This window comes from Tateyamaria sp. (assembly GCF_039940735.1).
Classification (GTDB): Bacteria; Pseudomonadota; Alphaproteobacteria; order Rhodobacterales; family Rhodobacteraceae; genus Tateyamaria.
Map to the genome: position 1 here is coordinate 1 of NZ_JBDVGB010000020.1, position 46,930 is coordinate 46,930.

Here is a 46,930-nt window from a genome sequence, read left to right on the forward strand (position 1 = left end):
CGTAAGCGTTGGCCTTGACCGGGACGCGGCGACTAAAGTGCTGGAAGACGGTGCCTTGGTGGATACCGTGCGCGAGAAACAACAATTTTGGACCTCACGCGGGGTTTCGGGTGTGCCGTCGATGGTGTTTGACAGCAAATATCTGGTTACGGGCGCGCAAGGGGCAGAGAACTACGCCCAACTGCTGCAACGCGTGGCCCAAGAGCAAGCCGCTTAAGCGCGCGTCGGCGGCGCAACCCCATGACCACGATGGCGCTGAGGCCCAGCGCCATCACCACGTACCCAAGGAGCGGCGCTTCAGCAAAAACCATACGGTTGGTGACACGTCCGGGCAAAAAATTGAACGTGCCTGCAACCAGCAACCCGTTCATATAAAGGCTGCGCATCACGATCTCATGTTCGCGGATGCGCCCGACAAATACATGGTGCATGCCCTTAAACAAAGACCACAGCGCCAGCACTGCCAACAGATGAATCGGGCTAAAGGGGCCGATCACTGGAAAGTCGTGAATCCAAAACGACGACAGCGCGGCGATCCCCATGGCCAGCACCCACACATAGCCTGTGACCTTGTGCAAACGGTCACGGCGTTTGCGATAAAGCGCCAAGGGGCCAAGCAGCAAGGCTGTGCTGGCTGACGCTACGTGGAATTGGATAACCGGGCTGGCCTCTAGCAGTGGTAGGATCGTGACGGACATGGGGGCGGACCTTTCGAGTTGCGCAGTGGATTGGCCCTCAGCTAGACAAGGGTCGCGCAGCCCCGCCATCGCGATTGCGCCAAACAAGAGGTCCGCTTCGTGAGTGACAGCTATCCGCAATCCGCGCTTCGTGAATGGCGTGCCCATATGGGGCATCCGGCGACGCTGGTGGCGATTTTGGGCGTTGGTTTGGTCTTGGGTGTCGCAGGCCCGTTCGGCACCGATGTGCGCCTGACGTTACTGCCGCGCATTGTCTATTGGCTGATCACCGTCTTGCTGACTTACAGCGCCGGGACACTATGTGATGCCATGTTGAAACGTCCCTTGGCCCGATTTGGCTTTTGGGTGCATCTTGCGGTTACTGCGCTTGCGACGGGCGTGGCTATTCTGCTTGTGCTGTTGGTGGTCAACTATATCGTTTATGGCTGGCTTCCCGATCGCAACAGCCTACCTGCGTTTTTGGGAACCAACTTTGCGATTGCGGTCATTGTCTCGGTGGTGCTGGCCACAGTACATCGCCAATCGACCCCAGTTGAAATTGTATCAAACCCGGTCCGCATCCTTGATCGTTTACCCTTGGACAAGCGCGGCCCCCTTGTGGCGCTTTCGGTCGAAGACCACTACGTTCGCGTTCAAACAACGCACGCCGAGGACCTGATCCTGATGCGCCTATCAGATGCCATTGCCGAGGTGGGGGACACAAAAGGTACACAAGTCCATCGTTCACACTGGGCCGCGTTTGATCACGTGACAACCGCCCGCCGCGAAGGTGATCGCGCAATCCTGACTATGCGCACGGGCACCGATATTCCCGTCAGCCGCGCCAATGTCGCCAAAATAAAAGAGGCCGGGCTGCTGCCCTGAACTGCATATGGTTGAATGGATCACAACACCGGGCCTGACGGATTACCGCGACGCGGAAAGCTGGATGGAGGCACGCGCCACCGCCATCGCTGCAGGCGAGGCCGAAGAGTGCATTTGGCTGCTTGAGCACCCTGCCCTGTATACGGCCGGCACGTCGGCCAAAGCTGTGGATCTAACGGACCCAGACCGCTTTCCTGTGCACCAAACCCGGCGCGGCGGGCAGTATACCTATCACGGACCGGGCCAACGCGTCGCCTATACTTTGCTCGATGTTGGCAAACGTGGGCACGACGTGCGTGCATTTGTGCAGGACCTTGAAACTTGGGTGATCGCGACGCTGGACACCTTTAACATCACCGGACACATCCGCGATGGGCGAGTGGGTGTTTGGGTCGAACGGCCCGACAAGCCCCCCTTGCCCGGCGGGCAGATGGCCGAAGACAAAATCGCCGCCATTGGTATTCGCTTGCGCAAATGGGTCAGTTTTCACGGGCTATCGATCAATGTCGAACCTGACCTTGGCCATTTTGACGGCATCGTGCCCTGCGGCATCACAGATCACGGAGTGACCAGCCTTGTCGATCTGGGCTTGCCTGTGACGATGGATGATGTGGATGTCGCCCTGCGCCAGAGTTTTGGCGCAGTGTTTGGTGATTGATCGCCCTAAAGCATCCCTGACAAGGCCCGCGCTTCATAGCCTTTAATCACAGGGCGCGCGCAGCGGCTGGCACATTGCAATAGCTCTGGAAACAGTCGGGAAATTTCAGAGGCCACGGCACCTTCTTCGGCATCGCCAAATTCAACATCATCGACAGCCTCGCGGGTCAAGTGGAAGCTTTCGGTGGCCGCCCCTTCGGCAAAAATGATTTCGTGGCGATCCAGCAAGATGTGGAAATAGGTCACACGCGCCATCGGAACCCGCACGATCATGTCGCCACGCACCAAATTGACGGCGCTGACAAGAACCTCGTCCAGACCAAACAACATCTCGGCCCGCCAGTCAGAAATCAACATGCGATGCGCCGGGGACACCAGCAAGTCGCGCTCGTTGTCCAACGCGCCCGCACAAATTCGGATCGGCGCAAGATCACCATTTCCATCCACAGTGCGGCGCATAAGGGCACGCACAGGACGCAGGCCGCCGTCAACTGTGCGCAGGCGCATTCCACGTTGCAACTGCTCGACAGGCACTGGACCATCTTCGGTTTCAATCAAAACACCTGCCGTAAAACAGGCTACGTTGGTATTTTCTTCGGTCAGATCAGCCGAAGTGACACCATTTAGGGTCAACGAACCACCGTTCAGAGAAGTGTTGTCGGAAAAGTCGCCCGTTGACTGGTTCAGGACACCGTCATCGTCCAAGTCCGCCCGCAACTCATCGAGATCGGAGTAAAACGGGTTCAGGTCGATGAAATCGTTGTTGGTTTGGTCACCATCTGCGACTGTGCCAGAGTTCCCAAAATTGAAGTCAGTAATGACGTCATCGCTGCCGTCGGCTGTGTAAAGGAATGTGTCATTCCCGTCACCGCCTGTCAGAGTGTCGTCACCGCCCCCCCCGTCCAACGTGTCGTTGTCTTGACCGCCGTCAAGTGAATCGTCACCCACACCACCGTCCAGCGTGTCATCACCGGTACCGCCTGTCAGCGTATCATCGCTGGCCTCAATGCGCACGACTTCGAAATTGTCGATCGCAAAGCTCTCATTGTCGAGGGTGCTGTTCAGATCAGCCCCAAAGCCGATCGTAAATGAGGCTGGCGGGTTGTCGATTGTGATCTGAACGGCAAGGATCGTGTCCAAGGTGCCTGTGGAAAAGCCCAACTCACCCGTTGCGGTGTTGGTAAAGTCGAGCATGTATGTGGCGCCATCGACATCGGTAAATGTCTGGCTAACCGGATCGGAAGTGTCACCTTCGAGAAAGGGAACCAACACTTCCGTGCCGTTAATGGTGATGATGAAATCTTCGCCGTTCCAGCTGTCCAGCAGCAGGGCGTCAAAGTTGACCTCGAACTGATCCGCATCAGGATCAAGCGCAAAGGTCTGTTCCGTGGCAACCCTGCCATCTGCCCCTGCAAACCGGCCCAGAACACCACCCAAATTCGGGTCCGTTTCCGTGGTCGAATTGGAAAACCCGCCACCATCGTTTTCGAAGTCTTCCGAAAATAACACAGTTCTTTCAGGCTCAACATCGCCAACAATGCTATCATCACCCGCGCCGCCATCAAGCACGTCAGAACCGGCACCACCGTCAAGTGTGTCGTCCCCGGCACCGCCCATTAGGCTGTCTTCGCCGGTGCCGCCATCAAGGCTGTCGTTATCATCGCCGCCGATCAGCGTGTCATCGCCACCGTTGCCCGTTATCGTGTCGTCGCCAGCGCCGCCATCAATTCTGTCGTCCCCAAAAACACCCGCAGGTGTGCCAAGCGAAGAAAACTCTGGCCCCGGCGGCAGGCCGATCAAGTCGCTGGTCAGCAGGTTTTCTGCCACGTTGCCAGTATCCGGGCCGCTGATTGTGGCCGACAGTGTGTCCCCGCCTTGGTTTTCCCAATATCGGATCTGGATTGTATAGGTCTCGTTCGGATCCAGTTCGACATCGCCAAAGCGCGTGGTCGATGCCTGATGAAAGTCGTTGTTCAAATAATCGAGCGTGCCGCCAGTCTGATTGTCGAACTGCACCGGGTTGCCGCTGCTGTCAAAAATCTGGAGGGTCGATCCGTCATCCGACCTTGTCGTCAGCCGATACGTCCCGCCTGCAGTGGTATTCAGCGTGCTGGTATAGATGGCGCCAAAGTTTTCGGGGTTTGACGTTGCTGAGTCGCCTCTGACGGAATTGGTTAGTCCGCCCTCGTTGAAATCTGTGACATAGCCAGATCCGGTCAACGTTGACCCTGTGCTTGTGTCCTCGATGTCAAACGCTTGCCCGTTTGCGCTGGTAAAGTCGCGATTAAAGGTCTCAAAATGCCACGCACCTTCGACCGGGCCGTCCCCGCTTAGCACATCGTTGCCGGCACCGCCCGTAAGCGTGTCTGATCCAAACCCGCCAGTTAAGGTATCCGCACCCCCGCTGCCAGAGAACGTCTGATCATCTTGTGTGCCCGGGTTGGTGTTATCGTTCGTCGCCATCGTCAGTTACCTTCTGTTCACCACGCGTGAACCATTTAGTTTTGTAACTGATGCCGTAAAAATGCGGTGGAATTTGGTAACCAATGTGGCCCTCTACGCGCGCAAAAGAGGCCTTTCCGGGACAAAGTCACCGCATTTGGAAACAATCGGGTGTTAATCCTGGAAAATTGAAGCATTGAGAAACAATCGAGCTGCTTTGCACGCCTGAAAAGTTAACCGGGCATTAACAGTTGAATGCATCGTTAACCAAAATCTGCCGCTAGCCTATGATCCGCATAAGTACCGGCCAATCTGGTCAAAACGAGGAATGTACGCCCCGCGACAATTTCAACCCACCTGCGTCAGGATCGCCCATTGATGCGGAGCGATCTAGTCTCTAGAACCACAAGGAATCTACGCGCACGGAATCCGGCGCGTCCCTTAATATAAGCCAGGAGGCACCGCATGGCAGACGCAGCCATTCACGGGCACGAGCATGAAGACGAACGTGGGTTCTTTACCCGCTGGTTCATGTCCACAAACCACAAAGACATTGGTATTCTTTACCTGATCGTCTCGGCACTTGTCGGGTTCGTATCGGTAGCGTTTACCATCTACATGCGCCTCGAATTGATGAATCCGGGTGTTCAATACATGTGTATGGAAGGGGCGCGCCTGATTGCGACCAGCGAATTCTGTACACCCAACGGACACCTGTGGAACGTTTTGATCACTGGCCACGGCATCTTGATGATGTTCTTTGTCGTGATCCCGGCGTTGTTCGGCGGTTTTGGCAACTATTTCATGCCTTTGCAGATCGGTGCGCCGGATATGGCGTTCCCACGGATGAACAACCTGTCGTTCTGGTTGTACGTTGCGGGCACCACTTTGGCGGTCTGTTCGGTGCTAACACCGGGCGGTAACGGCCAGCTTGGGTCGGGCGTGGGTTGGGTTCTTTACCCACCGCTTTCCACATCCGAGGGCGGCATGTCGATGGACCTTGCCATCTTTGCGGTACACGTTTCAGGGGCGTCTTCGATCCTTGGCGCGATCAACATGATCACGACATTCTTGAACATGCGTGCCCCCGGCATGTCGATGTTCAAAGTGCCGCTGTTTTCATGGTCGATCTTTGTCACAAGCTGGCTGATCTTGCTGTCTTTGCCTGTATTGGCGGGCGCGATTACCATGTTGTTGATGGACCGTAACTTTGGTTTCGCTTTCTTTGATCCTGCCGGTGGCGGCGATCCGGTGCTGTACCAACACATTCTGTGGTTCTTTGGTCACCCCGAAGTGTACATCATCATCCTGCCCGGTTTTGGCATCATCTCGCACATCATTGCCACGTTCTCGCGCAAGCCTGTGTTTGGCTATCTGCCGATGGTCTGGGCGTTGATCGCGATTGGCGTGTTGGGCTTTGTCGTGTGGGCGCACCACATGTACACGGTTGGCATGTCGCTGAACCAGCAAGCCTATTTCATGCTGGCGACGATGGTCATTGCGGTACCCACAGGGGTCAAGATCTTTAGCTGGATCGCGACCATGTGGGGCGGCTCGGTCGAGTTGAAAACACCAATGCTGTGGGCCTTTGGCTTCCTGTTCTTGTTCACCCTTGGTGGTGTCACTGGGATCGTGCTGTCGCAGGCTGCGGTCGATCGCTATTATCACGACACCTATTATGTTGTGGCGCACTTCCACTATGTGATGAGCCTTGGCGCCGTGTTCTGTATCTTTGCCGGGATCTACTTTTACTTCCCGAAAATGACAGGCCGCATGTACCCTGAATGGGCAGGCAAACTGCACTTCTGGGCGATGTTTATCGGTGCAAACCTGACCTTCTTCCCACAGCACTTCTTGGGTCGTCAGGGCATGCCACGCCGCTACATCGACTACCCCGAGGCGTTCGCCTACTGGAATGTATGGTCAAGCTGGGGCGCGTTCCTAAGCTTTGCATCCTTCCTGTTCTTCTTTGGCGTGATCATCTGGTCATTGCTCAAAGGCGCGAAGGTCACGCAGAACAACCCATGGAACGAATATGCTGACACACTGGAATGGACACTGCCGTGCCCACCACCAGAGCACACGTTCGAAATCCTGCCCAAGCAGTCGGAGTGGGACAAACAACCGGGCCATTGACTGGCCTTAAGTTGAGATAAAAAAAGGGGCTCCAACTATGGTTGGGGCCCTTTTGCTTAGGAGAAGCTTATAGTTTTCAAACTGTCGACGGCAATTGGTTGCTCAATGTATGCTCCGAGGCCAATTTGACAGATTCTGGGTGGAACGCGGCGTGGCCGGTTTGCCGCAAGACGTAGGAATTGACGGGCCCACAATTTCGGAAATTCTTTGGCACAAAACTTCTAAACCAAGTGCCAGCTAATCGCTATTAATCCTCCTCACCCGACTCAATCAGTTCTGGATCGACGTGCTCGGCTAACATCTGACAAAGGACGACATCGACCGCCAGGAGCAGGCCGTCAGAGTTATCAATGTCTTTTAGAATTTTTGTGTTGAGAAGGAAGTCTTGTCTTGGGTTGTGAACTAACTCATGGCGAAGAGAAAAAATTCTCTTTAGGCTGTTTAGGTATTCCGGCTCAAAGCAGACTGTGGTCTCTGGGCGATCCTTTATTCGTATTTTTTGACCGATAGCTTCGCCCCAAACACTCTTTCCAAGAAATTTTGAAAAAGTCTTTTCAATCTTGTCGGTATTTTGAAATGAGGCATCGCTCGAAACCAATTCAAGTGGATGAATCTGCCGCTTATAGATGTCAATCAAGTCTTCGATATCATACTTAATGTTGTGAATCTGCTTTAGTTTTGGGACAAAAAAATCTGGGGAACATTGCCTAAAAATGGCGTCAAGCATGTCCCTAAAATAGACCTCGACATGCGTCACGAACGTAATGACGACACTTCGCTCCAGAAGTTTCGAATGTGTGCCAGCTGTCGCGTTTTCGAGCAAATCTCGTCCTGCTTCTTTGCATTGGTCCGCCGCATCTCTAAGATTTCGATAGGGGTGCGAGTGCCGAAGCGCTCGTATCTTGCGATTTGAAATAACTTCATCAAAATTCGGCACGAAATGCTCCTGCTAGACGTGATTTTGATGTAATCTCTTATTGGCCCTGCAGGCAAACAGCAAGAATTCGGACCACCCGCCGACATCTCGACTTAGAAAGATGGTGTAGTGTCAGCCGCGTGAAAGCACCCACTGCTTGATCAATTGTGTCGCATCACAATCGAACCAAAACCCTGCTATCAACGACACATCACAATCAAACTTTCGGCCACCCCCAATTGCCCTACCATTGGACCAGTGAACCAAACGCACCAACTGAAGTCATGCACCTTAAACCGCATGAAAGCCTGCCTGCACGCGGCATGGCCGCCTTTGTCCTTGCGACATTCACGTTGATCCTGATCCCAGCTTTTGCACTTCTCGGTACGCCGCTTCTTTGGATCTTGCTGCCTTTCCTGCTTTTGTCTGTTTGGGGCATCTATTTTGCCCTGCAACGCAATCACAAACAGCTACAAATCACCGAGGTCCTCACCCTCACTCAGGACACAGCCCAACTCATTCGCACCAACCCGAACTTCGATACCCAAACATGGGATTGCAATCGGTATTGGGCGCAAGTGACCAAATACGACAGCGAAGGGCCTGTGCCCCATTACATTACATTGAAAGGCAAAGGCCGCGAAGTCGAGATCGGCGCCTTCCTTAGTGAGGAAGAGCGGATTGCGCTTTACGACGATCTGGTTCGTGCGTTCAAAAGCTAAAGGCAGCCAAGCCACGTAAGGCGCAGGTTCCTGCGCCATAACGGTCACTTACACAACCGATCCTTCACCATCGGGCCCACCGCGCCAAAATCCATCTGGCCCATGTATTTGGTTTTCAGAACACCCATCACTTTACCCATGTCACGGATACTGCCGGCCCCGACTTCTGCAATGGCGGCATCCACAGCCTTGGCGCTGGCGGCCTCATCCAATTGCTGGGGTAGGAATTCTTCAATCACTTTGATCTCGCCCAACTCACGTTCCGCCAGATCAAGGCGATTGCCCTCTTCGTAGGTGCGTGCGCTTTCAACGCGCTGCTTGGACATTTTCCCAAGAATCGCAAGCACTTCGCTGTCCGGCACACCATCATCTTGTCCGGCGGCGCGGGCATCGATGTCCTTGTCTTTGATCGCAGCGTTGATAAGGCGCAGCGTCGACAAACGTTCTGCATCCTTGTCTTTCATCGCCTGCTTCAAAGCGGCCGAGATCTTGTTGCGCAAATCCATATGTGATGTCCATCCCCATGGTCACGTGTTAAGGAACCATACATATGCCAAGGTCCATCAGGTGGCAAGCCACCAAGATCAGCGTAACCCATTGAAATCACTGCAAACTACAAATTCGCAATCCCGCTTGACCCCACGATGCGCTGGCATTAGTTTCCGCGCAATTTGCCGCCACGCGCCTGTTTTTGCCCCATCCTGCTCGCAAAGGTTTATGCCATGACCCTGTCCGCTCCGACCACTCCGACCGCCTGCCTTGCCCTTGCCGATGGCACCCTTTTTTATGGTACGGGGTTCGGGGCCACGGGCCAAACAGAGGCCGAACTGTGTTTCAACACAGCCATGACCGGCTATCAGGAAATCATGACCGATCCGTCTTATGCCGGACAGATCGTTACCTTCACCTTCCCCCATATCGGCAATACTGGTGTGAACCCAGAAGACGATGAAACCGGCGATCCAGTCGCCAGCGGCATGGTCGTCAAATGGATGCCCACAGTGTCGTCAAACTGGCGCGCCGTCGAAGAATTGTCGAACTGGCTGGCCTCGCGCGGTCGGATCGCGATCGGAGGCGTCGACACGCGCCGCTTGACCCGCGCCATCCGGCAAGCCGGTGCCCCGCACGTGGCGCTCGCCCATGATCCCGATGGGAACTTTGACACCGACGCTTTGGTCGCTGCCGCGCGCGGCTTTGCCGGACTTGAGGGCATGGATCTGGCGAAGGACGTCACATGCGCGCAATCTTATCGCTGGAACGAAATGCGTTGGGCCTGGCCCGACGGCTACACGCCTCAGACCGCGCCGAAACACAAAGTCGTCGCCATCGATTATGGCGCCAAACGCAACATCCTGCGCTGCCTTGCTTCTGCGGGTTGCGACGTCACTGTGCTGCCAGCCACCGCAACAGCCGAAGAGGTCATGGCCCACAACCCTGACGGCATCTTTTTGTCCAACGGTCCGGGTGATCCAGCCGCCACTGGGGAATACGCCGTGCCGATGATCCGCGAAGTTCTGGCACAGGATCTGCCTGTTTTTGGCATTTGCCTTGGTCACCAGATGCTGGCCCTTGCCCTTGGGGCCAAGACAATAAAGATGAACCACGGTCACCACGGCGCGAACCATCCGGTCAAAGACCATGACACGGGCAAGGTTGAAATTACCTCGATGAACCACGGGTTTGCCGTTGACGCCCAAAGCCTGCCTGATGGCGTCGTTCAAACGCATACATCCTTGTTTGATGGCTCAAACTGCGGAATCCGCGTCAGCGGTAAGCCGGTCTATTCGGTGCAATACCACCCCGAAGCCAGTCCCGGCCCGCAAGACAGCTATTACCTGTTTGAACGGTTTGCAGCTGCGATGCAGGAACGCGCGGCCTAAATTTACCTGTTAGGCCCGCTTGCCGAAGTGCATTCGTCATATGGGTTAGGTTGGTTAACAGTTTCTACAACTTAAGCCTTCGTTAACAATATGTGCACAAAGTGGTATCCGATCTAACGGTTCGGACCCTTCCCCATGAGCGACCCCTTACTGCGCCTTTCTGCACCACGTCCTGTTTTGCGTTGGAATCAACCTGCGCTTCCAGTCGGGGCGCAGTTGGTGAATGCAGGGTTTATCAATCAAGTGACTCTGTTGCGCGCGCTTGCCACGCAACGTCAGATCGACGCACCGTTGGGGGAAATCCTTGTGGCCGAAGGCCATGTGCAGCGCAGTGACGTTCACAAAGTATTGGCCATTCAGCACAATACAGACTTTATCAATCTGGTCCGAAACCCGCCTGCCCCGTCCATGGCGCACGTGTTTTCAGCCACCATCTGCCAACGGTTCGGGGTCGTCCCATGGCGATGGATCGGCACGACCTTGCTGGTGGCCACATCGCGTCCTGATCGTATCAGCGCATTGGTTGATGCCTTACCCGCAGATACTGCAGAATTGTTGCCGGTGATCGCAAATCAAGAAGAGATAAACAGACAAATTGGGGTGTTGCATGGGGCCGAGCTTGCCCAAAACGCAGTAACAAAGGCGCCCGAACGCATGAGCTGCCGCAGATGGTCTACACGTACCACATGGGGCACATTTCACCGGATCAGCGTTGCCGTCGCGTGCTTGGCTTTGGCAGTGGCCTTTCCCGCGTGGTTTGCAACGATCCTCATTGGCTGGGCCGTGTTGACGTTGGCGTTGACCACAACCCTCAAGGCACTTGCGATTGGCGCGCTGGTCACACACCGCGTTCCGGCAAGCACGGAACCAATTGCCCCTATCCCAATTGCCCGCCAACCGCGCGTGTCGGTCATGGTCCCCCTTTTTAAAGAAGAACGCATCGCCGAAGCGTTGATCCGTCGCTTGGAAAAGTTGACCTATCCCAAGGCGTTGCTCGAAGTCATTTTGGTTCTCGAAGCCAAAGATTCGATCACCCGCGCCACCTTGGAACGCACAGACTTACCCAATTGGATGCGTGTGATCGAAGTCCCCGACGACGGCACGATCACCACCAAACCACGCGCGCTCAACTATGCGCTCGATTTTTGTGATGGCGATATTATCGGCGTCTGGGATGCCGAAGACGCGCCAGAACCCGATCAACTTGAAAAGGTTGTTGCCCATTTTGCAAACGCAGCCCCGAAGGTGGCATGTGTCCAAGGTATCCTCGACTACTACAACCCGCGGCAAAACTGGATCGCGCGCTGTTTTACAATTGAATACGCAAGTTGGTGGCGGTTGGTGTTGCCCGGCGTTGCGCGCCTTGGGCTTGTTATTCCACTTGGTGGAACCACATTGTTTTTCCGCCGTCACATCTTGGAAGAACTCGGCGGCTGGGATGCTCACAACGTCACTGAAGACGCCGACCTTGGCATCCGTTTGGCGCGAAGTGGCTACACGACCGACTTGATCTCCACCGTCACCTACGAAGAGGCGAATTGCCGGGCATGGCCTTGGGTCAAACAGCGGTCACGCTGGTTGAAAGGGTACTTGGTCACTTACTTTGTGCACATGCGAGACCCCATCGCGCTGCTGCGCGATCTTGGGTTCGTGCGGTTTGTCGGGTTACAGGTGATGTTTTTGGCAACCGTTTCACAATTTGCCACGCTGCCCTTGCTTTGGAGTTTTTGGTTGCCTGCCCTTGGCCTGCCGCATCCGGTCATCACGACGCTGGGCGCCGGTGTCTTGTGGCCGTTGGCATTTTTCTTTATTGCCGCTGAATTATTGAACATCGTCATTGGGTTATTGGCCGTGTCAGACCAAAACCGCAGGCATTTATTGCCATGGGTGGTTACGCTGATATTTTATTTCCCACTGGGCGCGCTTGCGGCCTACAAAGCGCTTTATGAATTGGTCACGAACCCATTCTACTGGGACAAAACCCAACACGGCCACGGCGAATCCAAGGCTTAGTTTTCGTCCATACGCGCCGTCGCATCCTGTTTGAGCCGGGTCATAAACGCGACCGAGATGTGTTCGCGCAGTGCCTTGGCCGCGCGCGCCTCGTCCTTTGCCTCGATCGCCGTGACAATGGCATCATGTTCGGATTGCGCGATCTGCCCGCGTCCCACCGCAGCAAGTGAGGTTGTCGCCATCAAAGCCATTGTGCGATGCACCAGATCCAGTTGTTGCACCAAATATCGGTTGTGCGACGCCAGATGGATCTGCTTGTGAAACCGCCGATTGGCCCGCGACAAAGCCACCGGGTCAGCGATCAAGGCATTGTCTTCTTCGACCATCTCTCTCAGGATACGGACCTCTTCGGGGGTGGCGTGCCGGGCGGCCAGCGATGCCGCCAATCCTTCAAGTTCGCTGCGCACAACATACAGTTCAGACATCTGATTGTGATCTAGCGAGGCCACAATCAAGCTGCGCCCGTCGCGCGCCAACAGCGATTGCGTTTCCAACCGTTGCAGCGCCTCGCGCACCGGTGTGCGCGACACGCCAAACCGCTCTGCCAGCTCGCTTTCCACAAGGCGGTCGCCGGGGCGATAGGTACCAATATCGATCGCCTCAAGAATAAGCGAATAGGCATCGGTGCTTGACGGGCGTTGAGAGGACATAAGCGTTTCACAAGTCATTGTTTTGTCTCACACTAGGGTGCAGCATAGGACGCGCGCAACCCCATTGCTGTTGCACCCATCACCGCAGAACCCTAGACCGTTCTTTATGGTGCAATCAGATTTTGAACATGTGCGGTATTGGGTCTTTGACTTGGATAACACGCTGTATCACCCCTCTGCCCGCTTGTTTGATCAGATCGAAACCCGCATGTCGCGTTACGTGATGGACGCCGTTGGGGTAGATCAGGCCGAGGCGGATCGCCTGCGCCACCATTATTTCCATACCTATGGCACGACGCTGGCAGGTTTGATGCGCGTTCATAACATTGATCCCGACCCCTATCTTGTGGACGTGCATGACATTTCTTTTGACGCGCTGACCCCCGACCCTGAATTGGCCGCGCGCATCCGGTCCCTGCCGGGGCGGCGCATTGTATACACCAACGGGTCCGCCCCCTATGCCGAACAAGTGCTTGCCGCGCGCGGGCTATCGGGCGTGTTCGAAGCGGTCTATGGCGTCGAACATGCAAACTATTTGCCCAAACCCGAAAAAAGCGCGTTTGACCAGGTGTTTGCCCGTGACAAGTTGGACCCAACGACAGGCGCGATGTTTGAGGACGATCCCCGCAATCTTGCAGCGCCACACGCGATGGGCATGAAGACAGTGCACGTCGCCCCCACCCCTGCATCCCATGACCACATCCATCACCACACCGACGATCTTTCCGGATTTTTGGCCCTTATTTTGGGGTAGGACAGGATGCCACCTTGGCCTTTGCGCCCAACGTCATAAATTAAGGATAAGCGAGGTACAGCATGAGCGATCTAACCCACTGCGACATCCTAATTTCCGGCGGCGGCATTGCGGGTCTGACGGCTGCGGCGGCCTTTGGCAGTGCGGGGTTTCGCGTGATCTGTGTTGATCCAGCCCCGCCTGTGATCGACCGCGAGGCAGATGGGGCAGATATGCGCACCACTGCAATGCTGCAACCGGCGCGCACGTTGCTTGAGGCTTCGGGCCTGTGGGGTTCCCTTGAACCCTACGCCACCGCATTGGATGTCATGCGTATCGTGGATGCTGGCGGCACAGACGGGTCTGCCCGCGAAGTTAAAGCGTTTCGCGCCAGCGACGTATCTGATCTGCCCTTTGGCTGGAACCTGCCCAACTGGCGATTGCGGCGCGAGATGGCAACACGGCTTAAGGCCCTGAAAACCGTCGATTTCCGCCCCGGCGTTGGCACGCGCAACTTGCTGGCGCGCTCTGCTGAGGCCCGCGTCGGGCTAAGCGATGGCACCCGCATCTCGGCGCGATGTGTGATTGCGGCAGATGGGCGGGCCTCGCCCATGCGCGACGCGGCAGGCATCCCCGTGACCACCAAGCGCTATGGGCAAAAAGCACTGGCCTTTGCCGTAACGCACCCCATTCCGCATGAAAACATATCGACCGAAGTCCACCAAACCGGCGGGCCGTTCACGCTGGTGCCTTTGCCGGACTTTAATGGCATGCCGTCTTCGGCAGTTGTGTGGATGGACGACGGTGCGGCCAGCATGGCGCGCATGCAATCCGATGTTGCCGCCTTTGAGGCCGAGATGACCACGCGCAGTTGCCAGATGCTTGGGCCGCTCACGCTTGCGTCACGCCGCACGATCTGGCCGATCATCAGCCAATACGCCGAACGCCTGAGCGGCACGCGTCTTGCCTTGATCGCAGAGGCCGCGCATGTGGTGCCCCCTATTGGCGCACAGGGGCTGAACATGAGCTTTGCAGACATCACGACCCTGCTGGATCTCGCAACCGCCCGCCCCGAAGGATTGGGGGGCGCGCAGATGCTTGACGCTTATCACAAGGCTCGCATGGGCGACATTCGGATGCGCGTCAGTGGCATTGACCTGCTCAACCGCACCAGCCAAGCCAAGTCACCAATGGCCCGCGATGCGCGCGCCTTTGGGCTGACAGCACTGCATCAGGTGGCACCTGTGCGCAAAACGCTGATGGAGCTGGGCTTGGGCACACGCCGTGCGCGCTGAAACAACGCAGGGCGGAGGACACCTCCGCCTTACAAGACCCACCACGGGTAAGGCGGAGGTGTCCTCCGCCCCGCCAGTTTAAAGAACTTGATCAACCACCCGCGCCAAACGCGCCAAAGTGCCGTCCACATCGTAAAGTTTGTCCAGACCGAACAAACCAATGCGGAACGTGCAAAAATCTTCTGGTTCATCGCATTGTAGCGGGACACCGGCCGCAATTTGCATCCCCTGAGCCGCGAATTTCTTACCCGTCTGCACGTCTGGATCATTGGTATAACTCACCACAACCCCAGGTGCCCCAAACCCATCAGCCGCAACCGACGTCACACCCTTGTCCGACATCATCTTGCGCACAGCATCACCCAGCGACCATTGCGCTTTTTTGAGTTTGTCAAAGCCATAATCCCGCGTCTCTTGCATAGTGTCGCGGAAATCGCGCAAGGCGTCCGTCGGCATCGTCGCATGATAGGCATGCCCGCCATTTTCATAGGCCTGCATGATTTGATGCCATTTCTTAAGATCGATGGCGAAACTGTCCGACGTCGTCTCGTCCAATCGTGCCACCGCGCGGTCAGACAGCATCACAAGCCCCGCACAAGGTGACGCGCTCCACCCCTTTTGAGGCGCAGAGATCAACACATCAACACCAAGCCCACGCATATCGACCCAAGCACAGCCCGAAGCGATGCAATCCAGCACCATCAGCGCACCAACATCGTGTGCCGCAGCCGCCATGGCCGCGATGTAGTCATCTGGCAAGATGACACCGGCGCTGGTCTCAACATGTGGCGCAAACACGACATCGGGCTTTTGGGCGCGAATGGCCTCAACAACATCAGCAATGGGGACAGGCTCAAAGGGGGATGGGCGTGCATTGCCAGTCTGGCGCGCCTTTAAAACGGTGGTCGAAGACGCAAGGCCACCCATTTCGAAAATTTGGCTCCAACGGTAGGAAAACCAACCGTTGCGCACGACCAAAACATCTGCGCCTCGCCCGAACTGACGGGCCACCGCTTCCATCCCAAAGGTGCCGCCACCGGGCACCACAACGACGGCATCCGCGGCGTAAACATCTTTTAGAATCGTCGAAATATCGTTCATGACACCCTGAAACGCTGCACTCATGTGGTTAAGCGAGCGATCAGTGAATACGACCGAAAATTCCTCAAGGCCGGTTGGGTCGACGGTATCTAGCAGTGCTGGCATGGAGTTCCTCCTGATTTACTCTGCAAATATCGGGCCTGACGCACGAACGCCAAGCCCACGCGACAACAAATTGTGCGAATTACAGCCATAGTGCGATGCATAAAGGAACGGATGTTTCCCCAGACGCGCGCCCTTACCCCAAGGGCCCGGGGCGACGTTCTTCACTAAGCAGCACATTGGCCTCGACCTCGCCCGCGCCGGGCAACGTCATGATGCGGCGGCGCAAGACGCGTTCAAAATCTGGCAAATCGCGCGCTACTACGCGCAGGCGATAATCATATAGACCCAAAACATGCTCAACCGTCTGTACCTCAGGGATGGCACTCACCGCACGCTCAAAATCCTCAAGACTGACGCGCCCTTTTGTGGCCAGCTTCACGCCCAAAAACACTGTGACGCCAAAACCCAAACGCTCTGCATCCAACAAAAGCCGCTGGCCACGGACAACACCGGCTTCGCGCAGACGTTTAATGCGGCGCCACGTTGCAGGTTGCGACAATCCACAGGCCCGCCCAATCGCACCCGCGCCCTGCCCCGCATCTTCGGCTAAAAGACGCAGGATTGAAAAATCGATGTCATCAAGTGGCGTCATAACGGCAGCCTCAGATCACTTTTGATCCGCGCGACGTGCATGAGCGCTTCGATATCCGCGATATGCGGCAGGTTCAGGATGTGCCGACGATAAAGGTGCTGATAATGTGCCATATCGCGCGCAATGACAGACAAACGTACATCAACACGGCCCAGAAAAGTCTGTATCTCGATAACCTCCGGCACGCGGCGGGCCTCAGCCAAGAAATCGTCAAATGCAGACCCTTGTGTCTTGTCCAGCGTCACCCGCAACGACACCTCAACCGCGTAGCCCAGTGCAGCCCAATCAACCTCGGCAGCAACACCTTTCACCACCCCAACCTCGCGCAGCTTGGCCTGCCTACGCGCAAGTTGCCCGACACTCACGCGGGCGCGTTCAGCCAACTCTGCAGGAGAAAGGCTTGGGTCAGCCTGCCACTGGCGCAGGATACGGCGATCTGTATCGTCAAGCATGAATATTTCACAAATTTGAGAAAGAACGAATGACTATTCCTTCATTGTTCCAAAAATACTCAAAATGCAACCATGCATGATGGTGCGCCCAACCTTATAACACCCACAGACACAAACCAAAGGATACCGACATGCGCGTATATTATGACCGCGATTGCGACATCAACCTAATCAAAGACATGAAAGTGGCCATTCTCGGCTACGGTTCGCAAGGCCACGCGCACGCGTTGAACTTGCGCGATTCCGGCGCGAAAAACGTCGTTGTTGCTCTGCGCGAAGGCTCTGCCTCGATTGCCAAAGCCGAAGGCGAAGGCCTGAAAACCATGGGCATCGCCGAAGCTGCCGCTTGGGCCGACCTGATCATGTTCACCATGCCCGATGAGTTGCAGGCCGAAACTTACAAGAAATACGTCCACGACAACATCCGCGAAGGCGCCGCTATCGCATTCGCCCACGGCCTGAACGTGCACTTTGGCCTGATCGAGCCCAAGCCCGGCATCGACGTCGTTATGATGGCCCCTAAAGGCCCCGGCCACACAGTGCGCGGTGAATACGTCAAAGGCGGCGGTGTGCCGTGCCTTGTCGCCGTAGACAAAGACGCATCCGGCAAAGCACTGGAAATCGGTCTGTCCTATTGTTCCGCCATCGGTGGCGGCCGTTCCGGCATCATCGAGACCAACTTCCGCGAAGAATGCGAAACTGATCTGTTCGGCGAACAGGCCGTTTTGTGTGGTGGCTTGGTTGAGTTGATCCGTATGGGTTTTGAAACACTGGTCGAAGCCGGTTATGCGCCTGAAATGGCCTATTTCGAATGCCTGCACGAAGTGAAATTGATCGTGGACCTGATCTATGAAGGCGGCATCGCCAACATGAACTACTCGATCTCGAACACGGCTGAGTACGGCGAATACGTCTCTGGCCCACGCGTGTTGCCATACGACGAAACCAAGGCCCGCATGAAAGCGATCCTGACCGACATTCAAACTGGTAAGTTCGTGCGTGACTTCATGGTTGAAAACCAATCCGGTCAGCCGTTCTTTAAAGGCACACGTCGCATCAACGACGAGCACCAGATCGAAGCAACCGGTGAAACTCTGCGTGGCATGATGCCATGGATTTCAGCCGGTAAAATGGTCGACAAAGCGAAAAACTAAAACACGATTAAGCGGAGCGGTCACCCGATCGTTCCGCTTATTTTTGGGCTAGGATGTCAGATATGCGGGCAAATCGGCCGATAGCCTTCGTCAACGTCTGCCTATCGTGTCTGTTATGCATTGCACCACTCAATAGCTTTCAAAGAAAGCTAAGATGGCTTCAGTGAAACTCCAGCCATGCTTCCACATTCTGAAATCGCTCAGATTTTAGATCAGTCTTGGACATTGTTACATACAGATTACCCATGTCACCCCACTGCCATCCAAGCGAGAGATCAGTCGAAATTTGAAACAACAAAACTCTGGATGTCTCTTGGCTGAGTTCGGATTGGATTGGGATGAGCTGTCCCCCAATCTGGTGACGAGCTCCTCGTCCTAAGGACCGAACCCTTGTTTCCATACCAGCGATCAAAGCACGTCCCAGCTGAACGTCGGCTACATTGTCACCAGTGTAAAGATCCAAGAGGTCTTCACGGATGGCTGGCTCAATGAACCGTTGCACATCGAACTTGTGTTCAACCTTTTGAACAAGTTTATTACTATGCTTCTGCCATATGAGTCCGGCGGTGTCTTCCCAAATACGTTTAATTTGACCCCAATCTTCTTCCGAAAGTGGGCTATCAAGATCACGATCAAGTAAGCTCAGTTTTAGGTCTGCTAGCCGCTGGATCATGCGATTACCGCGCATTAGGTGCGCTTCGCCTAGATCCTTGAATTCTGCACTCAATCTTTCCTCTCCATCGGCACCTTGGTAGGCCGCTAGGAGATCGTCGATGTAACCGAGATTTTGTTCCATCTCCTTCGCGCTATCTGCACGGTGCTTCAAATGGAATTCCCTACGCTGGATCTCGGCTTCATCAAGCAGTTCTCGTTTTGCATCCAATTTCTGTGTTTCTTCAGCATATCGCTGTTTCTGCAAAGCGATATTCGCCTCAAGAGCTGGGCGCGCGCGAGCAAGCCATCCGCTGCGTCGTTCGGCTTTCATCTTTTCATTCAAGGCTACCCTTGCAGCTCCCCAAGCGCTCCAATCCCCACCATTGAAGTCAGGGTTGGCATTGCGGCGGCGCTCAAACTCTTTGTTGAAACCTGTTTGATCCGGTTCAGGAGGGTCATCGATCACGGCTAATTTCATACCGACAAAGTCTCGTTTGAACTTTTCTGGCGTGCCCACTTTGTGCAGAATACTCTCAATGACGTATAGCGCGCCACGCCACGTCAACGGTTGTTCTAGCCCAAAGTCTTTTGCTGTGATCCATCGGTCTGAAACTGGAGCCCCGTAAATTTCTTCCGCACTGCACTGAAATGGGTAAAGCTTTTCTGCAGGATCGTCGGTATCCATGTACTCATGGTTTATTAAGTCAATGGGCCATTTGCGCCAAAGTTTGGAGATGCCAGGATGTTCAATATCCTGGCTATTTAACGGGCCAGTTAACATTGCATGGCGAGCGAATGGGCAGTCTTCGGGTGGCTCCATTTCTGGTCCAGCCGTTTCGACCAGCACGACTTGAACCTCTTCTTTTTCAGAAATCCGATCGAGATCAAACGTATTTGCAAACAGTAGCAATGAACCCGAACGAGGCCCTAATCCGTTCCAAAGCGCTGCGGGGAAATCTTCGCACGCGACCTGAGCGATGAATTGAAGCGGCACACCTTTGGAATTACGTGGCCAAGACGTTCCTTCAGGAACCTTAGGATAACCACCAAACCACGAACGCATTCCATCTTCGAACAAGATTGGAACCCGCCGTTTGAGGATGATCTCGGCGTTTCGTTCAGGCTGTTTCTTCCAAAACATCATTAGCGTCAATTTGCACCGCTATTTCTCGAAACCCGACCTTGGTCCATGGCGCATCATTGGTCAACATGGGCGAAGACCCGCCGTTCGCTGCAGTCGCGAACAGTTCAGAATCCATTCTGTTTGCTCAAGATCTGCTATGCGGGACTATTCAGACCTTTGCTGCACGAATTCGAATGACCGCTTCACCCTATTCCCACTCGACAGCCCAAGTAACATGACAAAAGACGGCACAACGTGGTACGCAAAGCGTATGTTGATTGCGTGGATCGAAAAAATTGAGAACTCAAAGCATACTCGGCGGCTAGCTGCGGTAGCATTCATTCTGTTAATTGTTGCCGTCGTTCTAGATGGAAGCTTTGGGACTGTACTTAAGGCTCTTGTGCTTGTCGTAAGCTTATTCGGGAGCGCATGTGCCGGTATTGTTATGGGCGGAGTTCTGGCGCGATTTCTCAACAATCAGGTCCTGAAACGGTCAGCAGAATTTAGCAAGCGGCTGACGGCTGGCTTTTCCGTCTTCGGATTTCTGTTTTTACCGGCGCTTGTTGGTTTCTGGGCAAACCTATACTTAAACGCCGGCATAGTAATCTACTCTTTAGAGGCATCCATCCTATTGGCTCTCTTGGGTGGTGGGTTATCCTTTTTGTTTTGTCCTTCGACATCAGAGGGCTGACAAACGAACAAGCATGAGTTGCCAGAACAGCCATTCGTACGTCTTGCAGCATCCCTCTTTGCGGGCTTCCTGCGGACCTTAGCTGCAATCTGCACCCACTTCAGCTAAGCGGACTTTTCAGACCGTTGTTGAAAGCACACCGATGTCCGGTTCGAGGAACCGTTCGACAAATGGTCGTTTTTGATCGTATTGCAGAGGTAAGGCACTAGGTGCACATTTGTTAGAACGCTGTCGTTCAGTGCAAGCGCATAGGTTGGGTGCCCTCTGCCACTACGCCCTCAGACGCTTGTAGCCAGCGATCCCCAAGCAAGTCACCAGCAAAACAAAAGCCAAAAAAATGCAACCGAACTTGGCTGGTGTTAATAGGCTCTTTAAGCCCAAAAATGTGGCGTTTCCAGATAGCGCGAGTGCTTGAACAAAATTCTCGAGCAAGTCTAGAAAAGGGGCAGCAATTGCGGGCACCACGAACCATTTGCGCAGGTCGCCGCCAAAGCGCCAGATCGCTCCGATGAGGAACCCACCATATGCAAGAGGATAGGCTGTGTCATGCAATACAGTTGCCCAGAAGTGCGTGTCCTTCTGCTCTGGCGACATACTGGCCAAATGGGTGCGGGCTTGGGTTCCATTCATCATGAAATCCAACATCGCGCCATCCAATTGAACTCGGACAGATGCAAAAGCGACTGTCAGCGCGACAGATGCTACCAATAGAAAGAGCAACATCCAGCTCCGAGACAATAGGTTCAACATTTTGGATCTCTTAAATTGTAGTTATTGGGACGGGCCAAAAAACGCATCTTCTGACAATCATACATGGAATTAAACCCTTGTGATGTACGCGCGCGAGCTAACTGAAGCCCCATATTCCTGACAGTGGACAATTGTTGTTGGTGTTAAGTTGTTAGGATATTTTAGCACGAAGCCAGCCTTCGTCGCGATCGGCACCGACGTTTAAACCAAGGATGCAAGACCTGTCATTGTCCATGGTCCTTTTACGGCGCAGGAATTACTTGTTTGCACAATCGCAAAAATTCCTCCTCAAAGAGGATTAGACGTGGTTGAAAAGCGTCTCAACACTTCAGGGAGCCCCAAAATGATCGCTGTCATCTTCGAAGTCTGGCCCAAAGATGGCCATCGCGAACCCTATATGGAACGCGCTGCAAGCATCAAACATCACCTTGCCGACATTCCGGGGTTCATCTCGGTTGAGCGGTTCGAGTCGCTGATGGAGCCCGGCAAGTTGTTGTCGTTGTCCTTTTGGGAGAACGAAGAAGCGCTGGCGCAGTGGCGCAATTTGCCAGACCACCGTGCCGTTCAAGGGGCCGGGCGTGACATTCATTTTGATGACTATCGCCTGCGTGTCGCGGGTGTGATCCGCGATTATGGCATGACCCAACGCGAAGAGGCCCCTGCCGACAGCCGGGCCTTGCATGACGGATAACCCCAACATCACTTGGGTCAGCTGGCTGATGGTCGCCACGCTGGGCCTGACGTGGGGCGCGACCTTTCTTGTGACCGAAGTAGCCCTCGAAGGGATCACCCCGTTCTGGCTTGCTGCATTGCGCGTCGTCTTTGCCGTGATCTTGATGGTTCCGATCTGGCAATGGCGCGGGGCAGTTCTGTTTGACGCGCCGCCGTCTCGGGACGTAAAAATCGCGGTGCTTGCCATTGGAGGTTTCAGCACTGCCATCCCATTCATGTTGCTGGCTTGGGGCCAACAATATGTCACGGGCGGATTTGCTGGCGTCTCTATGGCCTCTGTTGCGTTGATCGTGCTGCCGCTTGCGCATTTTCTGGTGCCGGGTGAGCGCCTGACGTGGCGGCGCAGCTTGGGCTTTGTCATTGGTTTCGTTGGGGTCTGTGTGCTGATCGGCGGGCAGGCCTTTGAAAGCACAGGTGCGGGGCTGGAAACCGCCGGGCGTATCGCATGCGTCGCAGCGGCGTGCTGTTATGGCATCAGTTCGGTCCTGATGCGGCGCCTGCCGAAAGTAGACGCCATCGGGTTGTCCACAATCCTGTTGATCATCGCCGCAGTCATAACCGTGCCCATCGCACTGATCCAAGAAGGGCTGCCACCCCTGCCCGACACAAAAACCATTGTTGTCATTGCGACGCTTGGGCTTGTTCCCACAGCCGCCGCCAACATGTTGCGCGTTTTGGTGATCCGCAGCGCCGGTCCGGTCTTTATGTCCCTTACGAACTATCAGGTGCCGCTGTGGTCGGTGATCATGGGCGCATTATTTCTGGCCGAACCGCTGCCACCAAGCCTGCTGTTGGCGATGGTGCTGATCCTGATCGGTGTGGGCCTCAGCCAGTATGGCGCGCTTCGGCGGTTGTTTGGCCGAAGCGCTTAACGTTTCTTAGTACCGGCCCAGTTTCATGCGGGTTTTTGCCAGCACCTTGCCAGAGGCATCAACGGCTTTGATTTGCGCTTCGTAGCTGTTGCCGCGCCCGCCCGAACATGGGGGCAAGTAACCGGGCGAAGCGAAGTCACCTGTGCTTTTTGCTGCGGCAACAACCCGCACGCCCTTGGGCATTTTGGCGGTCATACCCGGCACCGCCGGAAAATTGGCGGCCTCTTGGGTCACCGCATAGCCGATTGTGCCGTGCCCGCCATTTCGTGACAAAGGTTTAAAGCTTTTGTCGTTGTATTCGACAATCAACCAAGCGGTTCCAGCCGGTATGCCTGTCGCTTGAAAAGGCGGTGTCGACCCGTTTCCGCCGTGCTGAGTACATTGCTGCCCAGCGGGGACTTTTTTGCCATCCCAAGGGGACAAAACTTGGGCCTTCAATTGCGCAAAAGCCGCCCCGGCGGTCAGCGCAAGAACGGGAAGTGAAACAAGAAAAGCCTTCATGATAAAGGTGCACCTTTCGAATAATTGATGTCAAACTTGGGCGACATCAAAACATTCGAAGCATACCACCTGTCAAGATGCAACTGCAGATTGCACGACATTTACGACGTGATCAACGCTTGCGTTCAACACGCCTTCGTCTTCGCTTTCGGCCATCACCCGGATCAGCGGCTCGGTGCCCGATTTGCGGATCAGCAAACGACCATTGCCGGCCAATTGTGCCTCGGCCTCTGCAATTGCGGCCTGCACTGACTTCAGTTCAAGCGGCGCTTGCCCTGCCGTATAGCGCACGTTCTTCAACAGCTGCGGCACCGGCTCAAAGACGTGCATCACTTCGCTGGCCGGTTTACCGGTTTCGATCATCGCCGCTAAAAACTGCAAGCCCGCCATCAGACCATCACCCGTCGTGGCAAAATCAGTCATCACGATATGACCCGACTGTTCGCCCCCAAGGTTAAAGCCACCCGCGCGCATGCGTTCCACCACATAACGGTCCCCAACCGAGGTTCGTTCAAGCCCGACACCCTTGCCTTGCAAATACCGTTCGAGCCCCAGATTGGACATGACAGTAGCAACCAAAGCACCGCCTTTCAGCCTGTCCTCAGCGGCCCAACGTGCCGCCATCAATCCCATAAACTGATCGCCGTTGCCGATATTGCCCTTTTCATCCAGCAAAATCACCCGGTCCGCATCCCCGTCCAGACAAATACCAACGTCCGCGCCGTGGGCGACAACAGCCTCGGCCGCTGTTTGCGGATGCATCGAACCGCACCCCTTGTTGATGTTGTGCCCGGTTGGGGTGGTGCCGACCGGAATGACCGTCGCGCCCAGTTCCCACAACGCCTCTGGGGCCACGCGGTAGGCCGCGCCATTGGCGCAGTCGACCACCACTTTCAAACCATCAAGGTTCATTTGCCGCGAAAAGCTAGACTTTACGCGTTCTACATAGCGGAAACGGCCATCGTCGATCCGCTTAGCACGTCCGATATTGGGCGCAGCCACCGGATCAACGCCTGCGGCGACCAATGCCTCGATCTCGGCCTCGACCGCGTCAGACAGCTTGAAACCATCCGGGCCAAAGAACTTGATCCCATTGTCTTCGGCGGGGTTGTGACTGGCTGAGATCATGACACCCAAATCCGCCCGCATGGAACGTGTCAGCAAGCCCACAGCCGGTGTTGGCACTGGGCCCAACAACAGAACATTCATCCCCGTACTGGTCAGCCCCGCCGTCAGCGCGTTTTCGAACATGTAGCCAGACAGCCGCGTGTCTTTGCCGATGACGACCCGGTGCACAGCATGCCCGTCACGTCGAAAGTAACGCCCCACAGCAGCGCCGATGCGCAGCGCCATTTCGGCGGTCATGGGGGATGTGTTGGCCGTGCCGCGCACGCCGTCGGTACCGAAAAGTTTATTCATGCAAACGGATGTGCCACAGAGGCACGCCATAGCGCAATGGCCTGTGCGTGCTCTGCCACATCGTGCGCGCGAATGATTGCCACCCCTTGCGCAATTGCAGCCAACGCAACGGCCACAGATCCGGGCGCCCGATCTTGCGCGTTGGGTGCATTTCCGATCGATCCAATAAACCGTTTGCGTGATGCACCCAGCAAGATCGGCACGCCCAGCCCATGAAACAGGCTGATGCGATTGAGAATGGCAAGGTTATGGTCTTGGGTCTTACCAAAGCCAATACCGGGATCGGCTGTGATTTTTTCGCGCGGAATTCCGGCGGCAATCAGCGCCTCAATTCGCTCATGTAGTGCATCAAATACATCCAACAACACATTGTTATATTGAGGGTTGTTCTGCATTGATTGAGGTTCCCCTTGGGCGTGCATAACGCAAACTGGCACGCCTCGTGCCGCGCAAAGGGGCGCAAGATCTGCGTCAAAGGTAAACCCGGAAACGTCGTTCACGATGCTTGCCCCAGCTTCTAGTGCCGCCTTTGCGACTGCCGCCTTGCGCGTATCAATCGAAATCGCCACATCAACACCCGCTCCGCGCAACGCCGCAATCACAGGGGCTGTACGGGAAATCTCAACATCCTCGGGAACAAGGCTGGCACCGGGGCGCGTGGACTCGCCGCCGATATCAAGGATATCTGCGCCAGCCGCGACCAAAGCCTGCCCTTGGGCTACCGCGCGTTCTAGCGTGTCAAAAGACCCGCCGTCAGAAAAACTATCAGGCGTGGTATTGAGAATGCCCATAAGTTGCGGCGCCGTGCCGGGATCGCCAAAGCGCGTAAGCTCTTCTGGGGTTAAATCCTTGGCTGGAATCACCTGTGCCGGCGCTGTGCGCGACAGCACCTCGACGTGGGTGAACCAGCACCACCCAAACGCCACTGCATCCCTAGGGCGTGCCTGCCCCACCTGCATCAACGGGCGCAGGTAGCGCATCAGATCAGCGCCTGATCCACAGGCATCGTCCGCAAGGCCACGGGGGCGTCCACCGGACCATCCTCGCCGATCACCAGCATTTCTTGGGCATCAAAAGTTGCCGCAAACCACGAGGCAAGCGCCACCGCATCCGCGCCTTTGGCCGAAGGTCCATCAACAGCATCAAGCACGATCTTTGACGGTGCCCAGACACAAATCTGACCATTGCGCATGGCCCAATCAAGTTCCGTGCGCGTGTCCACCACCTTGCACCGAGCATCGCGCGCGGCCAGCACCCAAGCGTTTTGTTCAATCGCAAGCAGATCGATGCGGCGTTGCGCCAGCGGGTGACTTGCAATGGGCGGCACTTGATCAGACGGACCGACACAAAAAATCAACGGACGGCCCAAAGCCTCCAACTGGTCAATCCAAGCCCTAAGGTGTTCCGACGCGATCGCTGCGTTGGACAAGAACACCAATTCGGGATGCAGCGCGTCATCATCTGCCGCGTCGGGATCAATGGGGTGCAGTGCGCCGCGACTGCGCACGATCTCGACACCCAGTGCGCCGGGGCCGCGATCAATCTTTTCAATGCGCACAAAGGTACGCATGGCCTGGGGTTCCAACAGGATACGATCGGCCACGCGTTCGGCCAATGTTTCCAAAAGGTTCAGACGTTCATCCGACAACTCAAAGGCTATCGCCTCGGTCACTTTGTCATAACTAAGGATGCGATCCACATCGTCGTCGATTGGCCCGGTCAACGGGCGCACCTCGACCACGACATTGCAGCAAATGCGTTGGGTCACACCGCGTTCAGCCTGAAAGGCCCCGATTTCGACGTCAACGATGTGGTCGCGTACCGAAATGCGATCCAACGGCGCGCTGGTCGCGGTCGCTTCCGAGCGCTCAGAGGGGTGCGAAAACGCAAGACGTATTTCAGAGGCCATAGCAAAGTGTCTTTACAGCAAGGGTCATTATCGCCGTTCTATCGCACTTCATAAAATACAGGAAGCACGTCAATTGCTTTGCCGCGGTCCAAATACATGATTTCAAGCCGCTTAAAGTATGTCACACTTTAAAGCGGCATTGAAACCTTGGCGCTTGCGCAATGGCCAGCCTTAGTTTGAAGCGGATCGGTAGTTGTGGCGATAAAAACGGTGCACACCGATCGAGGTCGTACGCGTATACACGTTGGCCCAATTGGGGCGCACGGCCGTGGTATGATAATGCGTGGCGCCGTTTGTTAACTTTGGCGCGCGGCCATCCATCACAGCGCGCGCGACCTTGCCCGCTCGTACAAAAGAGTTGGGTTCGTTGATCCGTTCCGGATTGCCATCACATGTATAAGTGAACTGGCATTGATATTTACGCCCTGTCCCTTGATTGATCACACCGCATAGACTGTCGGGAAAGCGGGTGCTTGCGACGCGGTTCATGATAACCTCAGCCACAGCGAATTGCCCCTTGAGCGTCTCGCCACGCGCTTCGAAGTAAAGCGCTTCGCTTAGACATTGCCAGTTGGCATTGCCCGTCGGGTTTGGCTGCGCCTCAAGCCAGCTGCGGGTATAGGCGACGTCACCTGTATTTTTCGGAGCCGTCAAAAGCGATGCCAGTTTTGCGCTTGGCACGGCCTTTAATCCACGCTGCTCTGCTTTGCGCACAGCAGCGTTGCCCGCGTCACTAATCGTTTCAGCAGACGCCACACCAGACATAGCAAGCACAGTAGAAAAGACCATCACGGCTTGTGAAATGGCACGCATATTTGACCCCCAGGATCGCTAAAGCTTCGACGCTCCTAGTGAGAATCAATCCCCTCGTCCAGTTTTGCGCAGACGTTTTAGGCAGTTTCCTGCCAAACGCGTCAGTACGGACACAGAAACTCAACCCTGTGTAAATTGCTATAACCTGTTGATTTAAATCAAGTTATGCGACCCGCAATTGCCAATTGCGCAGCCGCCAGGCGGGCCACTGGCACACGAAAGGGTGAGCAAGACACATAGTCGAATCCGGCCTCACGGCAGAATTTTATCGATTCGGGGTTACCGCCGTGTTCACCACAAATAGACAAAGTAACCTCTGGCCGGGTTGCGCGCCCGCGTTCTGAACCCAGCTTGAGAAGTTCACCAACTCCATCGATGTCCAGCGTATGAAACGGGTCTTCGACAAACACTTCTTTGCGCACGTAATCCGACATGAACCGGCCCGCATCATCCCGGCTAAGGCCGTAAGTCATCTGCGTCAGATCGTTTGTCCCAAAGCTTAAAAAGCTGCAATGCTGCGCGATGTCACCCGCCCGCAAAGCGGCGCGCGGCGTTTCAACCATAACACCCAGCCGATAGGTGAATTCAGCGCCGCGTTCGGTTGCAACGGCCGCAGCCACCGCATCGACATTGGTGCGCACCAGTTCCACTTCGCGTTTCGCGCTGACCAGCGGGATCATTATTTCGGGCACAACAGGGTCGCCGTCTCGGCTGGCCTCAATTGTGGCTTCGAAAATAGCACGGGCTTGCATCTCGTAGATCTCGGGCACGGTGACGCCCAACCGCACGCCGCGCAAGCCAAGCATTGGATTGTATTCCATCATCGATTCAATGCGCCGCGTCACATCGGAAAGCGGCAGGTTCAGCGCATCTGCCAGATCACGTTGCCCGTCGCGATCCGTCGGAAGGAATTCGTGCAACGGCGGATCAAACAGCCGGATGCAAACGGGCTTACCTTGCATAATATTAAAAAGCTGAATGAAATCAGCGCGCTGCATCGGCAGTAAACGGTCCAGAACTGCGCGGCGATCGTCAGATGTTTCGGCAAAGATCATCTCGCGCATGACCGTCAGTCGGCCATCTTCAAAGAACATATGTTCTGTGCGGCAAAGCCCGATGCCTTGGGCTGCGAAATTTCTGGCCGTTTGGGCGTCAGCGGGCGTGTCCGCATTGGCGCGGATATCGATATCGCGTTCGGCGTCAGCCCAGTCCATCAGGTCTTGAAAGGCGTCATCAAGGGCTGCCTCAAGCGTTTCAGGCGCTCCCAGCAGGATCGAGCCATTGGTGCCGTCAACGGTGACGATGTCTCCGGCTTTGATGATGCGGCCATCTTTGGTTTGCAATTGGCCAAGTTGGGTCTGAAAGCGCATATCGCCGACGCCAACAACACAAGGCAGACCAATCCCGCGCCCAATCACAGCGGCATGGCTGGTGATGCCGCCGCGTTCGGTGATCACGGCTTTGGCTGCGTGCATACCACGAATATCCTCGGGCGATGTTTCGCGGCGCACCAGAATGCAGTCTTCGTTGCGCGCCGCACTTGCCTGCGCCTCGTTTGCGGAAAAGACCAACCGCCCAGTCGCGGCACCCGGACTGGCCGCAATGCCACTGCCCAGCAGATCGCGCTTGGCATGGCGGTCGACCTGACGGTGCAAAAGTTCATTCAATGCATTGGGTTCGACCCGCATCAGTGCTTCTTGGCGCGGGATGATGCCGTCTCGTGCCAATTGCACGGCAATGCGCACAGCAGCGCGCGACGACCGACTGACGCGCACCCCGTCCAAAATATGCAATTGTCCGTTTTCGATCGTGAATTCGACCTGCATTTCCGCGCGCAAACGTTCACGCATCAGCGTCGCATGGGCGACAAGCTGGGCAAAACAATCGGGCACGGAATCTTCAAGCGACGGGCCACGATCGTCGCGCGAGATAAAGACGCTGTCCGCCCCACTGCGCAGCGCGTCGCGCCCCTGGCTTTGACGCAAATAACGCCCTGTGATCTGCGGCATACCGGTTTTCGAGGATACGAGTTGCAACACCCCGGACCCGCATTCACCCTGCCCGACACCAAACGCCATCTGTTGGATCACAAGACCCAGCCCTGCATCCACAGGCGCGCCCTTGGCTTGGCGCAACAACCGGGCCGAAGTACCGTCCCAAGCGCGCGCCATGGATTTCAACACACCCGCCAGCTGTTCGGCACGGGTGATGGGAAAGGGTGTTTCGGCCTCGTGTTGATACGCATCCAACACATCAGCCAACGCGGCAGAGCCTTCGCCGGTGATGGTATCGAACATGTCCGGGTCAAGTCGATCCACGTGGATCGCATAGCTTTGCACAAACCGCGTAAAAACAGCCGCCGCCGCATCCGTGCCAAGTGTGTCGCGCAACGCTTCATGGCGCGCATCGTTCATTCCGATATTGAGAATCGCCGACGGCCCGCCCCAGTCGGGGTCTTGCGAGGACGGGCGCGCGCACAGCAGCGCGTCCTGCGGGAATTGTTCAAGAATCGCATCGATGTCAGGCAGGTGGCCTTTTGCAATGCGTTGCACCGCGTCAAATGACAGCGCAACTGTGGTCGGCACCGGCAGGTCAAGCCGCGCCAGCCGTTGCAGACATTTTGCCCGCCCTCCGTGCGTCACGTTGTGGATCGGCGCATCCGGGGTCACAAGAGTTGTATCGGGATTATTCTGCACTGCGGCGTTCCTTTCGCAGCGCAGCATAGAGAGTAAAGTTGACGTGGCAAGGGGTTACGTCAGGTGTTTGGAACATGCGCCTGCGGTGAGCGGGAATGGGGGCGCTGCCCCCCGGTGCGCCGCACCTCCCCCCGGAGTTTATTTGGCAAGATGAAGTGGATCAGCCATCGATTTTGGTAAGGTCGGCCACGGACAGGCATAGAGTGCGGATCCGGCTGAGCAGGTTCAGACGGTTGCGCCGCACTGTGCCGTTGTCGGTATTGATTTGCGTGCCTTCAAAGAAGGCATCGATGGGCGTTCGCAAGCTGGCCATGGCGGCCATGGCTGTGGTGAAATCCTGTATGTCCATCGCGGGGGTGATTTTGGCCTCGGCCGTGTCGAGGGCGGTAAACAGTGCGTGTTCTTCGTCGGTTTCGGCGAATTTTGGGTCTGCACCATAGGAGTATTCGACGCCGTCGGCCTCTTCGGCTTGGGTCAGGATGTTGTTGGCGCGTTTGAAGCCTTGGATGAGGTTTTCGCCGTCGTCGGTTTTGAGGGTTTCGGCGAGAGCGCGCGCGCGTTTTACGAGGAGTGTCAGGTCGTCGTTTTGCGGCATCGCGATGCACGCGTCGATGATGTCGTGACGGACGCCTTGATCTTTGAGGTAAACTTTGAGACGGTCGTGGAAGAAGGATAGGAGATCAGGCAGAACTGACGCGATCACCCCTTCAGCGATGGCAACCTGATGTTCGAATTGCTTGGCCTTATCTGCGTTCGCTTCACTCGCAGCCAAACGCCACTCGGATAGTTTCAACACGACGTTTAGCGCTTTAGAAAATGTATCCGACAGAGAAAGGTTCAGGTCGTTATCGATCACCAACCGAATAACACCTAACGCAGCACGCCGAAGCGCAAACGGATCTTTGCTGCCTGTCGGTTTCTCATCAATCGCCCAGAAACCCGACAACGTGTCCAACTTGTCCGCCAACGCCACGGCCACGGATACTGGCGCTGTCGGCACATCATCTGATGGCCCAAGCGGCGAGTAGTGTTCTTGTGCGGCGGCGGCTATGGCTGCATCGCGGCCTGAGGCTTCGATGTAGTAACGCCCCATAAGCCCTTGAAGTTCTGGGAATTCATAAACCATCTCGCTGCTGAGATCAGCCTTGGCCAGACGTGCGGCTTCTTCTGCCATATCTGCGTCTGCGCCGACCACGGGGGCAAGTTCACGCGCCAACGCTGCGATACGGTTGATGCGGTCGGATTGGCTGCCGAGTTTATTGTGGAAGGTCACGTTTTCAAGGCTTTGTGTCCAGACACTCATGTCTGACTTGGCGATGCGCAAATCGTTTTCCCAAAAGAATTTTGCATCCGCCAAGCGCGCGCTTAGCACCTTTTCGTTGCCAGCCAAGATCGTCGCGCCTTGATCTGCGGTTTCGCGGTTGGCGACGGTGATAAACCGTTCGATGCCGCCTGTTTTGGGATTGCGCACCGAGAAGAACTTTTGGTGTTCTTTCATCGATGTTTGCAGCACTTCGGCGGGCAGTTCCAAGAAATCTTCGCCAATCTTGCCCATCAGCACCACAGGCCATTCGACAAGGCCTGCGACTTCGGCCAGCAGGCCTGTGTCTTGGACCACTTCAAGACCACTGGCAAAGGCCATGTTGGTGGCATCATTCCAAATCGCATCGGCCCGTTCAGAGGCATCCAGCACCACATGGGCGCGCTTTAGCTTGGTGGTGTAATCGGCGAAAGACGTTACAGAAATCTCGCCCGGCGCCATAAAGCGGTGGCCTTGGGTTGTATCGCTTGATGTGATCCCGTCGATGTCCATTGGCACGACAGTGTGCCCAGCCTCGTCATTCAGAATGCACAGAATGGAATGCAGCGGACGCACCCATTTCAGCGCCCCCGTGCCCCAGCGCATCGACTTGGGCCATGGGAAGTTGCGAATGGTTGCCTCAAGCACTTCGGCGATGATGTCCGACGCCGGGCGACCGGGCTTTTCGATCAGCGCAAACAGCACTTGGCCTTTTGGGGTGTCGCGGACTTCGAGTTGATCGCGGGTGAGGCCAGCACCGCGCAAGAACCCTTCGATCGCTTTTTCGGGGGCATCAGCCTTGGGGCCTTTGCGCTCTTCTCGGGTCGTGGGGCTGTCGGCCAGCAGGCCTTCGACCGTTAAGGTCAGGCGGCGCGGCGTGGAAAACGCAGCAGCCGAGGCATAGGTCAGCCCCGCCTCGACCAGACCGTTGGTGACCAGCTTTTGCAGGTCTTCGCCGGCGCGTTTTTGCATGCGCGCGGGGATTTCTTCGGAAAAGAGTTCAATCAAAAGGTCAGGCATTATTCCGCATCCCGTTTGGGGCATTCTTCGCCCACGATGGTCCCGTCATAGGCTTTTTCGCCGCAGTCATTCAGTTCGTGCCAGACATAGCCGCGGCCACTTTCGGTGATGGCCACGATCCGGTCGACGCCGAATTCGATGTTCTTTTCGCCCAAGAAGGGCAGCGCTGTGCCGGCCTCGAGTTCGGCGCCGATGGCTTCAGCGTCAAAGCAGTCAAACCAAGCTGGCGCATTGCGCGGGGCCGCTGTTTCAAGGCCCACATAAGTTTCCGTCAGCAATGACAGCGACATGTCGGTGGTAAAGCACGCGCGATATCGGATCGGCGATGATTCTGCGTCTATGGCTTCAAAATTGTCGATGCTAATGAGTTCTCGTTCGTCCGATACGACTGAAACCAACGCGACCTCGGCCACCTCGACAGGTTCATAGAACCCATAGACTTGCAGATAATACAGTGCGCCGCCGCCAAGGAGAGATGAAACCAGAATACCGATCACGATGATTTTCCCGTTCATTCCGCCGCCTCAGGCACCCACCCACCGGCGCGGGTTTGCACAAACGCATCGGCGCATTGTTTGGCCAATGCACGCACGCGCCCGATATAGGCTTGGCGTTCCGTGACAGAAATCACCCCGCGCGCGTCCAAAAGGTTAAAGATGTGGCTGGCCTTGATGCATTGATCATAGGCAGGGTGCGCCATGATGATCCGCTTGCCAGTCTTGGGGTCGATATGTTCAGCGCCAAGGGTTTTGGCGCATTCGGCTTCGGCCTCTTCGAACTGCTTCAACAGCACATCGGTGTTGGCGGTGTCAAAATTCCAGCGGGCGTATTCTTCTTCGGTTTGCTTGAACACATCGCCGTAAGCCAGCGGGATCATTGCGTCGGGGTCGTTGAACGGCATGTCCATGACGTGATCGACGCCAAGGATATACATCGCCAAACGTTCCAACCCATAGGTCAGTTCGCCAGACACGGGGTGGCAATCGTGCCCGCCGACTTGTTGGAAGTAAGTGAATTGCGACACTTCCATGCCGTCACACCAGACTTCCCAGCCCAGCCCCCATGCGCCCAGTGTCGGGCTTTCCCAGTCATCCTCGACAAAGCGGATGTCGTGCAGGTCCATATCCACGCCAATGGCGCGCAGCGAGCCAAGGTACAGCTCTTGCAGGTTGGGTGGGCTGGGTTTGATCAGGACTTGGTATTGGTAATAGTGCTGCAACCGGTTCGGGTTTTCGCCGTAGCGCCCATCGGTGGGGCGACGCGAGGGCTGCACGTAGGCGGCCGCCCAAGGCTGTGTGCCAAGGCTGCGCAACGTTGTTGCCGGGTGAAAGGTGCCTGCGCCCACTTCCATGTCATAGGGTTGTAAGACCGCACAGCCTTTGGTCGCCCAATAGGTTTGCAGCCTCAGAATGATTTCCTGAAACGAACGGGGTGTGGTTGGGCTGTCTGACATGTGAAGGACCCTTTGGTGGATGCGCGCCTTACCTACGACCCACCCTATGTGAGGTCAATTGCGCGCGAGGTCTCTTTTTGGTGGTTTTCCCCCATTTTCATTGCGCGATTTCCTGCTTATCCTGCGTCACAGGTAAAACGGCACAAAGACCATTAAAGGGGACATCGGGTGTTTTTCAAACGGATCGCATTTGCGTGGGTGATGCTTGTTATGTCTGTTGCAGGGGGTTCAGCCCAGCAAGACGTGGTTTGGGTGCAGGTCGAAGCGCAACCAAACCTTGCCACAGCCACACAGCGTGCACAGGATTTTGCCGCCAATCTGCCGGATGTGAACGGATTTTCCCTTGGGGCGGGGTGGTATGGCATCGCCCTTGGCCCCTACACGCGCCAGGATGCGGAACAGGTGCTGCGCGTCTATCGCAACGAAGGCGTGATTCCACGCGACAGCTACATCGCACTTGGCTCCAGCTTTCGCCAGCAATTCTGGCCCGTGGGCGCAAATGTGTTGGATCGCGGCGTGGTTGATGCCCCTTTGACGGATGCACAGACGGACGCGACCGAAGACGCACCCGAGGTGGCGACCGCCGAAGCGGCAGCACCTGAAATCGCGACCCCCACCCCTCCGCCAGCCGATGAAACCCCAGCCGAAGCCCAACGCAGTGAACGTCAGTTAACCCGCGCCGAACGCGAAAATCTGCAAGTGATGCTAAAATGGGCAGGCGTTTACACCAGCACCATCGATGGCGCTTTTGGGCGCGGCACCCGTAACGCGATGGCTGCTTGGCAAGAACAAAAGGGCTTTGACGTCACCGGAATCTTAACGACGGCGCAACGTGCCGCACTTCTGAGCGACTATAACGCAGTCCTAACCGATCTAGGTTTGACTTTGATACGAGACGAAACGGCTGGCATCGAAATGATGCTGCCCGGGGACATCGTCAGCTTTGAGAAATACGAATACCCGTTTGCCCACTATTCCAGCACTGGCGATGTGCCCGCAAGCATCCTGCTCATTTCGCAAGCCGGGGACCAAAGCACACTGTTTGGGCTTTATGACATCATGCAGACCCTCGACATTGTGCCCCTTGATGGCCCGCGCGAGCGCAAAGACACATCTTTTGTGCTGATCGGAGAGGACGCGACCCGCATTTCGGAATCGCGCGTGTCGTTGGAGAACGGGCAAATCAAAGGGTTCACACTGATTTGGCCTGCAGGTGACGAAGAACGTCGCCGCCGCTTGATTGCAGAAATGGAACGCAGTCTTGTGCGTCTAGAGGCCGTTCTGCCCCCCAGTGCGACCACCGAAGAACAAGCGATTGATCTGGTGTCCGGGCTTGAAATTCGCGCACCGCGCCTGTCGCGGTCTGGCTTTTTTGTGGATCGTCGGGGCACCGTCATCACGACCTCGCAAGCCGTGGAAAACTGCACACGCATCACGCTTGATACCGAAGCCGAGGCTGAAATCATTCTAAACGATGCTGCCAGCGGTGTTGCCCTGCTCAAACCGACCACCGCACTTGCCCCTCTGGCTGTCGCGCGGTTTAGCGATGTGGCCCCGCGCTTGCAGTCAGAACTGGCTGTGTCTGGGTACAGCTACGAAGGGGTGCTGGGTGCGCCTTCGATGACCTTCGGCACGCTGAGCGATGTTCGCGGTCTGGCCGGAGAAGCCAATATGGTGCGTCTGGAAATGGGCACCCTGCCCGGCGACGCTGGTGGTCCTGTCCTTGATACAGGTGGCGGCGTTCTTGCTATGTTGTTGCCTGATCCGCAGTCTGGTCGGGCTTTGCCCGAGGGCGTGCGGTTTGCACTGGACCGTGTTGCCTTGCAAGACGTGCTGGCCCAAGCGGGTTTGGCAGCCGCAAGCACTGATAGTTCTGCCCCCATCGATCCTATCGATCTGACGGGCGAAGCGACAGGAATGACCGTTTTGGTCAGCTGCTGGAACTAAACGCTTTTCGTTAAAATTGCTGGAACTGAGATCTGATCCGTTAGCTTCGTGTTAACGGACAAAAGGCCATGTTCAGGTCATAGCGTGGGGGCGCTGTTAACGTCTTTCAGTGATCGGAGTGTGTCATGTTTAAATCGTTTCTCAAATCAGCCGCAGTGGTGGCGGTTACCCTTCTTCCTGCAGTTCCAGCCGTCGCCGCAACCGCAAAGCCCCCCGTCAGCTATAAAGGTCAATGGTGGACCCATCCTTTGGGGTGTGAATACAGCCGTGCGGGGCGTCCGGGCGAAACCATGTGGTTCTTGATCGTCAACACTGCCAAGAAAGGGTGCCCAAGTTATATCGCAGGAACCACTTGGGGTGGGATTTATCGGGCCGAAGGATCAAAATTCTAATCCGAAGGACGCCTTGCGGCGGCTTGGAGTTTTAGGGGGCTCTGCCCCCGGCCTTCGGCCTCCCCCGAGGTATTTTTGACCCAAAGAAAGATGGATCAGCTGATACTCGGAGTGAGATAGATGAGAGTTGGTCCATCGGCGGTGAATGCATCGCGGACTGCGTCTTGCATATCAGTCAACGTTTTTGGCGCGGCCGTGTGTGCGCCAAAAGCTTCGGCCAGTTTGCAAAAGTCAGGATTGCGCGCAACCACCGCGTTGGGCGCAATTTGGGCGCGGGTCATGGAGTCTTCGATCTCGCCCAGTTTGGCATTGTCCCACAGGATGATGGGTAACGGCAAACCCAGTTCGACTGCGACGCCGAGTTCGGCCATGGTATAGTGGAAACCATAGTCCCCGATGATCGCCATCGTGGGTTGGCCCTTGCGTGCTACTGCCCCGCCGATCGCGGCGGGTGTGGCGTATCCAAGGGTGCCGAACCCAGATGGATGGTGCCAATGGCCGGGGCGGTCCATATCCCAGACTTCTTTGGCGGTATAGGCAAGCTGAGTCATGTCGGAATAAATCATTGTGTCTGATGGCACCGCTTCGCGCAGAGCATCGCAAACGGTGATGATGCCCGGCCGTTCGACTTCGACCTCTGCGCGCCAGCGGGTACGATACCCTGCCACGATATCGGCAGACCACGCAGATTTTGGTAGTTGTTTGACCTTTTCGCCGTGTTTTTCCAAGGCACTGTGCAGCTTGGACAAAACGTCGGACGCATCATATTGCAAGCAGACATCGGATGGGTGGGCTGCGGCTAACACTTCGGGATCGACATTAATGTGGATCGCGCCGGGGCGGTGCCCAGCAGTCTCGCGCCAAATATCGACTTCGGCCAAATCCGTACCAATCAAGACAACACAATCGCTTGCATCTAGGATGGCTGCACTATCTGGGCGAGCCAGCGCCGCGCCAAAGGACAAGTCCCAATCGGGCGACACCACGCCGCGCCCTGCATAAGTGGTCAGTGTTGCCGCATTAACGCGTGCCAAGATCGAAGGGATCGGGCCATCTGGATAAACAGCCCCACGTGCACCGCCACCGAACACAAACAAAGGGCGTTCGGCATGCAATAGGCGCAGCGCGATCATATTAACCATGTCCAAAGGCACAGGTGGTGCAATCGCGCTTGGCACACGCGTCACGGTAAACTTGTCTGTTGCGCCGGTGGATGGGGCTGGACGCCACTGTGTTGGCGTTTCGGCCCGCGCTTCTAGCTGGGCAATCGGCACTTGGAGATGTTTGGGCCGCGCCCGTTGCGCCCCAAATTCCATAAAGGCTCGGTCGATCAACGTATAAGCGGCGTTGGCACTGCGCGCTTCTTCGGACCAATCGCAAACGGTCGCCGCAGCGCCGCGTTGGTCTTTCATCTGGTGCAATTGGCCACGTTTTGCCGCAGTTTCATCCAAACAACTGGAAATCACCAACATCGGTACAGAATCGCTATAAGCCTGCCCCATCGGCGTCATGATGTTGCACAGGCCCGGCCCGGTGATCACATAAGCCACCCCCGGTTTGCCACTGGCGCGCGCATAGCCATCGGCCATGAACCCGGCGCCCTGTTCGTGGCGGGCCAGCACATGGGTGATCCCCGCCTCTTCGATGCCGCGATACATTTCCTGATTGTGCACGCCCGGAATGCCAAAGATCACGTCCACCCCGCGGTCCTTTAGCATGTGGGAAATTTGGGCACCAAGCGGGCGTTTCATTAGGCTCTCCAGAATTGGACGGTAAAAATTACGTAAACGGCCATCAGTTCAAGGCGCCCAATCAGCATTCCCGCTGCCAACAACCACTTGGCCGTGTCGTTCAGCGTTGAGAAATTTCCCGACGGGCCGATCGTATCACCAAGGCCGGGACCGATATTGCCAAGGGCCGTGGCCGCGCCTGACACCGATGTCATGAAATCCAGCCCCGTCATTGCCAATGCAACCGCCAACAGACCCATCGACACGATAAACAGCATGAAAAACGTCATGACCGAATTCAAAACTTCGTCGCCAACCCGGCGCCCAGCATAACGCGGGGTGAAAACGCCATGAGGGCTGCGCGTTTTTCGCAACTGAGCACCAATAGAGGCAAACAGAAGCTGAAAGCGGAAAATCTTGATCGAACAGGACGTTGACCCGGCACATCCGCCAATCAACCCTGTGAAAAAGAAGATCGCGATGGGGAATGCACCCCACAACATATAGTCCGCCGACGCATAGCCCGTGCCCGAAATGATAGAGGAAATGTTGAACAAGGCTTCGCGCAGCATTTGTTCTGGGTGGTGTGTAAACACCAGCTGCAACGACACAAACACAACCCCAACCAGCACCGCGATGGTCATCAGAAATCCGCGCACTTGCGGGTCGCGGTGCAACGCCAAAGGGTTGCCGTTGATCAGTTGCACATAGCGCACAAAAGGAAGTGCCGCCGCGATCATGAAAAACGTCCCGGCGTATTCCGCATTCCCCGAAAACGTTCCAAAAGATCCGTCGTAGTTTGAAAATCCGCCGGTCGATACGGTCGTCATCGCATGCACAACCGCATCAAATGGGGTCATGGCAAGCGCGATGTAGGTCAAGGTACAGGCAAGGGTCAAAGTCACGTAAATGACCGCGATCTGGCTGGCGATCTGAGTGGCGCGGGGTAAAATTTTACCAAAAGTATCAAAGCCTTCGGTACGAAAAATCTGCATCCCACCGACGCGCAATTCAGGCAGGAATACCATGGCGACAACGATAATCCCAATCCCGCCCAGCCACTGCAAAATGCCGCGCCATAGCAACAGACCGCGCGGCAGGTCCTCGAGACCGGAAAACACTGTGGATCCAGTTGTGGTTAGTCCCGACATTGCCTCAAAAAAGGCGTCAACAAAGCGCGCGTCGGTTTCGCCGATCACGAAAGGCAGCGCGCCAAAAATCGGCAGCGCCAGCCACACACCTGTGGTCAAAAGGAACGTTTGTTGAATTGTCAGCCCCTCGCCCACGCTGTTGGAACAGCTAAGCGAAATGACCCCCCCGATGACAATCGTGATGATCGCGCTTTCGGCGAATACCGTCCAATGGCTGTTGCCATAAAACAGATCAGCGAGCATCGGAACAACCATCGCGACGCCGAGCATCGCAACAAGTAATCCGATTACATATCCAACGGGGCGTAGGTCAAACATCGCGCATAGCGATGGAGGGCTTCGCACGAGGTGTCAAGAAGATGAACACAAAGGGCGGCGTCAGCGCTTTGGGCCCAAGACAATCTTGAGCCCAAAGCAGTTGGTTCAAAGGTGCATCAGATCGCGAAAGACAAAGGCCGGAATGTCTTCGCGGCGCAGGCCCAATTCGGCCAATTCTTCGTCGGTTTTTGCGTTCAGGATTTCGGCTTTACGCAAACGTGCGTCAGCAGAAGAAGACATCATGATCCCGCGGCCAACAGCTGCGAAGAAGCCTGTGATGCCAGCAAGGATGCTGTGTGTTACGTTTGTATCTGTATGTGATGCGTATGCCATTGGCGGCCTCATTTCAGTTATGTTTAACTATCGTCCTCTTGCATTCAACTTAGGATGCTGCACCGCAGAATACCAATGCTGATCCTGCATAGCCGGGTTGCGGGCAGCGGATATGCGGTGTGTTTTTAGGTGAAATTTACTGCAAAACCGTTTGCAAACGCCCAAAAAACCCACGTTTGCAGGATACATGGTTAATTACTGGGTTTAGGGGCGATGCCAAAAGGCAAAGGCCGCAGGGGACTGCATCGCCGCCAACCCCATCGTCCTGCGAGGACCTAAAACGATGCGCGACCAACGCCGCCCAACATGTTTAGGCAACATCTGTTGCATTCCAGTCAAAGTCACCGTTTCGGGGCTGCGCAGGATACGCCCATAAAAGGGTAAGACACCGGGGCGGGTGTAACTGGACCAATGGCACATGCCCCCAATTGGTGGTGCGATGTGACCACCAAAATGCGCCAATACGGCAAGCGTACGTGCGCAATCGATCTGAATATTGACTGCGTTGGGCAAATCAACGCCAAGACCCATCGCCCGATCGCCAGTTTTTGGCGGCGCCACCAGCCATTCATAGATAAAGTCGAACACGTCATTCTCGCGACTGGTGATGTTGAACAACTGGGCCTTTTGCCCGGCCGGCGTTTGCATCGCAGTAACCGCACGGCTGGCATAACTGGCCGCCGAAAGCGCGATGATGCGTGTAATCGCGCCGGCAGGCAGACTTTTAAGGGCTTCGAACACCACCTCAGACCCCATTGAATGACTGATCATATGGACTGGGCGCGCGGGCGCACGACGATGTATCAATGCAATCACTTCCGCCAGTCGGCGCCCCGCAACATGGGCGGCACATTCTGCCTGCCACAAATTGGCGCGCGCACGCCATGCAAAAGCGATGGCCAGTCCTTCGTCCGCATTGCCTGTGCCAAAACCCAATGGGCGCAACCATTGCGCCTTACGGGCACGCACAGGATGTTCTGGCGTGCCGAAAATGCCGGAATGGGGCGAACGCGCCGCATTCTCTGGGTCATATTTGAAACCGTGGATCAGGATTATCACCGGTCCGGTCCCGATCGCCGCCCCCGAAATCACCGAACGCGCACAGGCTGGAGACCCGTTTATAGCCAAACCCTCATGTCCTGCGTTCACTCTTAGGATGGGCATACGCACACCTCCTACCACATCTAGTGGGGCGCTCATGACGCATCCATATGACGCAGAGATGAAAATTGAGTTACTCGACCGTGACGCTGTTGACGCGCCCGGCTTCTGGTCGTACGTCAAGGTTGTGGCGATTTGTTACCGGATTGCGGGCCACCTCAGCGCTTTGATATCAAGGCAGGCTGGAAAACTCCGCTAAAAGGTCAGGATGAAAGCCCCCCTTTCGCTTGACTTGGCGACTGGGGTTTTTTTGTGGCCTGACCCCTTTCCACAGGCCCGTTGAGTTCGGAGTGAATTGAACATGAGTGACACCTGGAATCCCCGCACCAAAGCCGTGCATGGCGGCACCCGCCGCAGCCAATACGGTGAAGTGAGCGAAGCCATTTTTCTAACACAAGGCTTTGTCTATGACAGTGCCGAGGCCGCCGCCCAGCGCTTTGAAGGCGCAGGCCCGGATGAATTTATCTATGCCCGCTATGGCAACCCGACCGTCGCGATGTTCGAAGAACGCATTGCGATGCTCGAAGGTGCGCAAGACGGCTTTGCCACCGCAAGCGGTATGGCGGCTGTATCCGGCGCGTTGATGTCCATGCTCAAAGCGGGCGACCGGGTTGTATCTTCTCGCGCGTTGTTCGGTTCGTGCCTGTATGTGCTTGAAGAAATCCTGCCCCGTTATGGCGTTGAGGTCGAATTTGTCGACGGCACCGATCTGGACAAATGGCGCGCCGCGATCACGCCCGATACAAAAGCCGTGTTCTTTGAGTCCATCTCGAATCCAACGCTAGAAGTTGTTGATATCAAAGAAGTCTGCAAACTGGCCCACGCGGTTGGCGCGACTGTTTTGGTCGACAATGTCTTTTCGACGCCTGTGTTTTCCAATGCGATTGAGCAAGGCGCAGATGTGGTGATCTATTCGGCCACGAAACACATCGACGGACAGGGGCGCACGTTGGGCGGGATCATCCTCGGCACGCGTGAATTTATCCGCAAAACGGTTGAACCCTACATGAAGCACACAGGTGGGTCGATGTCGCCATTCACCGCTTGGGTGATGTTAAAGGGCTTAGAAACCATGGAGCTGCGTGTAAACGCGCAATGCGCCACCGCAGCCGCGCTTGCGGATGCCTTGCAGGGTCACGATGCACTGTCTCGGGTGATCTATCCCGGCCACGCAAGCCATGCCCAAAACGCGCTGGTTAAAGCCCAGATGGGCGGAAACGGCGGCACGGTTTTGTCGATTGACCTTAAGGGGGGCCAAAAAGCGGCGTTCACCTTCTTAAATTCAGTGACGATTCCCGTGATTTCCAACAATCTGGGCGACGCCAAGTCGATTTTGACGCATCCAGCTACAACGACGCACCAACGTTTGGCCGACGATCAAAAAGAGTTACTTGGCATCTCACCCGGGCTTGTGCGGATGTCCGTAGGCCTTGAGGACGAACGCGATCTGATTGCAGACGTGATGCAAGCACTTGCTTTAGCGGAATAAAACGCGATGGCCGCCTTTTGCCAGGCGGCCTTTTGCCACCTTGGGCCAACCATATCGATAGAAAGTGATCTATGTCATTGCGCACTTTCAATCGTGACCAACTGTAGACAACGGCAAATGCATACCTACATGATGTAACGATCAAAACAAAAAAGGGGGGCTACTTCTATGAACGTTCATACGCCCGATGTTACGACAATACCCGATCGAGACGAAGCTGAGGCTGCACTGGAATTGCTGCGCCGCTGGGCGGAAACGGCCTCGACCACCGATATTTTAGAACTGGATCCTTCCGTGGCACGCCTAGTGCCTGGAAGTGACGCGGTGGATTATCCATCCTTTAATCGGGTCTATCCGGATGATTTTGCTGTCGGCGAAGTCTACAAAGACACCTTGCCCGATTTGCAAAACGGTCCATCCAGTCTGATCCGTGGCGCACACCAGCAAATTCAGCATGTGGGAATATCCAATTTTCGCCTGCCATTGCGCGTGCAAACCCGTGACGGCGATGCGCTGACGCTAGAAACCTCAGTGACCGGCACCGTCAGCCTTGAGGCCGACAAAAAGGGCATCAACATGTCCCGGATCATGCGGTCGTTTTACGCCCATGCGGACAAAACGTTCAGCTTTGAGGTCATCGAAGCCGCGTTGGATGATTACAAATCCGATCTAGAAAGCTTTGATGCCCGCATTCAGATGCGCTTTAGCTTCCCAGTAAAGATTGAATCCCTGCGGTCCGGCCTTTCGGGATACCAATATTACGATATCTCGCTGGAACTAGTGGAACAGGCCGAGGTGCGCAAAAAGATCATGCACCTAGACTATGTGTATTCGTCGACCTGCCCGTGCTCTTTGGAACTGTCCGAACACGCCCGTGCCACGCGCGGACAACTTGCAACGCCGCATTCGCAACGATCCGTTGCGCGAATTTCAGTGGTGCTGGAAGATGATGCGCAATGCTTGTGGTTCGAGGACTTGATCGAAGGATGCCGTCGCGCTGTGCCGACTGAGACGCAAGTGATGGTCAAACGCGAAGATGAGCAAGCGTTTGCTGAACTGAACGCCGCAAACCCGATTTTTGTCGAAGACGCCGCGCGTTTATTCTGCGAACAATTGCTGAGCGATGCACGCGTCGGTGATTTTCGCGTGGTAGCAAGCCATCAAGAAAGCCTGCACAGCCATGACGCTGTTTCTGTACTGACAGAGGGGCAGACCTTTGCCTCGGACAGTATTGATCCGCGTATGTTCACGACGTTGTTCCACGTCGGCTAAGGCATGTTGGCGGAGGACACCTCCGCCTTACGTCTCGTGCCTCTTGTAAGGCGCAGCTATTGCTGCGCCTGTGATGGATCGTCTTCCTCGATGAGGTAGGACTGAAGCGCATTGATCTGCCAGAACAGGAACGCCATCAGCGCAATCGGAAAGCCAAAGGTTTCGATCTTAACCCAAGCCTCAGTAGACATTGTGCGCCAGATCACTTCGTTTGCGACGGCAAGGAAAGCAAACATGCCGCACAACCGTTTGGTCAGGATCATCCATCCTTCATCACGCATTGGCATCGCATCATTCAGAACGTAGGCCAGCCAGCTTTGCCCGCGCGCCAAACCGATACCCAGCAGCAGCGCAAATAGCCCGTATACGATCGATGTCTTCATCTTGAAGAACCGTTCGTCATTAAACCAAGCCGTCAGCCCGCCAAAAAAGATCACCATGAAGGCCGTGAAAATTTGCATGCGGCTTAGCTTTCCAGTCAAGGCCCATAGCACTCCGATCGCAATCAGCAGGATGGGCACAAAGATCAACGTGGCTACGATGAACCCCGAATATTCGGTCCCGCCCATGACATAGGTCTCGTCTTTGATCTTCAGGTAAATCAAGAAAAAGACCACCGGCGGGCCCAGTTCCAGCACCTGCTTCATGATTGGATTGATGTTACGTGGCTCGCTCATGTGTTGCCCTTTTTATCCGCCTATTTCCACGATTACCGCGCCCAGTGCGATCAGCGCCATGAGGGCAATTCTGCGTGGTCCTACCGTTTCTTTCAGCACCAGCCAACCGATAATGGCCGCAAACACTGTTGAGGTCTCGCGCAATACCGCCGCCTCGCCTACTTTGTCGAGCCGTGTGGCCAACATGACCGATCCAAAGCTGAAGAATGCGACCAATCCGCCAATAACACCGCGCAAAGCAAGAGGTGGCAGGCTTGGCCGTTGTGCCATCCGTTTCCAGCGCATGAAAGCCACGGGCGGCATGAATAGTCCATCGATCATGAAGAACCACGCCAAAAACGTGAACGGGTTTTCGGTGGCTCGAATTCCATAGGCATCATATGTGGTGTAAAGTGCCACGAACAAGCCTGTGATGAACGCCAATCCAAGTGCAGCGTGTAGCGTGTCCCGTTCGCTTTCGAGGTAGCGCAAGTTATAGGCGGCCAGCCCAAAGATGCCCAACAGCAAAACTGCAACGCCCAGCCATTGCGTCAGGGTGAACACTTCGGAAAATAAGAAATACGCGCCAATCACGGTAAACAGCGGCCCCGTGCCACGCACCACCGGATAGACAACTGTGTAAGCGCCTTTGGTATAGGCCCACGCCTGCAACACTTTGTAGAACACATGTATCACGAAAGCGCCCGCAAAGATCGGCCACATGTGCGCTTCGGGCCATGGCACCACAAACAATGCAAAGGGGGCCGCCATCAGTCCATAGGACGCATCAATCGCGCCGCGGGTTAACCATGGGTCGTGTCGGCCCTTTTGCAGCGCGCCAAAGACGGCGTGCAAGAACGCTGCCAGCAGCGCGAGTGCCAAGGCAATAGAGTGCCCCGTTTCCGTGCCTTCGATGCTGATCAACCAGTCTGTCAAAACGGGCTACAGCGTGTGTGGTGTCGCATGAAGGGGGCCAGCCCCCAGGCCTTTGGCCTCCCCCCGGAGTTTATTTGGCAAGATGAACAGGGGCTCATTCGACCTCGAGCCCAGTGAGGGCCGCGGCGAAGTCTTCGGGATCAAAGGGTTGCAGGTCGTCGATTTGTTCGCCCACACCGATGGCGTGAATCGGCAGCCCAAATTTATCGGCAAGTGCTACCAGTACGCCGCCTTTCGCTGTGCCGTCGAGTTTTGTCATGACAAGGCCTGACACGTCTGAGACGTCTTGGAACACTTTGACCTGATTCAGTGCGTTTTGCCCAGTAGTCGCGTCCAGCACCAACAGCGTGTTGTGCGGCGCGCTTGGGTCTTTCTTGCGGATCACGCGCACGATTTTGGCGAGTTCTTCCATCAGGTCATCACGGTTTTGCAAACGCCCAGCGGTGTCGATCATTAAAAGGTCTGCGCCGTCGGCTTGTGCCTTGGTCATCGCCTCGAAGGCGAGGCTGGCGGGATCCGACCCTTCGGGCGCGGTCAACACGGGCACGCCAGCACGTTCCCCCCAGACTTGCAGTTGTTCCACAGCTGCCGCGCGGAACGTGTCGCCCGCAGCGATCACCACGGACTTACCGGCCGCGCGGAATTGGCTGGCCAGTTTTCCAATCGTTGTGGTCTTACCTGATCCGTTCACGCCGACCACCAAGACCACCTGCGGCGTTTGCGGGTAAAGCGGCAAAGGTTTGGCGACGGGCTCCATGATCCGCGCAATCTCGTGGGCCATCAGTTGTTTGATTTCTTGAACAGAGAGCTTCTTGCCCATCCGCCCTTCGGCCATATTGGCCGTAACGCGCAGCGCTGTGTCGACGCCCATGTCTGAAGCAATGAGCAACTCTTCGAGTTGTTCGAGCATGTCGTCATCGAGCGTGCGCCGCAAAACAGGGGCTGCATCTTTACGCCCCAGAAGACGGTCAAAGAGGCCGCGTTTGGCGGGGGCGGTTGGCGTATCATCGTTCGGCTCGCTCAGCTCTGCCGGAGCCACGCGGATGGGCGTCAAGGTTGGTGCCACTGCTGGCTCTGGCTCTGGCTCTGGCTCTGGCTCTGGCTCTGGCTCTGGCTCTGGCTCTGGCTCTGGCTCTGGCTCTGGCTCTGGCTCTGGCTCTGGCTCTGGCTCTGGCTCTGGCTCTGGCTCTGGCTCTGGCTCT

At 55.9% G+C, this 46,930-nt stretch carries 43 protein-coding genes; 17 read left to right on the forward strand and 26 right to left on the reverse strand.

The features are described 5' to 3' along the window. Window positions 1–217: DsbA family oxidoreductase (locus ABJF76_RS04085; RefSeq protein ID WP_413822514.1), on the forward strand; the 217-nt coding region annotated here is incomplete at its 5' end. Here the strand turns inward: ABJF76_RS04085 and ABJF76_RS04090 are convergent. Beyond that, entirely contained in the window at window positions 147–698 is a 552-nt protein-coding gene (locus ABJF76_RS04090; protein WP_413819499.1) for a DUF2306 domain-containing protein, read from the reverse strand. The genes ABJF76_RS04085 and ABJF76_RS04090 overlap by 71 nt on opposite strands. A 99-nt stretch (window positions 699–797) precedes the next feature. Here ABJF76_RS04090 and ABJF76_RS04095 point away from each other — a divergent pair, with 99 nt between their 5' ends. Then, on the forward strand, window positions 798–1,562 hold the full coding sequence (locus ABJF76_RS04095) for a LytTR family DNA-binding domain-containing protein (RefSeq protein WP_413819500.1): 765 nt from the start codon (window positions 798–800) through the stop codon (window positions 1,560–1,562). Between the two features lie 7 nt (window positions 1,563–1,569). Next, window positions 1,570–2,220 carry a lipoyl(octanoyl) transferase LipB gene (gene lipB / locus ABJF76_RS04100; RefSeq protein ID WP_413819501.1) on the forward strand — a complete coding sequence of 217 codons (651 nt, stop codon included), beginning with the start codon at window positions 1,570–1,572 and terminating at the stop codon, window positions 2,218–2,220. Window positions 2,221–2,225: 5 nt separating this feature from the next. Here lipB and ABJF76_RS04105 read toward each other — a convergent pair whose 3' ends face one another. After that, entirely contained in the window at window positions 2,226–4,682 is a 2,457-nt protein-coding gene (locus ABJF76_RS04105; RefSeq protein ID WP_413819502.1) for a Hint domain-containing protein, read from the reverse strand. 444 nt (window positions 4,683–5,126) lie between these two features. On the opposite strand from ABJF76_RS04105, the gene ctaD reads away from it, so the two are divergent. Then, the gene (gene ctaD, locus ABJF76_RS04110; protein ID WP_413819503.1) at window positions 5,127–6,797 is read left to right on the forward strand and encodes a cytochrome c oxidase subunit I; all 1,671 of its coding nucleotides are present in this window, start codon (window positions 5,127–5,129) and stop codon (window positions 6,795–6,797) included. Between the two features lie 247 nt (window positions 6,798–7,044). Here ctaD and ABJF76_RS04115 read toward each other — a convergent pair whose 3' ends face one another. Further along, window positions 7,045–7,734: a HEPN domain-containing protein gene (locus tag ABJF76_RS04115; protein ID WP_413819504.1), complete on the reverse strand. Its 690-nt coding sequence runs from the start codon at window positions 7,732–7,734 to the stop codon at window positions 7,045–7,047. A 218-nt stretch (window positions 7,735–7,952) separates the two neighbouring features. On the opposite strand from ABJF76_RS04115, the gene ABJF76_RS04120 reads away from it, so the two are divergent. Next, on the forward strand, window positions 7,953–8,435 hold the full coding sequence (locus ABJF76_RS04120; RefSeq protein WP_413819505.1) for a DUF2244 domain-containing protein: 483 nt from the start codon (window positions 7,953–7,955) through the stop codon (window positions 8,433–8,435). A 44-nt stretch (window positions 8,436–8,479) separates the two neighbouring features. Here the strand turns inward: ABJF76_RS04120 and ABJF76_RS04125 are convergent, their stop codons facing one another. Next, on the reverse strand, window positions 8,480–8,941 hold the full coding sequence (locus ABJF76_RS04125) for a GatB/YqeY domain-containing protein (RefSeq protein ID WP_413819506.1): 462 nt from the start codon (window positions 8,939–8,941) through the stop codon (window positions 8,480–8,482). Window positions 8,942–9,157: 216 nt separating this feature from the next. Here ABJF76_RS04125 and carA point away from each other — a divergent pair, with 216 nt between their 5' ends. Both carA and ABJF76_RS04135 read left to right on the forward strand, forming a co-directional pair. Beyond that, window positions 9,158–10,315: a glutamine-hydrolyzing carbamoyl-phosphate synthase small subunit gene (gene carA / locus ABJF76_RS04130; protein ID WP_413819507.1), complete on the forward strand. Its 1,158-nt coding sequence runs from the start codon at window positions 9,158–9,160 to the stop codon at window positions 10,313–10,315. 135 nt (window positions 10,316–10,450) lie between these two features. Continuing rightward, entirely contained in the window at window positions 10,451–12,328 is a 1,878-nt protein-coding gene (locus ABJF76_RS04135; protein WP_413819508.1) for a glycosyltransferase family 2 protein, read from the forward strand. Here the strand turns inward: ABJF76_RS04135 and ABJF76_RS04140 are convergent. Next, window positions 12,325–12,978 carry a GntR family transcriptional regulator gene (locus ABJF76_RS04140; protein ID WP_413819509.1) on the reverse strand — a complete coding sequence of 218 codons (654 nt, stop codon included), beginning with the start codon at window positions 12,976–12,978 and terminating at the stop codon, window positions 12,325–12,327. The two genes, ABJF76_RS04135 and ABJF76_RS04140, sit on opposite strands and share 4 nt — an antisense overlap. Before the next feature lie 106 nt (window positions 12,979–13,084). Here ABJF76_RS04140 and ABJF76_RS04145 point away from each other — a divergent pair, with 106 nt between their 5' ends. Together ABJF76_RS04145 and ABJF76_RS04150 are read left to right on the forward strand one after the other, a co-directional pair. Continuing rightward, entirely contained in the window at window positions 13,085–13,732 is a 648-nt protein-coding gene (locus tag ABJF76_RS04145) for a pyrimidine 5'-nucleotidase (protein ID WP_413819510.1), read from the forward strand. A 62-nt stretch (window positions 13,733–13,794) separates the two neighbouring features. Beyond that, window positions 13,795–15,006 (forward strand): UbiH/UbiF family hydroxylase, encoded by a 1,212-nt coding sequence (locus ABJF76_RS04150; RefSeq protein WP_413819511.1) that lies wholly within the window; start codon window positions 13,795–13,797, stop codon window positions 15,004–15,006. Between the two features lie 78 nt (window positions 15,007–15,084). Here ABJF76_RS04150 and ABJF76_RS04155 read toward each other — a convergent pair whose 3' ends face one another. The 3 genes from ABJF76_RS04155 to ABJF76_RS04165 all read right to left on the reverse strand — a co-directional run bounded on the left by ABJF76_RS04155 (window position 15,085) and on the right by ABJF76_RS04165 (window position 17,256). Then, complete coding sequence (locus ABJF76_RS04155; RefSeq protein ID WP_413819512.1) at window positions 15,085–16,212, reverse strand: aminotransferase class V-fold PLP-dependent enzyme; 1,128 nt, start codon at window positions 16,210–16,212, stop codon at window positions 15,085–15,087. Between the two features lie 133 nt (window positions 16,213–16,345). Continuing rightward, a complete protein-coding gene (locus ABJF76_RS04160; RefSeq protein ID WP_413819513.1) occupies window positions 16,346–16,804 on the reverse strand; it encodes an Lrp/AsnC family transcriptional regulator in 459 nt (152 codons plus the stop codon). Continuing rightward, a complete protein-coding gene (locus tag ABJF76_RS04165) occupies window positions 16,801–17,256 on the reverse strand; it encodes an Lrp/AsnC family transcriptional regulator (protein WP_413819514.1) in 456 nt (151 codons plus the stop codon). Before ABJF76_RS04165 ends, ABJF76_RS04160 begins: the two co-directional genes overlap by 4 nt. A 131-nt stretch (window positions 17,257–17,387) precedes the next feature. Between ABJF76_RS04165 and ilvC the strand changes: the two genes are divergently transcribed. Then, window positions 17,388–18,410 carry a ketol-acid reductoisomerase gene (gene ilvC / locus ABJF76_RS04170; RefSeq protein ID WP_413819515.1) on the forward strand — a complete coding sequence of 341 codons (1,023 nt, stop codon included), beginning with the start codon at window positions 17,388–17,390 and terminating at the stop codon, window positions 18,408–18,410. Between the two features lie 160 nt (window positions 18,411–18,570). Here ilvC and ABJF76_RS04175 read toward each other — a convergent pair whose 3' ends face one another. Then, window positions 18,571–20,205, reverse strand: a complete 1,635-nt coding sequence (locus ABJF76_RS04175) for a DUF1963 domain-containing protein (protein ID WP_413819516.1) — start codon at window positions 20,203–20,205, stop codon at window positions 18,571–18,573. Between the two features lie 217 nt (window positions 20,206–20,422). Here ABJF76_RS04175 and ABJF76_RS04180 point away from each other — a divergent pair, with 217 nt between their 5' ends. Continuing rightward, window positions 20,423–20,878, forward strand: a complete 456-nt coding sequence (locus ABJF76_RS04180; protein WP_413819517.1) for a hypothetical protein — start codon at window positions 20,423–20,425, stop codon at window positions 20,876–20,878. Between the two features lie 270 nt (window positions 20,879–21,148). Here the strand turns inward: ABJF76_RS04180 and ABJF76_RS04185 are convergent, their stop codons facing one another. Then, the gene (locus tag ABJF76_RS04185) at window positions 21,149–21,523 is read right to left on the reverse strand and encodes a hypothetical protein (protein ID WP_413819518.1); all 375 of its coding nucleotides are present in this window, start codon (window positions 21,521–21,523) and stop codon (window positions 21,149–21,151) included. A gap of 448 nt (window positions 21,524–21,971) precedes the next feature. On the opposite strand from ABJF76_RS04185, the gene ABJF76_RS04190 reads away from it, so the two are divergent. Beyond that, window positions 21,972–22,319 (forward strand): antibiotic biosynthesis monooxygenase family protein, encoded by a 348-nt coding sequence (locus ABJF76_RS04190; RefSeq protein WP_413819519.1) that lies wholly within the window; start codon window positions 21,972–21,974, stop codon window positions 22,317–22,319. Continuing rightward, window positions 22,309–23,232, forward strand: coding sequence for a DMT family transporter (locus ABJF76_RS04195; RefSeq protein ID WP_413819520.1), 924 nt, complete (start codon window positions 22,309–22,311; stop codon window positions 23,230–23,232). Before ABJF76_RS04190 ends, ABJF76_RS04195 begins: the two co-directional genes overlap by 11 nt. A 6-nt stretch (window positions 23,233–23,238) precedes the next feature. On the opposite strand, the gene ABJF76_RS04200 is transcribed toward ABJF76_RS04195, so the two are convergent. From ABJF76_RS04200 to ABJF76_RS04240, 9 genes are all read right to left on the reverse strand, one after another. Then, on the reverse strand, window positions 23,239–23,733 hold the full coding sequence (locus tag ABJF76_RS04200) for a hypothetical protein (protein ID WP_413819521.1): 495 nt from the start codon (window positions 23,731–23,733) through the stop codon (window positions 23,239–23,241). Window positions 23,734–23,805: 72 nt separating this feature from the next. Next, window positions 23,806–25,152 (reverse strand): phosphoglucosamine mutase, encoded by a 1,347-nt coding sequence (gene glmM / locus ABJF76_RS04205; protein ID WP_413819522.1) that lies wholly within the window; start codon window positions 25,150–25,152, stop codon window positions 23,806–23,808. Beyond that, window positions 25,149–26,132 (reverse strand): dihydropteroate synthase, encoded by a 984-nt coding sequence (folP, locus tag ABJF76_RS04210; RefSeq protein WP_413819523.1) that lies wholly within the window; start codon window positions 26,130–26,132, stop codon window positions 25,149–25,151. The genes glmM and folP overlap by 4 nt, the downstream gene beginning before the upstream one ends. Then, window positions 26,132–27,061 (reverse strand): dihydroneopterin aldolase, encoded by a 930-nt coding sequence (locus ABJF76_RS04215; protein WP_413819524.1) that lies wholly within the window; start codon window positions 27,059–27,061, stop codon window positions 26,132–26,134. Before ABJF76_RS04215 ends, folP begins: the two co-directional genes overlap by 1 nt. A gap of 171 nt (window positions 27,062–27,232) precedes the next feature. Next, window positions 27,233–27,874, reverse strand: a complete 642-nt coding sequence (locus ABJF76_RS04220; protein WP_413819525.1) for a cell wall hydrolase — start codon at window positions 27,872–27,874, stop codon at window positions 27,233–27,235. A gap of 158 nt (window positions 27,875–28,032) precedes the next feature. After that, window positions 28,033–30,597: a putative PEP-binding protein gene (locus ABJF76_RS04225; RefSeq protein ID WP_413819526.1), complete on the reverse strand. Its 2,565-nt coding sequence runs from the start codon at window positions 30,595–30,597 to the stop codon at window positions 28,033–28,035. A 133-nt stretch (window positions 30,598–30,730) separates the two neighbouring features. Next, on the reverse strand, window positions 30,731–32,890 hold the full coding sequence (gene glyS, locus ABJF76_RS04230) for a glycine--tRNA ligase subunit beta (RefSeq protein ID WP_413819527.1): 2,160 nt from the start codon (window positions 32,888–32,890) through the stop codon (window positions 30,731–30,733). Next, a complete protein-coding gene (locus tag ABJF76_RS04235; protein WP_413819528.1) occupies window positions 32,890–33,405 on the reverse strand; it encodes a DUF6446 family protein in 516 nt (171 codons plus the stop codon). Before ABJF76_RS04235 ends, glyS begins: the two co-directional genes overlap by 1 nt. Beyond that, complete coding sequence (locus ABJF76_RS04240) at window positions 33,402–34,343, reverse strand: glycine--tRNA ligase subunit alpha (protein WP_413819529.1); 942 nt, start codon at window positions 34,341–34,343, stop codon at window positions 33,402–33,404. Before ABJF76_RS04240 ends, ABJF76_RS04235 begins: the two co-directional genes overlap by 4 nt. A gap of 168 nt (window positions 34,344–34,511) precedes the next feature. On the opposite strand from ABJF76_RS04240, the gene ABJF76_RS04245 reads away from it, so the two are divergent. Next, complete coding sequence (locus tag ABJF76_RS04245) at window positions 34,512–36,290, forward strand: trypsin-like peptidase domain-containing protein (RefSeq protein WP_413819530.1); 1,779 nt, start codon at window positions 34,512–34,514, stop codon at window positions 36,288–36,290. Between the two features lie 125 nt (window positions 36,291–36,415). Further along, window positions 36,416–36,682 (forward strand): hypothetical protein, encoded by a 267-nt coding sequence (locus ABJF76_RS04250; RefSeq protein ID WP_413819531.1) that lies wholly within the window; start codon window positions 36,416–36,418, stop codon window positions 36,680–36,682. 95 nt (window positions 36,683–36,777) lie between these two features. Here ABJF76_RS04250 and ABJF76_RS04255 read toward each other — a convergent pair whose 3' ends face one another. The 4 genes from ABJF76_RS04255 to ABJF76_RS04270 form a co-directional block, all read right to left on the reverse strand. Beyond that, a complete protein-coding gene (locus tag ABJF76_RS04255; protein WP_413819532.1) occupies window positions 36,778–38,433 on the reverse strand; it encodes a thiamine pyrophosphate-binding protein in 1,656 nt (551 codons plus the stop codon). Next, a complete protein-coding gene (locus ABJF76_RS04260) occupies window positions 38,433–39,881 on the reverse strand; it encodes a TrkH family potassium uptake protein (protein ID WP_413819533.1) in 1,449 nt (482 codons plus the stop codon). The genes ABJF76_RS04255 and ABJF76_RS04260 overlap by 1 nt, the downstream gene beginning before the upstream one ends. Window positions 39,882–39,986: 105 nt before the next feature. Continuing rightward, a complete protein-coding gene (locus tag ABJF76_RS04265; RefSeq protein ID WP_413819534.1) occupies window positions 39,987–40,214 on the reverse strand; it encodes a DUF1127 domain-containing protein in 228 nt (75 codons plus the stop codon). A gap of 204 nt (window positions 40,215–40,418) precedes the next feature. Further along, window positions 40,419–41,414: an alpha/beta hydrolase gene (locus ABJF76_RS04270; RefSeq protein WP_413822437.1), complete on the reverse strand. Its 996-nt coding sequence runs from the start codon at window positions 41,412–41,414 to the stop codon at window positions 40,419–40,421. A 262-nt stretch (window positions 41,415–41,676) separates the two neighbouring features. Here ABJF76_RS04270 and metZ point away from each other — a divergent pair, with 262 nt between their 5' ends. Both metZ and folE2 read left to right on the forward strand, forming a co-directional pair. Further along, a complete protein-coding gene (gene metZ, locus ABJF76_RS04275; protein ID WP_413819536.1) occupies window positions 41,677–42,864 on the forward strand; it encodes an O-succinylhomoserine sulfhydrylase in 1,188 nt (395 codons plus the stop codon). Window positions 42,865–43,032: 168 nt separating this feature from the next. Then, on the forward strand, window positions 43,033–44,136 hold the full coding sequence (folE2, locus tag ABJF76_RS04280; protein WP_413819537.1) for a GTP cyclohydrolase FolE2: 1,104 nt from the start codon (window positions 43,033–43,035) through the stop codon (window positions 44,134–44,136). A gap of 56 nt (window positions 44,137–44,192) precedes the next feature. On the opposite strand, the gene ABJF76_RS04285 is transcribed toward folE2, so the two are convergent. The 3 genes from ABJF76_RS04285 to ftsY all read right to left on the reverse strand — a co-directional run. Beyond that, the gene (locus tag ABJF76_RS04285) at window positions 44,193–44,813 is read right to left on the reverse strand and encodes an inner membrane-spanning protein YciB (protein WP_413819538.1); all 621 of its coding nucleotides are present in this window, start codon (window positions 44,811–44,813) and stop codon (window positions 44,193–44,195) included. Window positions 44,814–44,825: 12 nt separating this feature from the next. Continuing rightward, window positions 44,826–45,728, reverse strand: coding sequence for an EamA family transporter (locus ABJF76_RS04290; RefSeq protein WP_413819539.1), 903 nt, complete (start codon window positions 45,726–45,728; stop codon window positions 44,826–44,828). 94 nt (window positions 45,729–45,822) lie between these two features. After that, window positions 45,823–46,930, reverse strand: a 1,108-nt coding sequence (ftsY, locus tag ABJF76_RS04295) for a signal recognition particle-docking protein FtsY (RefSeq protein ID WP_413822515.1), incomplete at its 5' end; no start/stop codon positions are given.

Excerpts from the sequence above, each read along its gene's own strand:
- ABJF76_RS04270 (WP_413822437.1), bottom strand. The coding sequence starts at position 41,414 with ATGAGCGCCCCACTAGATGTGGTAGGAGGTGTGCGTATGCCCATCCTA.
- glyS (WP_413819527.1), bottom strand. The coding sequence starts at position 32,890 with ATGCCTGACCTTTTGATTGAACTCTTTTCCGAAGAAATCCCCGCGCGC.
- ABJF76_RS04145 (WP_413819510.1), top strand. The coding sequence starts at position 13,085 with ATGGTGCAATCAGATTTTGAACATGTGCGGTATTGGGTCTTTGACTTG.
- ABJF76_RS04285 (WP_413819538.1), bottom strand. The coding sequence starts at position 44,813 with ATGAGCGAGCCACGTAACATCAATCCAATCATGAAGCAGGTGCTGGAA.
- ilvC (WP_413819515.1), top strand. The coding sequence starts at position 17,388 with ATGCGCGTATATTATGACCGCGATTGCGACATCAACCTAATCAAAGAC.
- ABJF76_RS04215 (WP_413819524.1), bottom strand. The coding sequence starts at position 27,061 with ATGGCCTCTGAAATACGTCTTGCGTTTTCGCACCCCTCTGAGCGCTCG.
- metZ (WP_413819536.1), top strand. The coding sequence starts at position 41,677 with ATGAGTGACACCTGGAATCCCCGCACCAAAGCCGTGCATGGCGGCACC.
- ABJF76_RS04225 (WP_413819526.1), bottom strand. The coding sequence starts at position 30,597 with ATGCTGCGCTGCGAAAGGAACGCCGCAGTGCAGAATAATCCCGATACA.
- ABJF76_RS04175 (WP_413819516.1), bottom strand. The coding sequence starts at position 20,205 with ATGTTTTGGAAGAAACAGCCTGAACGAAACGCCGAGATCATCCTCAAA.
- ABJF76_RS04155 (WP_413819512.1), bottom strand. The coding sequence starts at position 16,212 with ATGCCAGCACTGCTAGATACCGTCGACCCAACCGGCCTTGAGGAATTT.
- ABJF76_RS04250 (WP_413819531.1), top strand. The coding sequence starts at position 36,416 with ATGTTTAAATCGTTTCTCAAATCAGCCGCAGTGGTGGCGGTTACCCTT.
- ABJF76_RS04160 (WP_413819513.1), bottom strand. The coding sequence starts at position 16,804 with ATGACGCCACTTGATGACATCGATTTTTCAATCCTGCGTCTTTTAGCC.
- ABJF76_RS04165 (WP_413819514.1), bottom strand. The coding sequence starts at position 17,256 with ATGCTTGACGATACAGATCGCCGTATCCTGCGCCAGTGGCAGGCTGAC.
- ABJF76_RS04105 (WP_413819502.1), bottom strand. The coding sequence starts at position 4,682 with ATGGCGACGAACGATAACACCAACCCGGGCACACAAGATGATCAGACG.
- lipB (WP_413819501.1), top strand. The coding sequence starts at position 1,570 with ATGGTTGAATGGATCACAACACCGGGCCTGACGGATTACCGCGACGCG.
- ABJF76_RS04195 (WP_413819520.1), top strand. The coding sequence starts at position 22,309 with ATGACGGATAACCCCAACATCACTTGGGTCAGCTGGCTGATGGTCGCC.
- ABJF76_RS04140 (WP_413819509.1), bottom strand. The coding sequence starts at position 12,978 with ATGTCCTCTCAACGCCCGTCAAGCACCGATGCCTATTCGCTTATTCTT.
- ABJF76_RS04185 (WP_413819518.1), bottom strand. The coding sequence starts at position 21,523 with ATGTTGGATTTCATGATGAATGGAACCCAAGCCCGCACCCATTTGGCC.
- ABJF76_RS04125 (WP_413819506.1), bottom strand. The coding sequence starts at position 8,941 with ATGGATTTGCGCAACAAGATCTCGGCCGCTTTGAAGCAGGCGATGAAA.
- folE2 (WP_413819537.1), top strand. The coding sequence starts at position 43,033 with ATGAACGTTCATACGCCCGATGTTACGACAATACCCGATCGAGACGAA.
- ABJF76_RS04090 (WP_413819499.1), bottom strand. The coding sequence starts at position 698 with ATGTCCGTCACGATCCTACCACTGCTAGAGGCCAGCCCGGTTATCCAA.
- ABJF76_RS04150 (WP_413819511.1), top strand. The coding sequence starts at position 13,795 with ATGAGCGATCTAACCCACTGCGACATCCTAATTTCCGGCGGCGGCATT.
- ctaD (WP_413819503.1), top strand. The coding sequence starts at position 5,127 with ATGGCAGACGCAGCCATTCACGGGCACGAGCATGAAGACGAACGTGGG.
- ABJF76_RS04190 (WP_413819519.1), top strand. The coding sequence starts at position 21,972 with ATGATCGCTGTCATCTTCGAAGTCTGGCCCAAAGATGGCCATCGCGAA.
- ABJF76_RS04200 (WP_413819521.1), bottom strand. The coding sequence starts at position 23,733 with ATGAAGGCTTTTCTTGTTTCACTTCCCGTTCTTGCGCTGACCGCCGGG.
- ABJF76_RS04135 (WP_413819508.1), top strand. The coding sequence starts at position 10,451 with ATGAGCGACCCCTTACTGCGCCTTTCTGCACCACGTCCTGTTTTGCGT.
- ABJF76_RS04180 (WP_413819517.1), top strand. The coding sequence starts at position 20,423 with ATGACAAAAGACGGCACAACGTGGTACGCAAAGCGTATGTTGATTGCG.
- glmM (WP_413819522.1), bottom strand. The coding sequence starts at position 25,152 with ATGAATAAACTTTTCGGTACCGACGGCGTGCGCGGCACGGCCAACACA.
- carA (WP_413819507.1), top strand. The coding sequence starts at position 9,158 with ATGACCCTGTCCGCTCCGACCACTCCGACCGCCTGCCTTGCCCTTGCC.
- ABJF76_RS04240 (WP_413819529.1), bottom strand. The coding sequence starts at position 34,343 with ATGTCAGACAGCCCAACCACACCCCGTTCGTTTCAGGAAATCATTCTG.
- ABJF76_RS04260 (WP_413819533.1), bottom strand. The coding sequence starts at position 39,881 with ATGTTTGACCTACGCCCCGTTGGATATGTAATCGGATTACTTGTTGCG.
- ABJF76_RS04235 (WP_413819528.1), bottom strand. The coding sequence starts at position 33,405 with ATGAACGGGAAAATCATCGTGATCGGTATTCTGGTTTCATCTCTCCTT.
- ABJF76_RS04265 (WP_413819534.1), bottom strand. The coding sequence starts at position 40,214 with ATGGCATACGCATCACATACAGATACAAACGTAACACACAGCATCCTT.
- ABJF76_RS04220 (WP_413819525.1), bottom strand. The coding sequence starts at position 27,874 with ATGCGTGCCATTTCACAAGCCGTGATGGTCTTTTCTACTGTGCTTGCT.
- folP (WP_413819523.1), bottom strand. The coding sequence starts at position 26,132 with ATGCGCTACCTGCGCCCGTTGATGCAGGTGGGGCAGGCACGCCCTAGG.
- ABJF76_RS04255 (WP_413819532.1), bottom strand. The coding sequence starts at position 38,433 with ATGAAACGCCCGCTTGGTGCCCAAATTTCCCACATGCTAAAGGACCGC.